General features: G+C 68.9%; 51 protein-coding genes. 18 read left to right on the forward strand and 33 right to left on the reverse strand.

All coding sequences use genetic code 11. The annotated features are described in order from the left end of the window. From ACFFII_RS12885 to ACFFII_RS12905, 5 genes are all read right to left on the reverse strand, one after another. The coding region (locus ACFFII_RS12885) for a hypothetical protein (protein ID WP_377699287.1) at positions 1-191 on the reverse strand (191 nt) is incomplete at its 3' end. Further along, positions 188-385 (reverse strand): helix-turn-helix domain-containing protein, encoded by a 198-nt coding sequence (locus ACFFII_RS12890; protein ID WP_120444974.1) that lies wholly within the window; start codon positions 383-385, stop codon positions 188-190. The genes ACFFII_RS12890 and ACFFII_RS12885, both read right to left, overlap by 4 nt. Positions 386-889: 504 nt before the next feature. Then, positions 890-2,269: a Dyp-type peroxidase gene (locus ACFFII_RS12895; protein ID WP_120444972.1), complete on the reverse strand. Its 1,380-nt coding sequence runs from the start codon at positions 2,267-2,269 to the stop codon at positions 890-892. After that, positions 2,269-3,015 carry a hypothetical protein gene (locus ACFFII_RS12900; protein ID WP_080620786.1) on the reverse strand — a complete coding sequence of 249 codons (747 nt, stop codon included), beginning with the start codon at positions 3,013-3,015 and terminating at the stop codon, positions 2,269-2,271. Before ACFFII_RS12900 ends, ACFFII_RS12895 begins: the two co-directional genes overlap by 1 nt. Positions 3,016-3,054: 39 nt before the next feature. Then, positions 3,055-4,146 (reverse strand): catalase family protein, encoded by a 1,092-nt coding sequence (locus ACFFII_RS12905; RefSeq protein ID WP_377699288.1) that lies wholly within the window; start codon positions 4,144-4,146, stop codon positions 3,055-3,057. Between the two features lie 376 nt (positions 4,147-4,522). Between ACFFII_RS12905 and ACFFII_RS12910 the strand changes: the two genes are divergently transcribed. The 4 genes from ACFFII_RS12910 to ACFFII_RS12925 all read left to right on the forward strand — a co-directional run bounded on the left by ACFFII_RS12910 (position 4,523) and on the right by ACFFII_RS12925 (position 8,544). Beyond that, positions 4,523-5,551 (forward strand): HlyD family secretion protein, encoded by a 1,029-nt coding sequence (locus ACFFII_RS12910; RefSeq protein WP_377699289.1) that lies wholly within the window; start codon positions 4,523-4,525, stop codon positions 5,549-5,551. Then, complete coding sequence (locus ACFFII_RS12915) at positions 5,548-6,735, forward strand: ABC transporter permease (RefSeq protein WP_377699290.1); 1,188 nt, start codon at positions 5,548-5,550, stop codon at positions 6,733-6,735. The genes ACFFII_RS12910 and ACFFII_RS12915 overlap by 4 nt, the downstream gene beginning before the upstream one ends. Next, positions 6,732-7,904, forward strand: coding sequence for an ABC transporter permease (locus ACFFII_RS12920; RefSeq protein ID WP_377699291.1), 1,173 nt, complete (start codon positions 6,732-6,734; stop codon positions 7,902-7,904). The genes ACFFII_RS12915 and ACFFII_RS12920 overlap by 4 nt, the downstream gene beginning before the upstream one ends. Positions 7,905-8,262: 358 nt before the next feature. Next, the gene (locus ACFFII_RS12925; protein WP_377699292.1) at positions 8,263-8,544 is read left to right on the forward strand and encodes a hypothetical protein; all 282 of its coding nucleotides are present in this window, start codon (positions 8,263-8,265) and stop codon (positions 8,542-8,544) included. Between the two features lie 164 nt (positions 8,545-8,708). On the opposite strand, the gene ACFFII_RS12930 is transcribed toward ACFFII_RS12925, so the two are convergent. From ACFFII_RS12930 to ACFFII_RS12940, 3 genes are all read right to left on the reverse strand, one after another. Next, the gene (locus ACFFII_RS12930) at positions 8,709-9,713 is read right to left on the reverse strand and encodes an ABC transporter substrate-binding protein (protein ID WP_377699293.1); all 1,005 of its coding nucleotides are present in this window, start codon (positions 9,711-9,713) and stop codon (positions 8,709-8,711) included. A 71-nt stretch (positions 9,714-9,784) separates the two neighbouring features. Then, positions 9,785-10,687, reverse strand: a complete 903-nt coding sequence (locus ACFFII_RS12935) for an ABC transporter permease (protein WP_377699294.1) — start codon at positions 10,685-10,687, stop codon at positions 9,785-9,787. Beyond that, on the reverse strand, positions 10,680-11,453 hold the full coding sequence (locus ACFFII_RS12940) for an ABC transporter ATP-binding protein (RefSeq protein ID WP_377699295.1): 774 nt from the start codon (positions 11,451-11,453) through the stop codon (positions 10,680-10,682). The genes ACFFII_RS12935 and ACFFII_RS12940 overlap by 8 nt, the downstream gene beginning before the upstream one ends. 422 nt (positions 11,454-11,875) lie before the next feature. Between ACFFII_RS12940 and ACFFII_RS12945 the strand changes: the two genes are divergently transcribed. Genes ACFFII_RS12945 through ACFFII_RS12980 form a run of 8 tightly spaced genes read left to right on the forward strand, consistent with a single transcriptional unit; the run spans position 11,876 to position 18,068 of the window. Next, the gene (locus ACFFII_RS12945; RefSeq protein ID WP_377699296.1) at positions 11,876-12,604 is read left to right on the forward strand and encodes a succinate dehydrogenase/fumarate reductase iron-sulfur subunit; all 729 of its coding nucleotides are present in this window, start codon (positions 11,876-11,878) and stop codon (positions 12,602-12,604) included. 2 nt (positions 12,605-12,606) lie between these two features. After that, a complete protein-coding gene (locus ACFFII_RS12950; protein WP_377699297.1) occupies positions 12,607-12,939 on the forward strand; it encodes a succinate dehydrogenase in 333 nt (110 codons plus the stop codon). Next, positions 12,936-13,280 carry a succinate dehydrogenase, cytochrome b556 subunit gene (sdhC, locus tag ACFFII_RS12955; RefSeq protein ID WP_377699298.1) on the forward strand — a complete coding sequence of 115 codons (345 nt, stop codon included), beginning with the start codon at positions 12,936-12,938 and terminating at the stop codon, positions 13,278-13,280. Before ACFFII_RS12950 ends, sdhC begins: the two co-directional genes overlap by 4 nt. Positions 13,281-13,282: 2 nt before the next feature. Next, the gene (locus ACFFII_RS12960; protein WP_377699299.1) at positions 13,283-15,043 is read left to right on the forward strand and encodes an L-aspartate oxidase; all 1,761 of its coding nucleotides are present in this window, start codon (positions 13,283-13,285) and stop codon (positions 15,041-15,043) included. Positions 15,044-15,077: 34 nt separating this feature from the next. Beyond that, positions 15,078-16,040, forward strand: coding sequence for a fumarate hydratase (locus ACFFII_RS12965; RefSeq protein WP_377699300.1), 963 nt, complete (start codon positions 15,078-15,080; stop codon positions 16,038-16,040). Beyond that, positions 16,037-16,705: a fumarate hydratase C-terminal domain-containing protein gene (locus ACFFII_RS12970; RefSeq protein ID WP_377699301.1), complete on the forward strand. Its 669-nt coding sequence runs from the start codon at positions 16,037-16,039 to the stop codon at positions 16,703-16,705. Before ACFFII_RS12965 ends, ACFFII_RS12970 begins: the two co-directional genes overlap by 4 nt. Beyond that, complete coding sequence (locus tag ACFFII_RS12975; RefSeq protein WP_377699302.1) at positions 16,702-17,730, forward strand: YeiH family protein; 1,029 nt, start codon at positions 16,702-16,704, stop codon at positions 17,728-17,730. Before ACFFII_RS12970 ends, ACFFII_RS12975 begins: the two co-directional genes overlap by 4 nt. Positions 17,731-17,753: 23 nt before the next feature. Then, positions 17,754-18,068: an NIPSNAP family protein gene (locus tag ACFFII_RS12980; RefSeq protein ID WP_377699303.1), complete on the forward strand. Its 315-nt coding sequence runs from the start codon at positions 17,754-17,756 to the stop codon at positions 18,066-18,068. Between the two features lie 67 nt (positions 18,069-18,135). Here the strand turns inward: ACFFII_RS12980 and ACFFII_RS12985 are convergent, their stop codons facing one another. From ACFFII_RS12985 to cuyA, 4 genes are all read right to left on the reverse strand, one after another. Next, a complete protein-coding gene (locus ACFFII_RS12985) occupies positions 18,136-18,879 on the reverse strand; it encodes a sulfite exporter TauE/SafE family protein (RefSeq protein ID WP_377699304.1) in 744 nt (247 codons plus the stop codon). A gap of 1 nt (position 18,880) precedes the next feature. Further along, a complete protein-coding gene (locus ACFFII_RS12990) occupies positions 18,881-19,792 on the reverse strand; it encodes a LysR family transcriptional regulator (protein ID WP_377699305.1) in 912 nt (303 codons plus the stop codon). 141 nt (positions 19,793-19,933) lie between these two features. Continuing rightward, entirely contained in the window at positions 19,934-20,641 is a 708-nt protein-coding gene (gene cuyB, locus ACFFII_RS12995; RefSeq protein WP_377699306.1) for a cysteate racemase, read from the reverse strand. Positions 20,642-20,685: 44 nt separating this feature from the next. After that, positions 20,686-21,717, reverse strand: a complete 1,032-nt coding sequence (cuyA, locus tag ACFFII_RS13000) for a D-cysteate sulfo-lyase (protein WP_377699307.1) — start codon at positions 21,715-21,717, stop codon at positions 20,686-20,688. A 111-nt stretch (positions 21,718-21,828) separates the two neighbouring features. Between cuyA and ACFFII_RS13005 the strand changes: the two genes are divergently transcribed. Beyond that, positions 21,829-22,707 carry a LysR family transcriptional regulator gene (locus tag ACFFII_RS13005; protein ID WP_377699308.1) on the forward strand — a complete coding sequence of 293 codons (879 nt, stop codon included), beginning with the start codon at positions 21,829-21,831 and terminating at the stop codon, positions 22,705-22,707. Positions 22,708-22,746: 39 nt separating this feature from the next. Here ACFFII_RS13005 and ACFFII_RS13010 read toward each other — a convergent pair whose 3' ends face one another. From ACFFII_RS13010 to ACFFII_RS13040, 7 genes are all read right to left on the reverse strand, one after another. After that, a complete protein-coding gene (locus tag ACFFII_RS13010) occupies positions 22,747-23,715 on the reverse strand; it encodes an ABC transporter substrate-binding protein (protein WP_377699309.1) in 969 nt (322 codons plus the stop codon). An 80-nt stretch (positions 23,716-23,795) separates the two neighbouring features. Next, a complete protein-coding gene (locus ACFFII_RS13015) occupies positions 23,796-25,397 on the reverse strand; it encodes a thiamine pyrophosphate-binding protein (protein ID WP_377699310.1) in 1,602 nt (533 codons plus the stop codon). 157 nt (positions 25,398-25,554) lie between these two features. Continuing rightward, positions 25,555-25,830, reverse strand: a complete 276-nt coding sequence (locus ACFFII_RS13020) for an acyl-CoA dehydrogenase C-terminal domain-containing protein (protein WP_377699311.1) — start codon at positions 25,828-25,830, stop codon at positions 25,555-25,557. Then, positions 25,815-26,057 (reverse strand): hypothetical protein, encoded by a 243-nt coding sequence (locus tag ACFFII_RS13025; RefSeq protein WP_377699312.1) that lies wholly within the window; start codon positions 26,055-26,057, stop codon positions 25,815-25,817. The genes ACFFII_RS13020 and ACFFII_RS13025 overlap by 16 nt, the downstream gene beginning before the upstream one ends. A 249-nt stretch (positions 26,058-26,306) precedes the next feature. After that, positions 26,307-26,765 carry an aldolase/citrate lyase family protein gene (locus tag ACFFII_RS13030; RefSeq protein WP_377699313.1) on the reverse strand — a complete coding sequence of 153 codons (459 nt, stop codon included), beginning with the start codon at positions 26,763-26,765 and terminating at the stop codon, positions 26,307-26,309. Positions 26,766-27,275: 510 nt separating this feature from the next. Next, positions 27,276-28,412: a ParB/RepB/Spo0J family partition protein gene (locus ACFFII_RS13035; protein WP_377699314.1), complete on the reverse strand. Its 1,137-nt coding sequence runs from the start codon at positions 28,410-28,412 to the stop codon at positions 27,276-27,278. Further along, complete coding sequence (locus ACFFII_RS13040; protein ID WP_377699315.1) at positions 28,409-29,713, reverse strand: AAA family ATPase; 1,305 nt, start codon at positions 29,711-29,713, stop codon at positions 28,409-28,411. The genes ACFFII_RS13035 and ACFFII_RS13040 overlap by 4 nt, the downstream gene beginning before the upstream one ends. A 484-nt stretch (positions 29,714-30,197) precedes the next feature. Between ACFFII_RS13040 and ACFFII_RS13045 the strand changes: the two genes are divergently transcribed. The 4 genes from ACFFII_RS13045 to ACFFII_RS13060 all read left to right on the forward strand — a co-directional run bounded on the left by ACFFII_RS13045 (position 30,198) and on the right by ACFFII_RS13060 (position 33,227). Continuing rightward, positions 30,198-30,887: a hypothetical protein gene (locus tag ACFFII_RS13045; protein WP_377699316.1), complete on the forward strand. Its 690-nt coding sequence runs from the start codon at positions 30,198-30,200 to the stop codon at positions 30,885-30,887. 66 nt (positions 30,888-30,953) lie between these two features. Next, positions 30,954-31,193 (forward strand): type II toxin-antitoxin system PrlF family antitoxin, encoded by a 240-nt coding sequence (locus tag ACFFII_RS13050; RefSeq protein ID WP_377699317.1) that lies wholly within the window; start codon positions 30,954-30,956, stop codon positions 31,191-31,193. Continuing rightward, positions 31,190-31,594: a type II toxin-antitoxin system VapC family toxin gene (locus tag ACFFII_RS13055; protein ID WP_377699318.1), complete on the forward strand. Its 405-nt coding sequence runs from the start codon at positions 31,190-31,192 to the stop codon at positions 31,592-31,594. The genes ACFFII_RS13050 and ACFFII_RS13055 overlap by 4 nt, the downstream gene beginning before the upstream one ends. Positions 31,595-31,718: 124 nt before the next feature. Further along, complete coding sequence (locus ACFFII_RS13060; protein ID WP_377699319.1) at positions 31,719-33,227, forward strand: malonate--CoA ligase; 1,509 nt, start codon at positions 31,719-31,721, stop codon at positions 33,225-33,227. A gap of 30 nt (positions 33,228-33,257) precedes the next feature. Here the strand turns inward: ACFFII_RS13060 and ACFFII_RS13065 are convergent, their stop codons facing one another. The 13 genes from ACFFII_RS13065 to ACFFII_RS13125 all read right to left on the reverse strand — a co-directional run bounded on the left by ACFFII_RS13065 (position 33,258) and on the right by ACFFII_RS13125 (position 46,805). Then, on the reverse strand, positions 33,258-36,179 hold the full coding sequence (locus ACFFII_RS13065) for an FAD-binding and (Fe-S)-binding domain-containing protein (RefSeq protein ID WP_377699320.1): 2,922 nt from the start codon (positions 36,177-36,179) through the stop codon (positions 33,258-33,260). Positions 36,180-36,299: 120 nt separating this feature from the next. Continuing rightward, positions 36,300-36,989 carry a GntR family transcriptional regulator gene (locus ACFFII_RS13070; RefSeq protein WP_377699321.1) on the reverse strand — a complete coding sequence of 230 codons (690 nt, stop codon included), beginning with the start codon at positions 36,987-36,989 and terminating at the stop codon, positions 36,300-36,302. 83 nt (positions 36,990-37,072) lie between these two features. Continuing rightward, entirely contained in the window at positions 37,073-37,774 is a 702-nt protein-coding gene (locus ACFFII_RS13075; protein WP_377699322.1) for a GntR family transcriptional regulator, read from the reverse strand. An 85-nt stretch (positions 37,775-37,859) separates the two neighbouring features. Further along, the gene (locus tag ACFFII_RS13080; RefSeq protein ID WP_377699323.1) at positions 37,860-38,285 is read right to left on the reverse strand and encodes a GlcG/HbpS family heme-binding protein; all 426 of its coding nucleotides are present in this window, start codon (positions 38,283-38,285) and stop codon (positions 37,860-37,862) included. Positions 38,286-38,350: 65 nt separating this feature from the next. Then, positions 38,351-39,538: a pyridoxal-phosphate-dependent aminotransferase family protein gene (locus ACFFII_RS13085; protein WP_377699324.1), complete on the reverse strand. Its 1,188-nt coding sequence runs from the start codon at positions 39,536-39,538 to the stop codon at positions 38,351-38,353. 112 nt (positions 39,539-39,650) lie between these two features. Further along, positions 39,651-41,033 carry an SLC13 family permease gene (locus tag ACFFII_RS13090; RefSeq protein ID WP_377699325.1) on the reverse strand — a complete coding sequence of 461 codons (1,383 nt, stop codon included), beginning with the start codon at positions 41,031-41,033 and terminating at the stop codon, positions 39,651-39,653. A gap of 121 nt (positions 41,034-41,154) precedes the next feature. Then, a complete protein-coding gene (locus ACFFII_RS13095) occupies positions 41,155-42,312 on the reverse strand; it encodes a hypothetical protein (RefSeq protein WP_377699326.1) in 1,158 nt (385 codons plus the stop codon). Further along, positions 42,306-42,914, reverse strand: a complete 609-nt coding sequence (locus tag ACFFII_RS13100; RefSeq protein WP_377699327.1) for a hypothetical protein — start codon at positions 42,912-42,914, stop codon at positions 42,306-42,308. Before ACFFII_RS13100 ends, ACFFII_RS13095 begins: the two co-directional genes overlap by 7 nt. A gap of 2 nt (positions 42,915-42,916) precedes the next feature. Further along, the gene (locus tag ACFFII_RS13105) at positions 42,917-43,786 is read right to left on the reverse strand and encodes a VWA domain-containing protein (protein ID WP_377699328.1); all 870 of its coding nucleotides are present in this window, start codon (positions 43,784-43,786) and stop codon (positions 42,917-42,919) included. Continuing rightward, a complete protein-coding gene (locus tag ACFFII_RS13110) occupies positions 43,783-44,709 on the reverse strand; it encodes a VWA domain-containing protein (RefSeq protein WP_377699329.1) in 927 nt (308 codons plus the stop codon). Before ACFFII_RS13110 ends, ACFFII_RS13105 begins: the two co-directional genes overlap by 4 nt. After that, positions 44,706-45,047, reverse strand: a complete 342-nt coding sequence (locus tag ACFFII_RS13115; protein ID WP_377699330.1) for a hypothetical protein — start codon at positions 45,045-45,047, stop codon at positions 44,706-44,708. The genes ACFFII_RS13110 and ACFFII_RS13115 overlap by 4 nt, the downstream gene beginning before the upstream one ends. Further along, complete coding sequence (locus ACFFII_RS13120; protein WP_377699331.1) at positions 45,031-45,855, reverse strand: DUF58 domain-containing protein; 825 nt, start codon at positions 45,853-45,855, stop codon at positions 45,031-45,033. The genes ACFFII_RS13115 and ACFFII_RS13120 overlap by 17 nt, the downstream gene beginning before the upstream one ends. Next, positions 45,849-46,805 (reverse strand): AAA family ATPase, encoded by a 957-nt coding sequence (locus ACFFII_RS13125; RefSeq protein ID WP_377699332.1) that lies wholly within the window; start codon positions 46,803-46,805, stop codon positions 45,849-45,851. Before ACFFII_RS13125 ends, ACFFII_RS13120 begins: the two co-directional genes overlap by 7 nt. Positions 46,806-47,085: 280 nt before the next feature. Here ACFFII_RS13125 and ACFFII_RS13130 point away from each other — a divergent pair, with 280 nt between their 5' ends. Then, complete coding sequence (locus tag ACFFII_RS13130; RefSeq protein WP_377699333.1) at positions 47,086-47,829, forward strand: proteasome-type protease; 744 nt, start codon at positions 47,086-47,088, stop codon at positions 47,827-47,829. 13 nt (positions 47,830-47,842) lie between these two features. Here the strand turns inward: ACFFII_RS13130 and ACFFII_RS13135 are convergent. Next, positions 47,843-48,828 (reverse strand): alpha-E domain-containing protein (locus ACFFII_RS13135; RefSeq protein ID WP_377699334.1); only part of this gene is annotated, 986 nt, incomplete at its 5' end.

Here is a 48,828-nt window from a genome sequence, read left to right on the forward strand (position 1 = left end):
CCCCCATCTTCCAGGTCGCCGATTACGGACTGGTCGGCGATATCTTCACCGTCCTGCCGGAACTCACCGAAAAAGTCTGAGGGCTGGAGTTTTGAGGGCTGCCTAAGTCGAACGACTTCGGACAAACGATTATAATCATTGCCGTGAAGCAAATAACTGCTGTTCAGGCTTAGCCATTCGAGCCCGTTCACAGATCATCTACCTGCTCGACCCTAGGCAGGAAGCGGTAGACCGAAGAGCGTGCAATCCCCAACCGCCGAGCGATGGCGGTGGGGCTGAGCCGTTCCTCTTCATGCAGCCTTCGCACCTCCACCGGATCGATCTTCGGCCTTCGGCCCTGTAGACGCTGCGGACCTTGGCGGCGGCGAGCTGTTCGGGGTCTCAAGGCCGACTGTCTACCGGACGCTTGGGCGCCAGACCGCAGCGCCTGCGGTCAAGCCGGCCTGAGCGGGCAGCAGCGACTGCCCGGCGGTAATGGACAACGAGAGGGATATTGCAGGACTGCAGATCGTCGGTCGGCGGGCGGGCGGGGATTGAAGCAAGAGGCCCTGAGCTGCCGACCGTGCCCCCGGAACCGCAGTCTGGCTTCGTTGATGCGGCCGTTCATGCTTGCCACAACGCGATCACCCTCGTCAGGGCCTTGGCAGCAAGAAATTGACCGCGATCACCCGGCTCTCGTGGATCATGCCCGATCTCGTGTCGCCGGGCAGAGCCGCTTCGATACAGCCGGCCGTACGGAACCCTCGCCTGCCGCCCTCAAGCTCGCCCCAGGTCGGGCTCGAGATGCAATCAATCGGTTTCTGGCCCATAATCCTCTGTGCTGCTGCACTATTTCGGATTGCACGGTACGTCCCTTCGGTTTTTGGGCGAAGACAGGCCGGAAAGCGGATCAGGAACCGACCCACTCTCCTTTCGCGATCCATTTCAGTGCCGAGATCGAGGGCATGAACATGTATTCTCCACCGCGCAGGCGGTTGAAAGTGGTCACGCCGTTCACGCGGCGGCGGGCGGGTTCGTCGGGGATAGTGAAGGTGCCCGGCTCTTCGTGCAGGCCCACGATCGGGTCGAGTTCTTCCCCGAGGTCGATGAAGTTGCCGCGGTTGATCCACTCCTGCTGCAGGAACTCGATCGTGTCATAGGCGCGCGCGCTGATGAAGATGAAGAAGAGCCCGCGGGCGTCCTTGCCGTCATCCGCGGCTGTGACATCGGATGTCCATTTGGGGCCGAAGGTCGAAGGGCGGCGGATGATGCGCTTGATGTTCACATCCGTCAGGATCGTCATGCTGCTGTCGCGCGGGTTCAGTCGGCGGATATGCGAAGAATAAGGGCAGAGCAGCCCCTTCGGGTCGTCCCTGAAGGTGAAATCGTTGTTGCGTTCGGGGTCGGCACCCAAGTCTTCGTCGTCGTGGTCGGGCGACAGGATCAGGGGGGCGCCGCTGCGCCAGCGGCCGACCATCTTGGCCGCGAGCAGGTGCTGAGCCTCCTCGCTCTCGGCATGTTCGCGCAGGAAGTCGTTGAAGGCGCCGACGCGGCTGTTGTACTTGCGCAGGACGACATAGGTTCCGTTGCGCCCCAGTTCCGGCGGTTGCGGCACGCCGAGAGGCTGGCCCGTCTCGCTGTTCTCGCCCAGGATGAACTCGCCCGCGGCGATGGCCGGGCCGTCGCCCGGCAGCGGGTCCACGCCGCTGCCCGCGATGTTGGGCTGGGCGATGGCATCACGGAAGCCGAAGGGATTCTCGGCATCCTCGTCCGCGCCGAACTCATGGGTGGCGACCAGCGTGACGCCGCTGGAGCGCTCAAGTTCGGCCATGGCCTTGCCCACGGCCTTGTCGCGCGCCGCCTCGTCGGCGGCGAAGATGGTCAACGCGATGTGCAGCGTGCCGGGCTTGAACGGCTCTTCCCATGTCTCCGGTGCGTTCTCGCCGAAGTCGCGCAGCATCTCGGCCCGCGCGGCCATGCCCTGGCGGAAGGGCAGCGGAAAGCTCGACAGCGACTCCTCGGGCAGGCCGAGCGCCTTCAACCCCTCGTGGCTGATTGCCACGCCGACCCAGGATTCCATCTCGTTGGTCCAGTCCTCGGCCGAGGGGACGTGCTCGGCCAGGCGGCCCAGCAGGTCGCGCCCGCCACTGGCATCGTCCACATGCAGCATCGCATGGATGCCTACATATGGCTCCGGGCGCGACCGCAGGATCAGGCCCTGGATGTCGTCAAGCTGCAGCTTGACCCGGTCGCGGCGGAAGCGTTTGCGGAGGCTGGAGAGCAGGGCCATCAGTAATCCACCCCCTCCGGCTGGGACATCTTGTCGAGGAAGGCTTTCAGCGCCTTCGGGCCGCTGTTGTCGAGGTCGGTTCCGGCCACCTCGTCCATCATCTCGTTCACGGCCTTTTCCATGCGCTGCAGGCGGCGCACGTCCACGACCGTCACCTGCGGGTTGGCGACGAACCAGCCGGCGGCGTCGATCTGGTGCCTAGCGATGAAGTCCTTGACCGACGGATCGGCAATGCCCGGCCAGCCCTCGACCGACTGGAACAGCAGGTCCATCAGTTCGGGGATCTTGGTCGCGAAATCGTTGATATAGGCGTCCCAGTCGCCGTCATAGGTGGTGGCGAACAGGATCTTTGTGTCATTGTCGAAGAAGACGAAGCGCATGTCGTGCAGCGTCGAGACGCGCTGCGCGCCATCGAAGTTGCCGTTCGTCAGGTTGAAGATGCGGCGCAGCCGCTCGGCCCCGCCGGGCTTCAGCGTGGCGAAGGCGGTCAGTTCCGACACGTTGCCCGACTGTCGCCCGGCCCGCCCGGCGGTCTGCGACGTGCCCTTCAGTTCCGGATTGTGGCGGCGGACCATGGCTTCGAGCGCGATCTTGGCCAGTTGCGGCGCATCGCTCGCGACCTCCTCGATCTTGCGCCGGATTTCGGCCAACCTGCTTTCATCCTCCAGCCGCGGGTCGGGGCCGGTCTGGACCGGGCCGGCGCTCGCGCCTTCGGGCTTGTCTTTCGTCTCGTGCTTCTGGGCCATTGCACGGCTCCTTCTGGCTTGCTGGACCGGGCGCGGTCGTCAGTCGGGGATCTCGTCGAGCGTTGCCGGCTCATGCCGCTCGACAGCGTTGAGTTCGTGGCGACGCAGCGTCGATGCCGCGTAGGCGGCCCGCCGGATGCGGTTGATCGAACCCAGCGGCTGGTGCGCCTCGACGCACTGCCACGGGTTGAAGTGCAGCACGTCGTCGCCATAGACGCGCCGCGCGGGCGAAAAGGCGTCCTGCGCCTCGAAGGTCAGGCTCGCCAGCGACTGCTGGGGCGAGGACTCCTCGTCCCACTGCACGGCCGCATTCTCGATGGGCATCCTGTCGAGGTCAGTCGCAAGCTGGACGCGCAGCGTGTATTCGGCGCCCTGGTCGCGGAAGAAGTCCACCACCAGGTCGCGCATGGTCGAGAAGTCCACGTCCTTGATAATCCTGCCCGTCAGCGCGCGGACATTCTTGGACGCGGGCGCGAGCGAAATCTTGCCGATGTAGTCGCCAAAACGCAGCGCGCCCTGGGTGTGATAGGTTTCGCCCAGCAGATTGGCGTTGTCGCGCGCCAGTCCCTGCAGGGTTGCGCCGGGTTCGCGGCCGAAGACTTCGACGACGTCTTCGGCTCCCCGAGCGGCGGCCGCGACCATGCGCTGGAAGAAGTCTGGGGCGTTTGCATTCTTTTCCAACAAGCCCAGCATCTTCTTGTATTTCTGCACCGTCCCGAAAGCGAGAGCGGGAAAGTTGACCATCAGGAAGTCCTGGTTCCGGCCCGGCTCCTCTCCGGCAAGGCGCGCGCCCGGGACGTCCAGGATCTTGATCGCAAAGCCACGGGGGGCGGGAACCTCGTCGCTGTGGATGTCTCCGGGCGCCGATGACAGGCGGGCGATTACGTCATAGGTGGCGGGCTCGGCAAAGATGCCCTGACGCAGATGCGCGGGCAGGTCGTCATGGACCCTCAGCCTGCCCTTCAGGAAGCCGTGGCTTTTTGCATGGGCGTCGCGGATCGCGTGGCGGTGGCGGTCGAATGCCGCCAGATTGGTCGCGCCCATCTGCGACACGATCTCGTCGGTCAGCCGCGCCTCGTCGGGTTGCAGGACCTCTAGATCCGGGGACCACCTGACATAATCAATATCCATTGCGACTCCGTTCGCGATCCGCTCATGATCGGGTTGCGAGATCAAAGGCGGGCCTGTCACCGCTTGGCCGCCTAACGCGACATCCATTTGGAAGTTCATGCCGACGCCGCGTCACGTCCTGCCTGCTTCAAGGCCGCAAGACCTGAGTTTTCCTGTTCTTGCGCTTGCCGCTATTTGCGCCAGTCCGGCCATGACCTTCCCCGGCGCGAGGCAAGGGCTGGCCGATGCCGCGACGCGCCTTGAGCAGGGGGCAAGGCGCCTCTCCGGCAGCAGGGCGGCAGAGCCGGCACCTTTGCCCCGCTCCTCACGTTATGGTGGCGCGCAAGGGCGATCCCGGCCATCCATGCGGGCGCGGCAATAAACCACAAGGATCCTCATGACCTCGATCTCTTCCGACCTGCCCCCTTCGAAGCCAGCCCGACCTCGGTCCCAGGTGCTGCCCTATGTCGTCCTGCTGATCCTAGCGGCCTTGGTCGCGGGGCTGGTATGGTACGCCACCCGCCCTGTCGTCATGCTGGTGCAGGGCGAGGCCGAGGCGCCACGGGTCGATGTCAGCGCCCGCGTGCCCGGGCGCGTAGTCGAACTGGGCGCCGATGTGGGCGACAGGGTCGAGCAGGGGGCGCTGCTGGTGCGGCTGGAAAACGCGCAACTGACCACAAACCTGGGCGCCGCCCAAGCCGCACTGGTGGTGGCGCAGCGCAATGAGACCGCCATCGGCGCCACCCGGCCCGAAATCATCCGCGCCCGCGAGGCCGAATTGGCCGCGGCCGAGGCCGACTTGCAACTGGCGCAGGAAGCCGCAACCCGCGATCAGGCGCTGGAACAGCGCGGCGTCCGCTCGCAGGCAGTAATCGAGCAGAGCGCCCGCAACCTTGCCGCGGCCGAACGCAAGGTCGAGGCCGCGCAGGCGCAGCTGGACCTGACCCGCGCCGGCGCCAGCCCCGAGGAGCGCGCCGTGGCCGCGGCCCAGGTCGATCAGGCGCGCGCCGCGATTGGGCAGGCCGAGGCCAATATCGACGAACTGAACGTCACCGCCCCGCAAAGCGGCCAGGTGACCGGCCGCATGGTTGAATTGGGCGAGAACGTGGGCGCGGGCGCGCCACTGTTCACCATCGTCGATCTGGACGGGACCTGGTTCACCTTCAACATCCGCGAGAACCTTCTGGGCGGTCTGAAGGTGGGCGACCGGCTGCGGGTGCAGGTGCCGGCGCTGGATGCGCAGGTCGATGCGACGGTGACGCTGATCAATGCGCAGGGCGACTTCGCCAGCTGGCGCGCGACCCGGGCGACAGGCGACTTCGACCTGCGCAGCTTCGAGGTCCGCGCCGCCCCCGCCACGCCGGTTCCGGGGCTCCGCCCCGGCATGTCCGCCCTGATCCGGCCGGCGGAGGCAGAGGGCGAATGAGCGGTCTCGTCACGGCGATCCGGCGCGAGTTCCGGCTGATCCGCCGCCACCCGGCGCTGATCGGCTTGACGGTGGTGCTGCCCCTGGCTCTGTGCGTCCTGTTGGCCTTTGTCTTCCGCTCCGGAGTTGCCACCAACCTGCCAGTCGCCGTGGTCGATCTGGACCGCTCCAGCCTCTCGCGGCAGGTGGTGAGAATGCTGGACGCCACCCCTGACGTCGAAGTGTCCGCCCGGGCGGACAGCCTGCCCGAGGCGCGCTCGCTGATCCTGTCGGGCCGGGCGCGCGGCGCGCTGCTGCTGCCTGCGGGCTTCGAGCGCGACGCGCTGCGCGGCGCCCGGCCCGAGGCGGTGATCTTCTACGACAACCAGCACATGAGCGCCGGGTCGGTCGTCGCCCGCGGCGCCCGCAATGCCGTCACCGCCGCTTCGGGGGGCCTCAGCGTCAGCCTGCGCGAAGCTCAGGGGGCCGGTTCGTTGCAGGCCACGGCGGCGGCCCAGCCCATGCTGCTGCAGACGCATGCCCTGTTCAACCCCGCCCTCGACTATGTCGACTTCCTGCTGGCGGCGCTGATGCCGGCGGTGATCCAGCTGATGGCCGCCGCCGCGACCACCTATGCGGTATCGCTGGATTTCGGCCCGGGCCGCCACGCCCGCGTCCTGCCACGGCTGGCAGGCGGGTTATTGCCCGCAATGCTGGGCAAGCTGCTGCCATATACCTTCCTGTTCATGCTGATCCTCGGCATCTCTGACATCGGGCTTTACGGGTGGCTCGGGGTGCCGCTTCGCGGCTCGCTGCTGCTGATGGGGGTGGGGGCGGCGCTGTTCATCATCGCCTGCCAGCTGATCGGGGCGCTTTGCTTCCTTCTGACGCGCGATTTCGCCCGCGCGATCAGCTTCGTGGGCGTGATCCTGGCGCCAGCGCTGGGTTACATGGGCATCGGCTTCCCGCGCGGGGCGATGCCGCCCCTGGCGCAGGCGTGGTCCGCGCTGATCCCCGGCACTTGGTATATCCAGTTGCGCATCGACCAGTCGCTGCGCGCGACCCCCATGGATCTGTCCGTCTGGCCTGTCCTTTACCTTCTGGCGATTGCCGTCGCACTGGGATTGATCGTGCTGCTGCGCCTTGACCGGATGCGATCAGCGCTTGCTCCCGCCACGGCGCGCACGGCGAGGAGGACGGCATGAAGGCGATCCTGCGCGCGCTGCGGGCCGAGCTTGCGGCGATTTTCGGCGATCCGCAGATCCTGTCGGTGATGGTGGTGTCGCTGGCGATCTATGCGCTGATCTATCCCTATCCCTACCGGCCAGAACTGCTGCGCGAGGTGCCTGTGGCGGTGGTCGATCTGGATAACTCGGCCGGTTCGCGCCAGCTTGCGCGCGACATCGACGCCAGCGAAGCGGTGGCCGTCGTTGCCCGCCCGCCGACCATGGCAGAGGCCGAGCGGCTGGTCCACGAACGCCGCGCCTATGGCATCCTGCTGGTGCCGCAAGGCTTCGAGCGCGAGTTGCTGCGCGGTCGGCAAAGCCCCATCGCCATCTATGCCGACGCGAGCTACTTCCTGATGTATCAGAAGGCGCTGACCGGCATCGCCGGACCTGCCCGCACCACCGGCGTGCAGGTGCAGGTCGCGCGCCAACTGGCCACCGGCACCAGCCGCACCGAGGCCCTGTCGGGCGCCAGCCCCATCGCACTGGTTGAAGTGCCGCTGTTCAACCCGGCCGGCGGCTATGCCACCTACATCCTGCCCGCGGCCTTCGTGCTGATCCTGCAGCAGACGATGATGATGGGCCTTGGCCTTGTCGCCAGGCGCCGTGCGCCCTCGGCCGATCCGCTGCCGTGGCGGATGCTGGGTCGGGCCGCGGCGTGGCTGGGCCTCTATGCGCTGCTGCTGCCGATGTATCTGGTCGTGCTGCCTTGGGCCTATGGCCTGCCCTGGCTGGGCCATCTGCCGGCGCTGGCGATGCTGGGGGTGCCTTTCGTGCTCGCGGTCGGGTTCCTCGCGCAGGCCGTGGCCGCCGTGCTGCGCCGTGCCGAGATGGTGCAGATGGTGCTTCTGTCCTTGGGGATGCCGCTGTTCTTCCTGTCAGGCTTCTCCTGGCCCATCGAGTCGCTGCCGCCCCTGTTGCGAGCCGCCGCCCAGGCCATTCCCAGCACCGCGATGATCGAGGGCTATGTCCGCAGCGCCCAGATGGGGGCCGGACTGGCCGAACTGGCGCCCCTCATCCGCCAGCTCTGGCTTCTCGCGTTTGCCTATGCCGGAATCACCCTTCTGTTGCGCTTGGGCGCAAGCGGCTCGCGGCTTTCCGCAGCCCGGCCGCAAGTTCGGTCGCGGGAGGCGGGCGACGCCTTGTGAGGGCGTGCACGGAGGCAGGCGGCAAGGGTTGGGGCACGGCCAATCCGGACGCGGCCATGATCTCAGGATCTCAGGACCAGCCGACGCCCAGGTCATCAGGCCTGAATGAACGCGCAGTCGCACCACTTCTTCAGCATCGCGTAGCGGCGCGCGACCTGAGCAACGGACGCGCCCGGAGCCGTCCTCTGAAAACAGATCGACCGCTTCTCCTCGTCCGTCCAGAGCCGCTTCGTCCGACGCGCCACCGCCGCCCCATAGTGTCCACCATCCATAGTGGACACTATCGATCACTCCTTGAGCGTGGCAGGGCCATCACCTTGGAGTTCAAGGCGGTGAGCAACTGATGGGCGGCACCGGGATGAACATGACCGTTGTGCTTCTGGTGACGCTGCTTGCGGGGCCGGTCTATGCGCTGATGGTTCGGACGCCCATGGCCCGCGCCGGCTTCAACAAGCGCAAGGCGCGCTTTGCCGAGGGTCGGTCGAAAAAAGACCCGGAGACTGAGCTGATCGGCCCGCACCGGCCATTCTGGCGCAACTGGCTCTTGGCCTCGCTGCTCTTCGGCGGGATGACGGCGGCAATCATGGCTTTGGCAACCCGGATGAGCCGAACGCTATCTTTCCAGATTAAACTTACATAACGTTGACTATTGAAGTCGCATCTGGGGTAGCGCGTCCACGGGCGGCACGTGACAACCCGGCCGCCTGCGCGAAGGCACGGGCGGCCGGGACATCATGGACGGGGGCGCAGGGCGGCCCGCCTGCCCGGCCCTTGGGGCCGAAGCAGGCGGACGCCGCGCAAGGGTCAGCTTCCCTCGGCGCCGCTGACGGTGTCGAAGAACAGGTCGCGCCAGTCGCTGGTGTCCTGCTGGATCAGGCCGACCCGCGCCATGTAGTTGACGTAAGGCAGCAGCCGCTCGGGCGTGGTGGTCCAGCGCGTCTGCTCGTCGGTGATCAGGGCCACGACCTCCTCCTGCGTCATGGGCGAGGATTCGGCCTCGGACCAGATGCGGGCGGCCTCCTCGGGATTGGCCTTGATGAAGGCGATGCTTTCATCCAGCGCCGCCATGAAGACCTTCATGAACTCGGGGTTCTTCTCGACGAACTTGGCGCGGCTCCAGACCACGGTGAAGGTATGCGGGCCGCCGAGTACGTCGTAGCTGTCCACGACCTTGTGCGCGCGCTCGTCCTTCATCTCGAGGTTCTGGAACGGGGGCGATCCGAAATGCGCGTTGATCTCGGACTGCCCGCCCAGCAGCGCGAGCTGCGCGTCCGGGTGGCCCATCGAGACGGTGAAGGCGTCAAGATCGGCGTGGCGCCCCTCGCCCAGATACTTCTCGGCCGCCATCTGCAGGGTGATCGCCTGGATCGAGGTCTTGACCGCCGGCAGCGCGATCTTGTCCGAACGGTCGAAGTCGGCCAGTTCCCTGATCTCGGGATCGGTCGTGATCAGGTGCAGCGGCATGGACGACAGGGCCGCCACGCCCTTGACGCGCAGGTTGTTCTGGGTGCGCGCCCAGATCGTCAGCATGGGCGGCGTGCCCCCGGCGGCAAGGTCGAGGTTGCCCGACAGCAGCGCCTCGTTCATGCCCGACCCGCCCGTGAAGCGCAGCCATTCCGCCTCGACCTCGAGTCCGGCGGCGGCGGCGTGCTTCTGCAGCAGGTCCTGTTCCTCGATCAGCGTCAGCGGCAGGTAGCCGATGCCGAACTGCTTGGCGAGCCGCACCTTGATCGCCTCGGCCGAGGCGGGCAGCGCCGCGAAGCTTGCGATCCCCAGGGCCGCGATCATCGAGAAAAGCCGTGTGTTCATCCTGTCCTCCCTTGTTGTCGCCCCAAGGGCGAATGGGCGGCGCCCGCCGTGTGGGCGGGCGCCGCGTCCGGTCAGTGCTGCACGCCCCAGCGCTGGATGGTGCGGCGCTCGATGGTGCGGAAGACCAGGTTCTCGACCACGAGGCCGATCAGGATCACGGTCAAAAGCCCGGCGAAGACCATGGGGATGTCCAGCATGTTCTTGTTCTCGAAGATGAACCAGCCAAGCCCGCCCGAGCCTGAGGAGACGCCGAAGACCAGCTCGGCCGCGATCAGGGTCCGCCAGGCGAAGGCCCAGCCGATCTTGAGGCCCGTCAGGATCGACGGGAAGGCCGCCGGGATCAGGATCTTGGTGATAAAGCCCACGCCCTTCAGCCCGTAGTTCCGGCCGACCATCTTCAGCGTCTTGGACACGCCGAGGAAACCCGAATGCGTGTTCAGCGCGATGGCCCAGGTCACCGAATGGACCAGCACGAAGATGAGGCTCGCGTTGCCCAGCCCGAACCAGATCAGCGCCAGGGGCAGCAGCGCGATGGCAGGCAGCGGGTTGAACATCGAGGTCATGGTTTCAAGGAAATCGGTCCCGATGCGCGAGGCAATGGCCAGCGCCGTCAGCACCGCCGCAAGCCCGATGCCGATGGCGTAGCCGGTCAGCAGGACCTTGATCGACACCCAGGCCGCGGCCGGCAGCGTGCCGTTCATCACCGAGGTCAGGAACGCGCCCGCCGTCGCCGAGAAGGTCGGGAACAGCAGGTCGTTGTTCAGCGTGCGGCCGTAGAGTTCCCAGATGCCGGCCAGCACCACCAGGATCAGCAGCTTGCGCAGGGCGGGTTCGCGGTACAGCGTCTCGAAGGTGGACAGCTTCTGCTCGACCACGGTCATCTCGCCACCGAGCTCGACGTCCTTGTTGAAGATCTCGGGCCGGCGGCCGGTGGCGCCATGGCCGAAGTCGATGCGGGCGACGGCCTCAGACATGTTCAAGCTCCTCCTGCTTTTCATGGGCAAAGAGCGTCTCGTGGATGTAGCGCTCCAGCTCCGCGGCCTCTTTCGGGTCGGTGGTGCTGTTGATCTCGGCCTTGACGCGGCCGGGATGGGGGGACAGCAGCAGGATGCGGCTGCCGATCTTGATCGCCTCAGCGATGGAATGGGTGACGAACAGCACGGTGAAGCGGGTTTCCTCCCACAGCTTCAGCAGCTCGTCCTGCATCTTGCGCCGGGTCAGCGCGTCCAGCGCCGCGAAGGGCTCGTCCATCAGCAGGATGTCGGGCTCCATCGCCATGCCGCGCGCGATGGCCACGCGCTGCTTCATGCCGCCCGACAGCATGTGCGGATGGCTGTCGGCGAACTTGGACAGGCCCACCTTGTCCACGTAATGCAGGGCCTTCTCCTCGGCCTCGCGCTGCGACATGCGCTTGGCGCTTTGCAGGGCGAAGGCCACGTTCTGCTTGACCGTCTTCCAGGGCAGAAGCTGGTCGAACTCCTGGAAGACCATCATGCGGTCCGGCCCCGGTTCGGTGATCCGGCGGCCCTTCAGCGTCATCTCGCCCTCGGTCGGCGCCATGTAGCCGCCGACGGCCTTCTGCAGGGTGGACTTGCCGCAGCCCGATGGCCCCAGCAGGATGAAGCGGTCGCCCTGGTGCACGTCGAAGCTGACGCGATAGGTCGCCGTGACCAAGTGCTGGGGCGTCTTGTACTGAAGCGTCACGCCCTTGACGGCAAGCAGCGGTTCCTGTGGCTGCATGGTTCCTCCCTCGTATCTGGCTACGCGCGCCGCCTCCCGAACGATGCGCAGTCATGCTGGTCGTCCCCCGGCTTGGCCCTTGTCGCCATATGGCCCAAGGGTGCCTGCCTGCGGACTGGCCTGCCGGGAACCCGGCTATCAGGCCTCCTTCTTTCCTCCTGCACAAGGACCGCCCGAGCCGGGCAGGTCATGTTCCGGCCAGAGTATGGGAAAGATGCGGTTACCGAAATACATTAATGCTAATAGATAGGTGTAGGTAAACTTACAGAACGATGATTTCCCCTGTGGTTCTGCAACCGCAGGGCGCCTGCCCGTCGATCTCAGATGTAAGATCATCTTACCATTACCTTTAGCATTTAAGATTTTGTGTTAGCGGAACCCTGATCTAGCTGTTGGGCAATGTCCCAGCCAACAGGTGCGCCGTGAGCGAGAACACGAAGACACTGGAGGTTTCCGTCTGGCGCGGCACCCAGGAGGGCGGCGGCTTCCAGACCTTCAGCGTCCCCTCGCAGGAAAGCCAGACCGTTCTTGACGTGGTGAGCTGGATCCAGCAGTCCGCCGACCCGACGCTCACCTATCGCTATGCCTGCCGCGTGGGGATGTGCGGCTCCTGCGCCATGATGGTGAACGGAGAGCCGCGCTGGACCTGCCGCACCCATGTCAGCCGCGTGCTGGACGGCAACCGGCTGGAGATCGCGCCCCTGCGCAACCTGCCGGTCATCAAGGACCTGGCCGCCGACATGGACCCCTTCTTCGACAAGTGGATCAAGGCGGGCGGCGTCCATCGCCCCTCGCGCACGCGCCACGAGCCGATCCAGGAGGTCAGCCCCGAGGAACCCGGCCGGGTCGAGGCCAACAAGGCCATCGAATGCATCAACTGCTCGGTCTGCTATGCGGCCTGCGACACCGTGGCGGGCAACGAGGATTACCTCGGCCCCGCCGCCCTTCAGCGGGCCTGGACGCTTTTCAACGACGCCAAGGTGCAGGACCGGGGCGCGGTGCTGGACGCGGTCTCGGGCTCGGACGGCTGCCTCAACTGCCACACGCAGGGCAGCTGCACCCGCTATTGCCCGAACGAGCTTGACCCCCTCGGCGCCATCGCCGGCCTCAAGCGGGCGGTCGCCACCTCGTTCTTCCGGCGGAGGGCCTGAGGATGCTGAACCTCCGTCTCTACATGGCGCAGCGGCTCAGCGCGATGGTGATGGCGCCGCTGGTGCTGGGGCATATCGCGGTGATGATCTACGCGATCCAGGGCGGGCTTTCGACGGCCGAGATCCTGGGCCGCACGCAGGGCAGCATCCCGTGGCTGCTGTTTTACGGCACCTTTGTCCTGGCGGTGTCGGTCCATGCGGCGATCGGGCTGCGGGTGATCGTCCACGAGACGACCGGGCTGCGCGGCCGGGGGCTTGGGATCTTCACCTGGGGCGCGGGGGTCGTGCTGCTGACGATGGGGGCGCGCGCCGTGGCGGCCGTGACGATGCCATGAAGCTGAAACCGCACCGCCATCACCCGCTGTGGCTGGCCTACATGCTGCACCGGGTCTCGGGCCTGGGACTGGCGCTGTTCCTGCCCGCCCATTTCTACGTCCTCGCCATGGCGGTCCGCCGCCCCGACAGCCTGGACTACTTCCTGAACTTCGCGGCCAACCCGCTGGTGAAGGTGGCCGAGTTCGGGCTGGTCTTCCTGCTGGCGATCCACTTCTTCGGCGGCCTCCGGCTGCTCGCGCTCGAGTTCCTGCCTTGGTCGGCCCGCCAGAAAAGCCTGGCTGCGGCCTCGGTCGCGGGGGCCTTCCTGGTCTCGGGCACCTTCCTTCTGCGCGCGGTGTAATCATGTCCCTAAACCTCCGGATCGAACGCGAAGACACCGACATCCTGATCCTTGGCTCGGGGGGCGCGGGGCTGTTCGCGGCCCTTCACGCCCAGCAGACCGCGCCCGAGGGCACGCGCATCACCCTGGCCGTCAAGGGCCTGATCGGGAAATGCGGCTGCACGCGCATGGTGCAGGGCGGCTACAACGTCGCGCTCGGCGGCGGCGACACGGTCGAGCGGCATTTCATGGACACGATCCAGGGCGGCAAGTGGCTGCCCAACCAGGACATGGCCTGGCGGCTCTGCGAGCAGGCGGTCGTCCGCATCACCGAGCTTGAAAACGAGATCGGCTGCTTCTTCGACCGCAACCCGGACGGGACGCTGCACCAGAAGGCCTTTGCCGGCCAGACCGCCGACCGCACTGTCCACAAGGGCGACCTGACGGGCATCGAGATCATCAGCCGCCTGATGGAACACGTGCTCGCCCGCCCGATCCGCAAGCTGCAGGAGCACCGCGCCATCGGGCTGGTTCCGACAAAGGACGGCGCCTCGCTGGCGGGCGTGCTGTTCATCGACATGCGGACCGGCGGCTTCCGCTTCGTGCGCGCCAAATGCGTGATGATGGGCACGGGCGGCGGCCCGACCATGTACAAGTATCACACCCCCTCGGGCGACAAGACCATGGACGGGCTGGCGATGGCGCTGCGCATCGGCCTGCCCTTGCGCGACATGGAGATGGTGCAGTTCCATCCCACGGGCCTTCTGGCGGGCGACCACACCCGCATGACCGGCACCGTGCTGGAGGAAGGGCTGCGCGGCGCGGGCGGCCAGCTTCTGAACGCGCGGGGCGAGCGGTTCATGTTCGACTATGACGCGCGGGGCGAGCGCGCGACCCGCGACGTGGTCAGCCGCGGCATCTATGCCGAGATGCGCAAGAACAACGACCCCGCGCAGGTCGGCATGTTCATCTCGATGGGCCATCTCGGACCGGAAAACGTCCGCAAGAAGTTCGCGGGCATGGTCAAGCGCTGCGCCGACTGCGGCTTCGACCTGGCCGCGGGCAAGGTCGAGGTGGTGCCGACCGCGCATTACTTCATGGGCGGCGTGGTGGTCGATCCCGACACCCGCACCGCGATGGAAGGGCTTTACGTCGCGGGCGAGGACGCGGGCGGGGCGCATGGCTCGAACCGTCTGGGCGGCAACGGCGTGGCGAACTCGACCGTCTTCGGGGGCGTCGCGGGCGACGTGATGGGCATGGATGTCCGCCGCATGAGCCTGCGCGACCCCGACGAGACGGTGCTTGTCGCCGAGGTCGAGCGCGCGATCCACCCCCTGACCCGCAAGCCCGGCCATGTGCAGAGCCTGCGCCACAAGCTGCAGGAAGCCATGTGGGAGGACGTGGGCGTCATGCGGACCGGCGCCGGGCTTCAGCGCGGCCAGCGCCGGGTGGCCGAGATCGGGGCCGAACTGATGGACACGGGCGTCGATCCGGCGAACCTCGCCTTCAACCTGACCTGGCACGACTGGCTGAACGTGGCGTCCCTGACCGAGATCTCGGCCGTGATCGCGCGGGCGGGCGAGCTGCGCGAGAATTCCCGCGGCGCCCATTACCGCGAGGACTTCCCCGAGGCGGGCGACCTCGACAGTTCCTACTTCACCCTGGCGCAGATGAAGGGCGGCGAACTGACCCTGACGCGCGAACAGGTCCGCTTCACCATCGTCCGCCCCGGCGAGACCATTCTGCCCGAAAGCGAGCCCGAGACGCTGCTGGCGGCCCAGTGACGCCTTGGCCGCGCCGGCTTCAGGAGAAAAAGACGTGATCCCCATCCAACTCATCCAGTCCACCGCCGAGGACCTGATGGCCAAGGCCGCCATCGAGATCCCCGAGGATTACCTGAGCGGCCTCAAGGCCGCCGCCGCGACCGAGGACGGGGACCTGTCCTCCTTCGTGCTGCAGGCGATGCTGGAAAACTACGAGGCCGCCAAGCAGGACCGCCGCGCCATGTGCGGCGACACGGGCACGCCCCGCTGGTACGTCAAGATGGGCAACGACGCCCGGATCGAGGGCGGCCCCGTCGCGCTTGAGGCCGCGCTGCGGCGGGCGACTGCCAGCGCCACACGCTCGGTCCCGCTGCGACCGAACCGCGTCCATCCGCTGTGGCGCACGGACCATGACAACAACGTCGGCATCGGCGCGCCCGAGATCGAATACGGCTACGAGCCCCACGGCGAATGGATCGACCTCATCACGGTCCACAAGGGCGGGCTGTTCGGGACCGACTACCGGATGCTGTTCCCTTCGGACGGCATCCAGGGGATCAAGCGCTTCTATCTCGACAGCCTTGTCGCCTTCGGCAAGCGCGGGCTTGCCTGCCAGCCGGCGATCATCGGGATCGGCCTGGGCGGCTGCAAGGACACCTGCATGGTCCTGGGCAAGCGCGCGGCCTGCCTGCGCACGGTGGGCGACCGCAATTCCGACCCCCGCATCGCCGAACTGGAGGAGGAGCTGAAGGTCGTCGGCAACTCGATCGGCATGGGCGCCATGGGCTTTGTCGGCAAGAACATGGTGATCGATACCCATATCGAGGTCGGCTACTGCCACACCGGCGGGATGCAGATGTCGGTCCATGCCTTCTGCCTGTCCTCGCGCCGCGCCGTGGCCCGCATCCATGCCGACGGCCGGGTGGAACATCGCACCGATCCCGACTGGTTCACCCCCTACCAGCGCCGCGAGACGGTGGAATGGGAAGACGCCCCTGTTCTGGAGGCCGCCGAATGAAGCCGCGTGAAGTCGAGCTTTCGACCACCCCCACCCCCGAGGAGATCGCCGCCCTGCGCCTGGGCGACATCGTCTACCTGACCGGGCTGATGTATACGGCGCGCGAAGGCGTCTACATGCGGGCGCTGGAGGACAAGGCCAACATCCCGATGGAACTGCCCTCGCAGAGCGCGGCGAACTTCCATTGCTCGCCCGCCGCCAGCATCCGCGAGGACGGCAGCTTCGACATGGGCGCGGTAACGGCCACGGCCAGCTTCCGCTTCGCCAAGTGGCTGCCCGAATGGATCGCCAAGACGGGCGCCCGGCTGATCGTCGGCAAGGGCGGGATGTCGTCCAGGGACTACAAGGACTATTTCGTCCCGAACGGCGCCATCTACCTGTCCACCGTGGGCTACGGCACCGGCGCGCTTCTGGGCCGGGGGGTCGAGAATGTCGAGGCCGTCCACTGGAACGAGGAACTGGGGCTGGCGCAGGCCATGTGGGTGCTGAAATGCAACCGCATGGGGCCGTTCCTGGTCGCCTCGGACATGGAGGGCAACTGCCTCTTCGAGCGCGAGAACGCCCGCATCGCCGAGAACCTCGACCGCGTCTACGAGGGCACGAAGCCCGCGGTTCTCAAGCGCTTCGGCGAAACCGACAACCGGGCGGACGAGTTGATCGGATGACCGCCGCAGAGATGACGCAGGTGCCAAGCCGGATGTGGGAACGGGCACGCGAGCTTTTCCCCGGAATGGTCTCGGCCGTGACCGTGGCGCTGGCCGCCAAGTTCATCTCGGAACATTACGGCGCCCCCGTCATGCTGATGGCCCTGCTGCTGGGCATGGCCTTCACCTTCCTGGCCGAGCCGCAGTCCACGACCGCGCAGGGGGTGGAATTCGCCTCGAAGAAGCTGCTGCGCTTCGGCGTGGCGCTGCTGGGCCTGGGCATCACCGTCCAGCAGATCGCGGCGGCGGGACTGGCCGTGGTCGGCATCACGCTGGGGGGCGTCGCGCTGACCATCGGCGCGGGCGTCCTGCTGGCGCGGCTGTCGGGGCGCAGCCTTCCCTTCGGCCTGCTGACGGGCGGGGCGGTCGCGATCTGCGGCGCCTCGGCGGCGCTGGCGATTTCCTCGGTCCTGCCCAAGGACGACCCGACCCATGAACGCGACACGGTCTTCACCGTCATCGCGGTGACGGCGCTGTCCACGCTGGCGATGATCGTCTACCCGATGATCGGTTCGGCGTTCGGCCTGTCGGATCACGCGATGGGCGTCTTCTTCGGCGCCACGATCCATGACGTGGCCCAGGTCGTGGGCGCGGGCTATTCCGTGTCCGACGAGGCCGGCGCGACCGCCACCTTTGTCAAGCTGCTGCGGGTGGCGCTGCTGGTGCCGGTGGTCGTCACCTTGTCGCTGTGCTTTGCCCGCCATCCCGGCGCGCGGCAGGGCGGCAAGCTGCCGATCCCCTTCTTCGTGCTGGGCTTCGCGGCGCTGGTGCTGGTCGGCAGCACGAACCTCATCCCCCAGGCCGTCACCGCCACGCTGCTGGAACTGTCGCGCTGGTGCCTTGTCACGGCCATCGCCGCGCTTGGCATGAAGACCTCGCTGCGCAAGCTGGCCGAGGTCGGCCCCCGCGCCATCGCGATCGTCTGCGGGCTGACCGCGCTTCTGGCCGCCTTCGCGCTGAGCGCGATCCTAGCCCTGCATATCTGAACCCGCCCGGAAGGACCGAACCCATGTTCATCGACATGCGCACCTATACGCTGAAGAACGGCAATGTCTCGAAGTTCCTCAAGCTCTACGAGGCCGAGGGGCTGGCCGTGCAGACGCGCATCCTGGGGCGGATGATGGGCTATTACTTCACCGACATCGGGCCGCTGAACCAGATCGTCCACATGTGGGGCTATGACAGCATGGACGACCGCTGGGAACGCCGGAAGGCGCTGCAGGCCTCGGACGAATGGCAGTCCTATGCGGTGCAGATGCGCCCGCTGGTCGATCACATCGAGAACAAGATCCTGGTCCCCGCGCCCTTCTTCACCCCGGCCTGACCGGCGGACCTTCGGACCCTGCAAGGGGGCGGCAGGGCGACCTGCCGCCCCTTCTCCGTTCTGCGGGTCACATGATTTCCCGCAGTCCCAGGATCGCGCCCGAAGCGAACATCAGGCCGATCAGCAGGACGCGGAACTGGTCGTCCCCGAGCCGCCGGAAGACCGACAGCCCCAGTTGCGCGCCGATCATCGTCACGGGCAGGGCGATCGCCATCAGGACCAGCGTCTCGGAGGTGTAGAGCCCGTTCAGCAGGAACAGCAGCGCCGTCAGCGCCAGCACCACGACGTTGAAGGGCTGCAGCACCGCCCGCGTTTCGCCCTTGGGCCAGGGGCGCATCGCGCACCACATGGTCGGAAGCGCCCCCGACAGCGAGGCCGCGCCCCCCAGCACCCCGCCCGCGAAGCCCACGAGGCTGTCCAGCACCGGCGTGCTGCGCTCGAACCGGGGAAGCGAGCGGCGGGCGAGGAAAAAGCCGCCGTAAAGCAGCATGAAGCCCGCGATCACGATCTTCAGCATCGCCGCGCTGACGATCGACAGCAGCGTGACCCCCAGCGGGATGCCCACCAGCGCGGGCAGCAGGAAGCGGGCCAGCCGTCCGGGGTTGCGCCGGATCTCGCCGCGCACGATCCAGAGGCCCTGCAGCCCGCTGACCACCGACATCACCACCACCATGGCGACGGCCTGCGCCGCCGGCAGGACCTGCAGCCAGAAGCCGAGCGCGAACAGCGCCGTGCCGAAGCCCGCCAGCCCGTTGATCACCCCGCCCGCGAAGGCGCCGCCCAGAAGGACGGCCAGGAATTCCGGCCCCATGTCAGACCGCCTGCGCGATGGCTTCGGGCGAGAAGGTGCCGATCCGCAGCGCGCGCTCGATGGCCGCCGTGATCTCCTCGATCACGCGCATCTTGGTGCTGTCCTTGCGCCAGATCAGGCCCAGTTCGCGCACGGGCCCGCCCTCCGGGGCCAGGCGGATGCGGCGCAGGGGCGGTTGGTGGGCCAGCTTCATGCAGGGCTCGGGGATGATCGAGACGCCGAGATCCGCCAGCACCATGCCGTAGATCGCCTCGAGGCTTGCCAGCTCCATCGTGTCACGGACGGCGATGTCGCGGTCCTGCAGCCATTTCTCGACAAGCGTGCCCACGACCGCATCGCGCGAGAAGCGGATGAAGGGATGGGTCCGCAGCACCTCGGCCGGGTCGTCGCTCTCGACCTTGGGCGCGGCGATCAGGATCATCTCCTCGCGCGCCAGGGGCTGCCACAGCAGGCCCACCGGCATGATCCCCGGCTTCGAGGTGAGCGCCGCGTCCAGCGCCCCCCGTTCCAGCTGGTGGACAAGATGCGTCGTCAGGCCGGGAAACAGCCGGACATGCAGGTCGGGGCAGTTCGACTTCAGCAGCGCGGTCGAGAAGGGGATGATGGCGGTCAGCGAGGTCGGCACCGCGCCAAGGGTGAATTCGCCTTTCAGCCCGTCGTCGCCCAGGACCGAGGGGACGATGTTGTCATAAGCGCGCACCACCTCGCGCGCGCGGGCCAGAAGGGCGCGGCCGATGGGCGTGAACTCGGGCGTGCGGGTCGAGCGGTCGAAGATCTCGACCTGCCACTGGGCTTCCAGCGTCCGCATCTGCTGGCTGACGGCGGCATGGGTGACGAATACCGCCTCGGCGGCGGCGCTGAAGGTCTGGTGATCCGCCACCGCGATCAGCGTCTTGAGCATCCTGATGGACACGCCGTCTCCCTCCCAAGAAACGTAACTCTGTCTTACAGAAACATGTAAGAAGAACTTGATGAGTTCAGATCATCTTGCCTTGCGGGCGGGGCAAAGGGCAAGCGCCGACGGCATCCCGACAAAGGCAGCAGGCGCCCTGCCCTACCCGCCTTTGCCTTCACGCCGCGCGAAGCGGACGATCCCGGCGACAAGCACGTCCAACGTGTCGATCACCTCGGCCACATCGCGGGCGGCATCGGCCAGCAGCGAGAACTCGGTGCAGGCGACGAGCTGGACGGTCGCCCCCTGCTGCCGCAGGTCACGGGCCGCGGCGGCAAGGGCCGTGCGCGCGGCGGGCGTGACGCCCTCGCGCTTGATCGCGCGGATTGCCCCCAGCAGCGCGGGCGGGTCGGCGGGATAGACCGCCTGCAGGCCGTGCGGCGACAGGGCCGCGTCGAACAGCCCGATCCGCTGGACCGCGGGCGAGGCGAGGATGCCGACCCGGCCCCCCTGCCCCACCCGCGCGGCGGCTTCGGCCGACAGGGCGACCATGTCGATCAGCGGAACGCCCGCCGCCGCGCGGATCGCGGGGGCATAGTGATGCGCGGTGTTGCAGGGCATGGCCAGCGCCTCGGCGCCCGCCGTTTCCAGCCGCCGCGCCATGGCGGCCAGCACCGGCGCGGGATCGGCGCCGGTGCCCTCGATCAGGGCCGCGATGCGCGAAGGCACCTGCGGGTTCTGGTCCACGATCAGCGGCAGGTGGTCGGCGTCGTCCGCCGCCGGGCTCGCGGCGATCACCCGCGACATCAGCAGCACCGTCGCCTCGGGCCCCATGCCGCCGAGAATGCCCACCCGGCGCGGCGCCGTCACGGGGCACCTCCGGGCGGCCAGCCCGAACACACGTGACCCATCGCTCAGGCGGCCGAGGCGGCGGTCACGCGGCGCTCGCTGAAGTCGAAAGCCGCGTCATAGCCGAACAGCGCCGCCGCGCCCCCGGTGTGCAGGAAGACGACCCGCTCGCCCTTCCTGAAATGCCCCTTGCGGATCAGGTCGATCAGGCCGGCCGCGCCCTTGGCCGAATAGACCGGGTCGAGCAGGATGCCTTCCAGCTCGGCGAACATGGCCAGCGCCTCCATCCCGCCAGCCGTGGGGATGCCGTAGCCCTCGCCCACGTAATCGGTGTTGGCGACCACGTCCTCGCGCCGGACGACGCCGGGGGCGCCGATCTTCGCGGCCGTGGCTTGGGCCAGGGCGAAGACGTTTTCCTCCTGCTTCGCCTTCGGCGCGCGCACGCCGATGCCCAGCAGCGGGATGCCCGCGTTGATGGCCTTCAGCCCCACGACCAGCCCCGCCTGCGTGCCCGCGCTGCCGGTGGCCGTCACGAGATGGTCGATCACGAGGCCCCGGTCGATGGCCTGCCCCACCAGCTCGAAGGCGCAGTTCACATAGCCAAGCGCACCCGTGGGATTCGAGCCGCCGCCCGGGATGGTATAAACCTTGCGCCCTTGTGCGCGCATCCTGTCGGCCAGCTTCTCCATCTCGGCGTTCATGTCGCGGCCGTCCGTGAATTTCTGCGTCGTCGCCCCGTGCAGGTGATCCAGCAGGACGTTGCCGTTGGTGTTGTAGTTGGCGTCCTTGCTGCCCGTGCGGTCTTCCAGCAGAAGGTGGCATTCATAGCCCATCCGGGCGGCGAAGGCGGCGGTCTGGCGGGCGTGGTTGGACTGGGTCGCGCCCTGGGTCATCACGACCTCGGCCCCCTGCGCCTCGGCCTCGGCCATCAGGAATTCCAGCTTGCGGGTCTTGTTGCCGCCGGTGGACAGCCCCGTGCAGTCGTCGCGCTTGATCCAGATCTCGGGGCCGCCGAGTTCCCGGGTCAGCCGGTCGAGCCGTTCCAGCGGCGTCGGCAGATGCGCCAGGAAGATGCGGGGAAAGCGGGACAGCAGCATGGTCGTGATCCTTCGCGAGATGTCCCCCGCATCATTCGCCGCCGTTCCCCCCGCTTGCAAATTCGAAATCCCGGCAGGAACATGCGGGTTCTGCATTTTACGGAGGCCGGAATGCGGCTGGAATGGATCGAGGACATCCTGGCCGTGGCCGAGACCGGCTCGCTGATCCGGGCGGCGGAACGGCGCAACCTCACGCAATCGGCCTTTTCCCGCCGCATCCGCATGATTGAGGACCAGCTGGGGACCGAGCTGTTCGACCGCAGCCGCAAGCCCGTGGAACTGCACCCCGCCGCCCGCGAGCAATGCGGGGAAATGCAGGACCTGGCCGTCCGCCTGCGCCGTCTTGCGGCGGCGCTGGGGGATGCCGCGCGCACCCATGTGGTCATCGCCAGCCAGCACGCGATCACGACCGCCGTCGCGCCGGCGCTGGTGCAGCGGATCGCGGCGTCGCGCGACATCGGCATCCGGCTGCGGTCCGCCAACCGCGACGAATGCTATACGCAGCTTCTGACCCGGCAGGCCGACATCATGCTGTTCTACGCCACCGAGCGCCTGCCCCTGCCGATGGAGCCCGGCTTCGTGGAACTGCACCGGATGGGCGCGGACAGCCTGATCCCCGTCTTCGCGGCCGCCAGGCTTGACGAGCTGGAGGCGGCGCTTGCGCGGGACGAACTGCCGGTCGTGGCCTATCCCGACGAGGTTTTCTTCGGCCGCGTGCTGCGGGACGACATCCGCCCCCGGCTTGCCGGGCTGACCCTGCGGCCCAAGGCGGAAACCTCGCTGACGCTGGCCGCGCTGCAACTGGCCGCGACGGGGGCGGCGGTGGCCTGGGTGCCCGAAACGCTGGCCCGCGAAGAGGTCCGCTCGGGCCGTCTTGCGGACCTCGGCCCCCGGCTCGGCGCCCAGCCCCTGCAGCTGATGGCGACGCGCCTGAGGGCCGCGCATTCCCCGGATGCCGGGGCGGTCTGGCGGGCGATTACCGCCGGATGAACGCGGCAGGGCGCGTCCTTGGGGACGCGCCCGCCCCGCTCAGCTGCCCTGCTTGTCGTGGACGTTCTCGAAGAAGACGTCCTGCCAGGTCGCGCCTTCCAGCTTCAGCGTGCCGATGCGCGTCATGAAGTCCAGATACTTGCCGATGTTGTTCGGGGTCGTGGTGTAGCTGACCTGCGGATCGGTGATGATCTGGCGCACCAGTTCCGGCGTCGAGGCATCGCCGCTGAGCCGGACATAGGTGTCCACCGCCGCCTCGGTGTCCGCGTTGATGACGCCGATCGCCTCTTCCAGCGTTTCCACGAAGGCCTGGTAGATCAGCGGGTTCTCCTCCCTGAACCGGGCCGAGGCCCAGACGACGTTGAAGGTCGCGGGACCGCCGAGGATGTCATAGGAGTTGAGGACCGTGTGCACGCCCTCGTTCTGCAGTTCCAGGTCCTGGATGGGCGAGGCGGTGAAATGGGCCGTGACCTCCTGCTTCGCCATCAGGGCCGCCATCCCGTCGGGGTGGGACATGGTGATGGTGAAGGGGTCCAGCCGGTCATGCTCGCCTTCGCCGAATTCCTTCTCGGCGGCCATCTGCAGCAGGATGGCCTGGATCGAGACCTTGACCGCCGGCAGGGCGATCTTGTCGGCCGACGTGAAATCCGCAACCGAGCGGATTCCCTCCTTGTTGCTGTTGAGCAGCAGCGGCATCGAGTTCATGGCCGAAACGCCCTTCACCTCGGAGGAGGTGCCGTCGGTCCGCTCGCGCAGCACCAGAAGCGGCGGCACGCCCCCGGCCGCGAAGTGGACGCTGCCCGACAAGAGCGCGTCGTTCATCGCCGCGCCCCCGGCAAGGGTCGCGTAATTGACCTTGAGCCCCTCGACGCCCAGCTCGGCGGCGCGGGCTTCCAGCAGGCCGCGATCCTCCATGATCATCAGCGGCAGGTGGCCGAGGCTCGGCTGCCGGGCGATGGTGATCTCGGCCATCTCGGCCAGCGCGGCCGCGCTGCCCAACAGGGTCATGGCGGCGGAAAGGGCAAAACCCCGAAGCAACATTCCTGATCCTCCCATGGAACGACGGTGGGGCGTGACGCCCTTCTTGTTCAGTGGCCGCTGCCGCTCGGCGCGGGCAGGCCGGCCATGACGACGTTGACGCAGGCGACCTTGCCGCTGGCCACGGCGCGTTCGAGCGCGGCGTCCAGGTCCTCCAGCCGCTCGACGAATCCGCCGTGCCCGCCCAGGGCCTCGACGACCAGGTCATAGCGCGCGTCCGACAACTCGCAGCCGACCAGCCGGTCCTCGCCATAGTTGCGAAGCTGGATCTGGTGCTCGGCGTTCCAGCGGCCGTCGTTGCCGATCACGGCGACAAAGGGCGTCCCCGCGCGCGCCGCCGTCTCGAACTCGGCCAGGTGGAAGCCCACGGTGCCGTCGCCCATCAGGGCGATAACGGTGGCCCCGGGCGCGGCGACCTTGGCGCCAAGGGCATAGCAGGGCCCGCCCCCGATCGCGCCCGAGGGGCCGTTGATGATGCGCCGCGTGCCCCGGGTGCCCGCCTGCGCCCATTGGCCGAATTCCCCGCCGTCGCAGATCACGACCGAGGACGGCGCGCGGTCGAGGCACCGCTGGACGGCCGCGCAAAGCGCGCCGGGCGTGATGCGGTCCGTGTCGGGGTCGGTGTCCGGATGGGGCGCGCGCCGGCGGACCGCCCCGGCCACACGGGACCGCCACTCGCCCCGGCGGGTTGCGGACGGCGGATGATCCAGCAGCGCCCGTGCGACTGCGCCGGGCGGGGCGTGAAGCTCATGGACGATGCGGTCGCCCAGGTTCGTCCGCGCGCGCTGCAGTTCGGCCGCTTCGGCGCTGACGACCACCCACGCCGCCCCGGCGGCGGGCTTGCCGAAGCCGAGCGTGAAATCCACCGGCTTGCCGAGCGCGACGATCAGGTCGGCCTCGGCCACCATCCCCCCGAAACCCCCCAGCGAGGGATCGTTCAGCCCGCGCGGGCTTTCCATCGCGACGACCGGGACATCCAGACGATCCGCCAGCCGCGCAGCAAGGTCCCCTGTCCGGCTTTCCGCCAGCGCGGGGCCGAGGATGACCAGGGGACGCTCGGCCTGCGCGAGCTTCGCGGCGATCCCGACGATTTCAGCGAGATCGACCGGGTCCGGGGCCACGCCCATCTCCTCGGCCGACGGGGGCAGGATGTTCGATTCCGCCTCCAGCACGTCGAAGGGCAGCGCGATATGGACCGGGCCGGGGCGGCCGGACAGGGCCGTCCGGGCGCCCTCGACCAGCGCGTCGCGCAACTCTCCGGCGCTTTTCGGCCGCAGGGACAGCTTGGTCAGCGGGGATGTCAGCGCGACCTGGTCAAGCTCTTGGAAGGCGCCGCGCCCGTCCTGCGCCACGGGGGAATCCCCGGTCAGGAACAGCACCGGGCTTTCCGACAGGCGCGCGCTGAAAAGCGGCCCCAGCGCGTTCGCGGCGCCCGGCGCGGCCGTGACCATGCAGACGCCGAGCGTGCCGGTCAGCTGCGCATGGGCGTCGGCCATGAAGACGGCCGCGGCCTCGTGGCGGGTGTGGATGATGCGGAGCCCCGTGTCGAGGCAGGCGTCATAGACCGGCATGATCTGGTTGCCCGACAGGCTGAAGATCGTTGTCACGCCCGCCGAGGCAAGCGCCTCGGTCACAAGATTCGCGCCGCGCATCACTCTGTCGTCCCCGCTTGTTGTGCTGCGCCCATCGGTCCTGTCCAGCGCTTCGGAACGTTATGCGATACGGGAGGCTTGCCGCCCGACAAAAATGCTTGCGCGTTCTGTAAGCTGTTCTTTCCGGGCAGCCTCGAGGAAGGCCCGCAGGCTCCGCCTATCGGGAAAGGAGCTTCTCGGGGATCTCGGCCACGAGATCCGGGGCCGAACTCAGGAGAGCCATCATGGACCTGATCCGCGGCACCTCGGCGGCATGGAAAAAGTGGCAGGTCCAGCGCTTGCCATCCGCCAGGGCAGGATCGGCGTGACCTTCGGCCGCGCGGGCCGGGCCGAGCCAGACCCAGGCAAGCACGAAATGGCCGAACCCTTCCAGGAAGCCGGTCGCGTTGGCCAGCGCCAGGGCCTTGTGCCCGTCCTTCAGGCAGGACGCCACCAGTCCCTCGATCCAGTCGCAAAGTTCTCCAGAAGCACCCGCGCCTCGTCCTCCAGCTCCTGCCCCTCCCGTGCCTCGTGGGTGGCGCGCCGCTCGGCCTGGTCGGTGCCGTGGCTTGCCAGGTCCTGGAAGAAGGCGCCCTTCAGGCACAAGGCAAGCGCCCCCTCGGCGATCGCCATCTGCGACAACAGCATCCGGCGCACGTTGGGGTGGCGGACGATCGGCACCTGCTTCTCGGCGCCCTAGTCCGGCACGCAGACGGCGCTTGAACCGGGCTCTACGGATTCATCGCATTTCACCCGCTCGATCCGGCAAACCTAGGGCCTGCCGCCGCGCCGGATTAAAGCACATCTGCCCTCCGTCTTCTTTCGGACGGACCCGGCTTGCGCTGTCGCGCAGGGGCATGGTGCCATTCGCCGGAGGGACGCTGCGTGGAACCCGATCCTTTCGGGCAGTTCCGGCCGCATGTCCACCGTTCAGGTGGTCGAAAGGATGCGACGGGCGCGCTCGGCCACGGGGCGGTCGATCAGCTTGCCGTCCAGCCGGATTGCTCCGGCGGCGCCTGCGGCATCGGCCGCGGCGACGATGGCGCGGGCGCGGGCGAGTTCGGCCGCGCCGGGAGCGAAGCCGTCATGCACGGCAGTGATCTGGCGAGGATGGATGCAAAGCTTGCCCCCGAAGCCGAGCGCCCGCGACCGTGCGACGTCATCAGCGATGCGCGCCGGATTGTCGAGATCCAGCGTCACCCCGTCGATGGGGGCGGCGATGCCGGCTGCCGCCGAGGCCAGCACCAGGCGCGACCGCGCATAAAGCATTGCCCGCTCCGGGTCGTCGTCAGGAATGCCGGCGTCGAGCTGGAAGTCGACCGAGCCGAAGGCAAGCTGGATCACCCGGGGCGAACGCGCGAGTTCCAGCGCGCTGCTCCGCAGGAACAAGGTTCGAGCCGGGTTAGCGGAATGAGCCCATCGACCCCAATGAGCCGCGGACGGCGGAGTTGGTGACGGGCAGTGACAGCATACCTGAAATCGGCCACAAGCGGCGAGTTCATTGGCCCGCATACCCGGCAGGGACACGCCTCGGATCACTGTTATCTGTCGCAGCACCATTGCTCCGGCACCAGTTCCGGACCTGTCCACGAACTTCGTCGACAGTTGTCCAGGGCAACAACCATGACACACGGGGGGTTTGGGAGGGATGCAAAGTGGGCGTCACTTCGAACTCTGCTGGACGTGACGGCCAGTGAAACTGCGGCAAAAGAAGGGGCGGACCCTGGCTGGATGACAGCCACTTCTCAGAAGAACCTTCCCCTCAGGGAAGGTGAAAAGGAGCAGTGTCTCTCAGCCAGTCTATTCCTCGCCTTTCCTTCTGCGAGAACATATAGGGAACATATTTCGGTGGACTGCACCCATGTGCTCGCTCACCCCTGCCCTTCCCCGCAGGGAAGATCATTCAAGCTGGTCCAGCATCTGCACGATGGCCGTTTCCAGCCTCCGACGATCCACAGCAGTGAAGTCGCGGGCGAGACGGATCTCCAGCCGACCGTTAGCTGCCGTGCACTTCGCCATGCCCTGCGGCCGGTTCAGTTGGAAGGTCGTGCGGGCACGGGCGCCGGGCTCACGCGGCCCTGCCCCGTCGCCTGAGGACAGCTCTTCGCTTGGAGAGGCTGAGGCCTGACGCCGTGCAGCGGCGCGAGCGCCCTGCCCCGCCGTTTCGTCAAAGCCTGCAAAGCGGCGCAGGACCGCCAGTTCGTCGCTGGCCGACCGGCCGTCCCAGCCCGCGAACTCGGTCCTGAGCGCTGCGGCCATGCCGGGCTGTTCGTCAAGGCGCCGGGCCAGCGCAAGACCCAGGGCACGCGGGATCTCGTGGGGGTAAAGCAGGATGCCTTCCAGCCGCTCGATCAGGGGGATGAAGGCGCGGATGTAGCTGCGCTTCTGGTAGCCCGCCGACTTGAACAGCACCGCCACCGCCTTTTCGGGATCCGTCTCGGCGGTTTCCGGGTCAAGCGCGTAATGCAGCGCAAGCTGCGCCATCTCGGCAAAGGACAGGTCCTTGCGCACCAGGTTTTCATCCACCATCCGGCGGTAAAGCGCCTCGAGCGCGTCGCCTTTGGCGGCGATCCCGGCCGGAATGCGGCCCCATCTCTCGCTGTCGCCTGTCTCTGAAAGCAACTGGCGATAGGCCGTCAGGCGACGCCAACCCTGGATCAGCTCGTAGCGGCCGTCCTCGCCGGGTTCGACGCGGATCGGGTTCGACAGCCCGATGTCGCGGATCGAGGCAACCAGTTCCGCCAGTTCCGGGTCCGGCGCGGGCGCACGATCGCGGATCAGCTTGCGCGTTTCGACGGCATCCAGCGGGATCATGTCGATGATCAGCCCGGCGCGCTTCAGCCGGACATGCTCCTGCGCCAGTGTGTCGTTCTCGGCCCGGATCTCGGCCTCGACGCGGGCACGTTCACGCGTGGACTCGGCGGTCTCGACGATTGCCGTGGCCATCGGTCCGCGACGTCCCGACTCCTTCCCCGCGGGGAAGCTCTGCTCTTCCTCGGGCAGATCGATGTCGAACATCCTGCGCCTGCGCGTCATGCCTCTCCCTCCAGCCTGTCCCATGCGGTCAGCACATTGCCGCGGAATTCCTCGTAGGCGCGGTCGAATGTGGCGCGCGCCCGCCGCCAAGTTCCCCGGGTCATCTCGCGATAGTCGATCTCGTAAATGGAGGACAGGAAGCGGCCGGACTGCTCGACGGCCCGGGTAAGTTCGATCGGATGCTCGGCCATCCGTTCCCCGAAGACCTGGCGGAAGGCGTTCAGCATCGCCTGGTGCAACTCGTTCGACGGCTCGAACCGCGTCATCAGGAAACGGATGTCGGCGAAGCTCTTGGGCAGGGCGACCTTCCCCGTGGGGATGTTCTCGAACCCGTGCGACAGGTCGCCCAACGCTTCCGACAGCTGGCCGATGAAGCTGGTGGTGGAGTCGTATTCCCAGTAGCCGGGGCCCGAGGGGATATACAGCATGTCGGCGGCGAAGACCGCGTTCATCGACTGATAGCCGATCGCCGGGGGGCAGTCGAAGAGGATCAGGTCGTAGGCGTCGTCCGGCAGGCTGTCGAGGAAGCGAGACACCGCGGCGAAGAAGGTCCATTCAGGATTCAGGTGCCGGTACTGGGCCGAGGCGAATTCGACAAAGGCGGCATTGGCGCAACTGGGGATGATGTCGATCGTGGACCAGGCGGTCGGCTTGATGAAGTCGGCCGGCCGCAGGGCGCCAAGTCCCATGTCGCGGATCGAGGCCGGCAGCTTGCGGCGGGGCAGGGCGGTTCCCGTCTCGGCACCCTGGGCCGCGGCATTCATGCGGTCGGTTTCGCGTTCCAGGTCGCGCGCCATGATGCCCCAGACGGTATGGTCCTCGCCCACGTCCGTCAGTCCCATCGAATGACTCAGCGTCGCCTGCGGGTCGAAATCGACCGCCAGCACCCGATAGCCGTCCAGTGCCGCGGCATGGGCGAAATGCAGTGCCACCGTGCTTTTGCCCGCGCCGCCCTTGAAGTTGGCGATGGCCGCCCGCAGCGCGCGCTTGCCCGCGGGGCGGGGCGGCATCAGCGACTTGCGGTTGATACGGATGCGCCGGCGCAGCTCGTTGATCTCGTCCAGGCTGAACCAGCGCTGGCGGCCGTCGTCCTGGACTTCCCCGAGGGGAAGGTTCGGCTCGGCCGCCAGCTTGCCGCGGAAGGTGGACTGGTTGATGCGGAAGATCAGCTCGGCCACCTCCCAGCTGGAAAAGCGGCGCAGGGTCTTCTCATTGGCGGGACTGAAGGTCTGGCGCCGGATCCAGCCCTGCATCCGCAGCGACTGCCCCTGCAGCCGGCCGAGGTCTTCGTGCGAATACATCTTTCCCCCGTTCCGAAAGGACGCTGTTTGTGACTGATCCGGCTTTTACGCCGGATTTGCATTTCAGGCAAAGTCAATGTTCATTGGATCCAGCGCAAGCAGCAAAGTCCTTCCTTCCTACGGCGGCCCCATTCCCGTCGCGCGAATCGGGGCTAGAGGTTCAGGGTTCCTGCTCCGGGCCACCGGACGGCACGGAACCGGATTTTGGGGGACATCACGGCTGCAGCCCCAAGCAATTGGGGGACATCCGCGGCGGATTGGGGGACATCCTGCATGGCCCCTATAACCAGTGATACCGTTTCTTGAGATCAGGATCGGGGGGCTGTTGCCTGCAACAGGCAGCGCACGCTTGACAGATCGGTGATCCCGGACGCTAATGCGATCAGAATGGCGAAAAGCGTTCCGGCAAGTCCCTGACCCATGTCGCCTTCCAGGGCACAAGGCCGGCGGACCGGCTTCGGACAGGCCGGCAAGCGAGGGGTCTATGCAGGGAATCCGTCCCGTCGGGCGCGAGGCGTCGAGCCGCAAGTACGACCTGCTCTCGGCCCTGATGGCGCACGGACTTGCGGGCGACAAGCACCGGCAGCGGCTGGTGCTGCGGCTGATGGCCCTGATCACCACCCGCTACAACTGGCAGCGCGACGAGCTGACCGTGGGGCAGGCCGAGATCGCCCGGCTGTGGTCGGTGGACGAGCGCACGGTCAAGCGCGACATGGCGCGGCTGCGCGATCTCGGCTGGATCGTCGTCAAGCGACCCGGCGCGCGCGGGCGCGTGTCGGTGCTGGGGCTCGCCCTCGACCGCATCCTGCTGGACACCCGGCCGGCCTGGCCGAACATCGGTCCCGACTTCGTCGCCCGCATGGGGGGCGCCGGGCCGGACCAGGCCGGGGCAGGGGAGGACAGCACCGTCATTCCCTTCCGCCGCCCCCGTCCTGCGGCGACCGGGTCCGGGCCCTGGGCCGCCGCCTGCGCCCTGCTCGCGGCCGAGGATGCGTCCGTCTTCGAGGCCTGGCTCGCCCCCCTCGCGGAGGCGGGGATCGAGGACGGGCAGCTCATCCTTCTTGCCCCCAGCCGCTTTCACGCAAGCTATGTGCTGGCGAACCTGCGCGAGCGGCTGGTGACAGCCCTGCGCCGCGCCGATCCCAGCCTGGCGGGCGTCACCGTCCGCGCTTGATCCGGTCCCCCCACCGCGCTATGTAATGCGAAACTGCATACCGCATTACCTTTCGGGGTCGCCGCCATGACCGAATCCACCGTCACCATCAAGGGCCAGACCACCCTTCCGCGGGCGGTGCGGCAGGTGCTCGACCTCGGGCCGGGCGACCGGCTGCGCTATGTCATCCTCGACGACGGGCAGGTCCGCCTGATGCGGGCGCAGCCCGTGGCCTCGCTGGCGGGCGTCCTGCGGCGCGAGGGCCAGCGCCCCGTTTCGCTGGACGAGATGGAGGCCGCGGTCGCCGGGGGCGCACAAGGGGAATGATCGCGCTCGACACGAATGTGGTCGTGCGATTCCTGACCCAGGACGACCCCGCCCAGTCCGCCCGGGCCAACGCGCTGATGGCGGGGCTCACCGAGGCCGAGCCGGGCTTTCTCTGCCGCGAGGTGGTGGTGGAACTCGTCTGGGTGCTGGAACGCGCCTACGGCCTGCCGCGCGAGCGGATCGCGGCGGCGCTGGACGGACTGCTGGCCGCGCGCGAGCTGATGGTGGAATCCCCCGACCGCACCGGCCTTGCGGTCGAGCGCTATCGCGCCGGAGGGGCGGGCTTTTCCGACCACATGATCGCGCTGGCGGGGCGCGAGGCGGGCTGCCGCGCGACCTTCAGCTTCGACCGCAAGGCCGTGGCGCAGGCCGGCATGGCGCCGGTCCCGCCCGCCTCGTGAGGGCGCCGGGCTTGCCGGACGGAGGCCCCATGGCTACGAGCCTTCACCACCCGAGGAGCCGCCTTGCCGGCCGTTGCCCCAGGCCCGACCCGATCCTCCCCGATCTTTCCTGCCGGAGCCTGCCATGAACATCTTCGACCGCATCGCCGGGCGCATCGCCGATCCCGAGGCCACGGCCATCGAGACCCCGGACGGCGCGCGCTTCACCTATTCCGGCCTGGTCGCCCGCAGCGGGCGCATGGCCAATGCGCTGGTCGATTTGGGCGTCGCGCCGGGTGACCGGGTGGCCGTGCAGGTGGAGAAATCGGTCGAGGCGCTTATCCTTTATCTCGCGGTCGTGCGGGCGGGGGCGGTCTTCCTGCCGCTCAACACCGCCTACACCCCGGCCGAGGTCGCGTATTTCCTGGGCGACGCCGAGCCGCGGATCTTCGTCTGCGATCCCGCGCGCGAGGAGTCGCTGCGCCCCGCCGCCGAACAGGCCGGCGCCCGGGTGCTGACGCTGGACGCGGCGGGGCAGGGGAGCCTGACGGACGCCGCCGCGGACAGGGCCGAGGACTTCGCCACCGTCCCGCGCGGGGACGACGACCTCGCGGCGCTGCTTTACACCTCGGGCACGACGGGGCGGTCCAAGGGGGCAATGCTCAGCCACGGGAACCTCGCGTCCAACGCGCTGGCGCTGGTGGAGGCATGGCGCTTCACGGCCCGGGACGTGCTGATCCACGCGCTGCCGATCTTCCACACGCACGGGCTGTTCGTGGCGACGAACGTGGTGCTGCTGTCGGGCGCGTCGATGATCTTCCTGCCGAAGTTCGAGGCAGGCGCCATCTTCGAGGCGATGCCCCGCGCCACCGTCCTGATGGGGGTGCCGACCTTCTATGTCCGCCTGCTGGCGGACGCGCGGCTGGACCGCGAGACGACGCGGGGGATGCGCCTCTTCATCTCGGGCTCGGCGCCGCTGCTGGCGGACACGCATCGGGCCTGGCAGGCGCGCACGGGCCACGCGATCCTTGAACGCTACGGCATGACCGAGACCAACATGAACAGCTCGAACCCTTACGAGGGCGAGCGGATCGCGGGCACCGTGGGCCTGCCGCTGCCGGGCGTCGAGATCCTGGTCACCGACCCCGAGACCGGCGCCCCCCTGCCGCAGGGCGAGATCGGCATGGTCGAGGTGCGCGGCCCCAACGTCTTTGGGGGCTACTGGCGGATGCCGGAAAAGACGGCGGCCGAACTGCGCGGGAACGGCTTCTTCATCACCGGCGACCTGGGGCGCTTCGACGAGCGGGGCTATCTGCAGATCGTCGGGCGGGGCAAGGACCTGATCATCACCGGCGGCTTCAACGTTTATCCGAAGGAGGTCGAGACCGAGATCGACGCCCTTCCCGGCGTGGTCGAATCCGCCGTCATCGGCCTGCCCCATCCCGACTTCGGCGAGGGCGTCACCGCCGTCGTCGTGCCCTCCGGGACCCCCGCCCTGACCGAGGCCGCCATTCTGGCGCCGCTGGAGTCGCGGCTGGCGAAGTTCAAGCTGCCCAAGCGCGTGGTCTTTCTGGACGAGCTGCCGCGCAACACCATGGGCAAGGTCCAGAAGAACCTGCTGCGCGACCGCTTCGCCGGTCTTTACCGCGGCTGAAGGGGGCGGCCGGGCACAAGGCCCGGCCCCTCACTGCACAAGCGCCTGATCCAGCACCCGCGCGACATGGATCGCCTGCCGGTCGGCGCCGTCGTGGATCTGGTGGCGGCAGCTCGTGCCGTCGGCCACGATCAGGTCGTCCGGCCCTGCCTTGCGGACGGCGGGCAGCAGCGACAGCTCGGCCATCTTCATCGAAACCTCGTGGTTCTCGGTGGAATAGCCGAAGGCCCCCGACATCCCGCAGCACGAGCTTTCGATCACCTTCAGCTCGAGCCCCGGCACGCTGCGCAGGACGGTCTCGACCGGCCCCATCACGTCAAAGGCCTTCTGGTGGCAATGCCCGTGCAGATGCGCGACCCGGCCGCCCTGATCGGCCAGCGGCAGCGTGATCCGGCCCGCCTTGAGGTCGGCGGCCAGCACCTCCTCGAACAGAAGCGCCCTGCCGTCGAGGAAGCCGGTCTCGGACGCGGGCAGCAGCGCAGTCATCTCGTCGCGGAAGGTCAGGATGCAGGACGGCTCCAGCCCCACCACCCGCGCGCCCCGTTCCACGAAGGGCCTGAGTGCATCGACCGAACGCCGCACCTCGGCCCGCGCCTCGTCGGTCTGCCCCGAAGCGAGCCAGGTCCGGCCGCAGCACATCGGCCGGCTGCTGCCCGCGGGCTGGACGCGGTGCAGGCGATAGCCCGCCGCCAGCAGCACCCGCTCGGCGGCTTCGAGGTTCTCGCGCTCGAAGTAGCGGTTGAAGGTGTCCCCGAACAGGACAAGGTCGAGGCCGTCGCCCTTCACGTCCTCGGGGCGGCCGACCGGGCGGGCTTCCTTCCAGGGCTTGCCCCATTTCGGCAGGCTGCGCTTGGCGGAAAAGCCCAGCATCCGTTCCGACAGCCGTGCCACGAAGGGGATGCGGTCGCGCAGGTTCAGCGCCGGGGCCAGGCGGCTTGCGCGGTGGGCGAGGTGAGGCAGGTTGGCGATCAGCCGCTCGCGCAGGGGCAGCCCGTGCTTCTTGTAGTAATGGTGCAGGAACTCGATCTTCATGCGCGCCATGTCCACGCCCGTGGGGCAGTCGCGCTTGCAGCCCTTGCAGGAGACGCACAGGTCCAGCGTTTCCTTCATGGCGGGCGAGGTGAAGGCGTCGGGGCCGAGCTGCCCCGAGATCGCCAGCCGCAGCGAGTTCGCCCGCCCCCGCGTCAGGTGCTGTTCCTCGCGCGTCGCACGGTAGGACGGGCACATGGTCCCGCCCGCCAGCTTCCGGCAAGTGCCGTTGTTGTTGCACATCTCGACCGCGCCGCCGAAGCCGCCCCAGTCCGACCAGTCGAGCGCGGTCCTTTCCGGCTGCGTTGCCGCATAGCCGGGCGGAAACCGCATCAGGCTGCGGTCGTCCATCCGCAGCGGCCGGACGATCTTGTGGGGGTTCAGGCGGTTTTCGGGGTCGAAGCTGTCCTTCACCTGCTCGAAGGCGCGGGTCAGTTTCGCGCCGAACAGCGGTTCCACGAATTCCGACCGCGAGATCCCGTCGCCATGCTCGCCCGAGAAGGAGCCCTTGTAGCGGCGCACCAGATCGGCGGTTTCCTCGGCGATGGCGCGCATCTTCCGCGCGCCGTCCTCACTCTTCATGTTCAGGATCGGGCGGACGTGCAGGCAGCCGACCGAGGCATGGGCATACCAGGTCCCGACCGTGCCGTGCTTGCTGAAGACGGCGGTCACGGCGTCGGTGTAATCGGCCAGGTGTTCCAGCGGGACGGCGCAATCCTCGATGAAGGACACGGGCTTTCCGTCGCCCTTCATCGACATCATGATGTTCAGGCAGGCCTCGCGCACGTCCCAGACGGGTTTCTGGCGGGCGGGCTCGATCACCTCGACCACCGCGTCGGGAAAGCCGTGGTCGCTCATGCACTGGTCGAGCCGCCTGAGGTCGCGCTTGAGCGCATCAAGATCGTCGCCCGCGAACTCGACCAGCAGCAGGCAGTTCGGCTTGCCCCGCGTGATGTCGCTCAGCGTGCGGACGAACAGGGGGATGTGGGCGCCCAGCACCAGCACGTTGTTGTCCACCAGCTCGACCGCGACCGGGTCCAGCGCGACGAGATGCTGCGTCGTTTCCATCGCGTCGCGGAAGGTCGGGAAATGGCAGACGCCCATGACGCGGTGCTTCGGCAGGGCCGACAGCTTCAGCGTGACGCCGGTGGTCAGCGCCAGCGTGCCCTCGGAGCCCACCAGCAGGTGGGAATAATTGGGGTTCTCGGGCAGCAGTTCGTCGAGGTTGTAGCCGCCGACGCGGCGCTGGACCCTGGGGAAGATCGTCTCGATGTCGCTGCGGTGCTGGCGGGCCAGGGCGGCCAGGCGCTCCATGATCCCGCGGGTGCGCGGGGGCAGGGCGGCCAGGGGGGCGTCCCCCAGGGAAAACCGCTCGCCGTCGGGCAGCATCCCGTCGATGGCCAGCACGTTGTCCACCATCTTGCCGAAGCGCAGCGATCGCGCGCCCGACGAGTTGTTCCCCGCCATCCCCCCGATGGTGCAGCGCGAGGCGGTCGAGGGCTCGACCGGGAAGAACAGCCCATCCTTGCGAAGCTGGTCGTTCAGCGTGGTCAGAACGGTGCCGGGGCGGACGCGCACGGTGCGCGCCTGCGGGTCATAGTCGGTCACGCCGTTGAAGTGGCGCGACATGTCGAGGATCAGCCCGTCCCCGATCGGCTGGCCGTTCTGCGAGGTGCCGCCGCCGCGCGCGATGACCGGCACGCCATGCTCGCCCGCGACCTGAAGGGCCGTGGCGATGTCGGTCTCGTGCCGGGGGAAGGCCACGGCGCGCGGCATGATCTGGTAGATCGAGGCATCCGTCGCATAGCGCCCGCGCGTGAAGGCGTCAAAGCGGACCTCGCCTTCCAGCGCCTTGGCCATCGCGGCTTGGAACGCCTGGCTGCGCGCGGCCGGAGGGGTGCGGGGCTTGGTGGATGCGTTCATCTGCCGGTGCCTTCTTGCTGCGGAGGGCCGGGGGGGGGGAGAGCCCCCGCACGGCGGTCCGCGCCAGACTAGCGGCCGGTCAGATTGAATACAATCTTTCCGTTCCGCCGGAAGATGGATTCAATCCGTGCCGAGATTCCGCAGGATGGCGTCCTTGGTGCTGCGCAGATGGGCGAACAGCAGGTCCGCCAGTTCGCCCCCGGCCCGGCGGCGCAGGGCGTCCAGGATCAGTTCGTGTTCGCGCACGGCCTCGCGCCAGCGTTCGCCCTGCTCGTCGATGTTGGCGGTGAAGCGGACGCGGCGCAGGCGGCCCAGTAGCGTGCGGGCCGCCGCCGACAGGGCGCCGTTGCCGGCAGCGGCAAGGATCGCCTCGTGGATCTGCTGGTTGCAGGCGAAATAGCCCTGCCGGTCGCCGCGCAGGTAGAAGGTGTACATCTCGCGGTGCGCCTGCTCGATGGCGCCGAAGGCGACGGGCGTGATCCGTTCGCAGGCCAGCCGCCCGGCCAGGGCTTCCAGCCCGCCCATGAGGTCGAACAGCTCGCCGATCTCGTCGGGCGTCAGCGCCTTCACCCGCGCGCCGCGGTTGGGCAGAAGCTCGATCAGCCCTTCCGAGGCCAGCACCTTCAGCGCCTCGCGCAGGGGCGTGCGGGACACGCCGAAGCGTTCGCACAACTCGCGTTCCGAGATGCGGGCGCCGTCGGGAAGGTCGCCCTGCACGACGTGATCGCGCAGCCGGGACAGGATCTCGCCATGCAGCGTGGTGCCGATGCGCTCAGGCGTGGCCGCACCGCGTGTCGTCAGGTCGTTCATCCGCCCCCTCCCTGCCTTGTGGTCGGTCAGCATAGGGGAGCGGGGGCGATCTGCCTAGATCGGCCTGCGCGGATTGCATGCAATCAGGGCCTTGCCTTGTCCGTTGTGCCGTTCTTGTGCGCAAGGGACTGGCTGACGGCCCGCAGCTTGTTTTCCAGATGCTGCCGCAGGGTCGCGGCCAGCCTGGCGCCGTCGCGGGCGGCCAGATGCGCCATGATCCGCTCGTGTTCCTCGACGGCCTGCTTCCAGCGGTCGGGGGTGGTGTTGGCGACATAGCGCGCGCGCTGCACCCGCGCCGACAGCGCCCGGTAATGGGCGGCCAGGGTCGGGTTCCGGGCGGCGCCCAAGATGCCCTCGTGGATCTTCTGGTTCGCGGCGTAATAGCCGGCAAGGTCGCCGTTCTGGTAATGCGCCAGCATCTCGGCGTGATGGCGGCGGATCTCCTCCAGCTCGGCGGGGGTGATGTTCTGGCAGGCCAGTTCGCCCGCCAAGGCTTCCAGCGCGCCCATGACCGGGAAGACCTCGTCCAGGTCCTCCTGCGTGATGGGGCTGACGCGGGCGCCGCGGTTGGGTTCCAGCAGGACCAGGCCCTCGCTCGCCAGCACCTTCAGCGCCTCGCGCAGGGGGGTGCGCGAGACGTCATAAGCCTCGCAAAGGTCCCTTTCGGGCACCTTCATCCCCGGCTGAAGCTCGCCGTGGATGATGAGGTCGCGCAGCCTCTGCGTCAGCTCCTCGTGCAGGGTCGTCCGGCGCGGGGGCTTGAGGGTATCCGGCACGAAGTTCATCGAATGGTCGTCCCGTCCTTTCTCCGGCACAGCCGGTGGGGTGGCGCCGATCCTACCACCCCGGCCCCGGCCCGCGCCAGACGGATCAGCCCGCGTCGGCCTGCAGGCCCAAGGCCTCGATGGCGGCGACGGCGCAGGCCTCGTCGTTGTCCGAGGTGTCGCCGGTGATGCCGACCGCGCCGATGATCTCGCCGTCCTTGCGGATCAGGACGCCGCCGGGAACGGGCACGAGGCTGCCGCCCGAAAGCGCGTTCATCGCCTGGATGAAGTACGGCTGTTCCTGCGCGCGGGTGTAGATCGCGCGCGAGCCCATCCCCAGCCCGATCGCGCCCCGAGCCTTGCCTTGCGCGATTTCCGCCCGCAGCAGGCTGGTGCCGTCCTGCCGCAGCAGCACCTTGAGATGCCCAGCCGCGTCCAGCACCGCCACCGTCAGCGGCTTGAGGTTCATCTGCTGCGCGCGATCAAGGCAGAGATCGGCCAGCTTGCGGGCCAGGTCGAGTGTCAGGGTCATGGCTTCTTCCTCTGGGGCAGACGATGGGATGCGGCTACGCCCCGGGGGACCGGGGCGCAACCCGGTCAGGCGTCGATGCCCGGGGCAGGGGTGGATTCCAGATGCGCCATGGCGGCAGCGACGCCGCCCTTCTCATGGGGCACCCCGGCCTTCGACAGCGCCATTTCCACGCCGCTGAGGGCGCCGACCAGCGTCAGGTCGTTGATGTCGCCCAGGTGGCCGATGCGGAACACCTTGTCGGCGACCTTGGACAGCCCGCTTCCCAGCGAGATGTTGTAATGGCGCAGGGCCTGCGCGCGGAAGGCGTCGGCGCTGTGGCCTTCGGGCATCATGACGGTGGTCAGCACGCCGCTTTCATGCCCCTGCCGGTTGCACAGCACCTCGAGCCCCCAGGCGCGGACGGCGGCGCGGGTCGCGGCGGCCAGGCGCTGGTGGCGGGCGAAGACGGTGTCGAGCCCTTCCTCGTGCAGCATGTCGATCGCCTCGACGAGGCCGTAAAGCATGTTGGTCGCGGGGGTGTAGGGGAAATAGCCCTTGCCGTTGATCTCGACCATCTCCTGCCAGTCCCAGTAGGACCGGCGCATCCCGTTGTTCCGCGCGGCCTCCAGCGCCTTGCCGCTGACCGCGTTGAAGCTGATCCCCGGCGGCAGCATCAGGCCCTTCTGCGAACCCGAGACGGCGACATCCACGCCCCATTCGTCGAAGCGGAAGTCGATCGAGGCCAGCCCCGAGATCGTGTCCACCATCAGCAGCGCCGGGTGGCCCGCCGCGTCCATGGCGCGGCGCACGTCGGCGACGGGCGAGACCGAGCCGGTCGAGGTCTCGTTGTGGACCACGCAGACGGCCTTGATCTCGTGGGCGCTGTCGGCGCGCAGGTGCTGCTCGATCTGGTCGGGATCGGCGCCCGACCGCCAGTCGCCGCCGATGAACTCGGCCCGGACGCCCAGCTTCTCGGCCATCTTCTTCCACAGGGTGGCGAAATGGCCGGTTTCGTACATCAGGACGCGGTCGCCTTCCTTCAGCACGTTGGCCAGCGCCGCTTCCCAGGCGCCGGTGCCCGAGGAGGGGTAGATGATGACGTCCTGCTGCGTCTTGAAGATCGTCTTCATCCCCGCCAGCGCCTTGAGGCCCAGCTCGCCGAACTCGGGGCCGCGGTGGTCGATCACCTGCTGCGATATCGCCCGCAGGACACGATCCGGCACCGGGCTGGGGCCGGGGATCTGCAGGAAATGGCGGCCGAACACATGGGTCATGGATCTGTCTCCTGAAGGGCAGGGGTGATTTTGAATAATGAATGCACTTTTGGTGACGCGGGGTCAAGCCAAGGGGGATGCGGCGCGGGTGCGCCGCATCCATGGGCAGGGATCAGGCGGGGATGACCACGAAGATGATCCACAGCAGCAGGGGGGCAACCCCCGTCACCAGCGCGCCATAGCCCAGCAGCTGGCGGTAGAAGACCTGCTTGTCCACGCCCTGCGAGTTCGCCAGCACCAGCGCGCCGCTGGTCGAGAAGGGGCTGACGTCCACGATGGTCGAGGCGACCGCCATGCCGGCGATGAAGGCCACCGGGCCGATGCCCGTGCCCGCCTGCAGGAAGGGCACCGCCAGCGGGATCAGCGCTCCCAGAAGCGCGGTGGACGAGGCGAAGGCCGACACGATTCCCCCGATGTAGAACAGCAGCAGCGCCGCCATCATGGGCGAGGCCATCGAGGCCACGCTGTTGCCCACGAAGTCGATGGTGCCCATGTTTTCCAGCACCGCGACATAGGTGCCGACGCCGGTGATCAGCATGATCTCGGGCCAGGCGACCTGCGACATCGCCCGCTTCTGCAGGTTCGGCTGGCACAGCGCGATGACAAGGCCGATCGTCAGCGACACGAAGCCGATGTCGAGGTTGAAGGCCAGCACCATGACCGCCAGCGCGGCAAGGCCCGCCACGGTGATGATCTGGATGGGGCTGCCGTCGGGCAGCTCGCCCTTGGGGGCGTCCACCGTCAGGCGGTTGGCGTCGCCGCCGGCCTCGCGGGCGATGCGGGGGCTCAGCGCCTCGGCCTCGCTGTCGCCGAAGATCTGGGGGCCGGTGGCGGGCTTGGCGATCTCCAGGTGCGGGACGGTGACGCTGTGGCTCAGGTCCACGCGCGCCTTCATCAGCTCGCGCCCGCCGAGGACAAGGAACAGGATGACCACGCAGACGAGGTTGCAGAAGAAGCTGGCCGCGAAGGTCACCGCCGGGTTCAGCGGCAGGCCCGAGCGTTCCACCACGCCGTTGGTGATGCTGCCGAAGATCCCGATGGGCGAAAAGGCCCCGGCCGAGGCCCCCATCGCCACCATCATGCCCATCATCAGGGGCGAGATCTTGTAGCGGAAGGCAAAGCTCAGCGCGATGGGCGCCACGATGGCGACGGCGCCCGGCGTCACGGCGCCGATGGCCGTCAGGACCGCCGAGATCGAGAACATGATCCAGGGGATCAGGGCGATCCGGCCCTTGACCGCGCGGACGGCGGACCGGACCAGCCAGTCGATGGTGCCGTTGTTCTGCGCCAGGGCGAACAGCCAGGTGATCCCGGCCAGCGTCAGGAACAGCCCGCTGGGAAATTCCCCGATGATGTCCTTTGTCGTGTCCCCCGCAAGCAGCGTTCCGACGATGAACGCGCCCACGAAGGCAAGAACGCCGATGTTGATCGGCAATGCGGTTGCAATGACGAACATCGCAACCAGCGCACAGATGGCAATGAGATGATGTGTCACGCGCGGCCTCCCTTCCTTGCATGATCTTTTCCGAGCGCAGCACGTCCCATGCCGACCTCGCGCCAAAATTATGAATTATGAATGCAGATGTAGCAAGAAACTTCGTCGGGGACGCGTGCTGTCAGGAGGGACGGTGGCCGTCTTGGCGCGTCAGAGCCGCCACGACGCCCGCGGCGTCAAAGTCCTGCGCCGTGCCCGGCGGCCCAAACATCGCGCGGTCGAGCCGGGCCAGCGCCGCCTCGTCCACGGCCCGCCCGGCGGCGCGCTCGTGATCCGCATAGGCGCGGGCGGCGCGGCGCAGGGCCGCAAGCTCGCCTGCCTGCGCTGCGGCCTGCAGGGCGGCGCGGTGCGGATTGGGACAAAGCCGCCGCAGCAGGGAACGGACGCGTCCCCCGGCCGGGCGGCGGTCGGACAGCAGCAGCCCCGCCCCCAGCAGCCCGCCCCCCGCCAGCAGCGCAAGGGCGAGTGTCCCCGTTCCCGCCTGCGGCGCGGTGGTGTCCCCGGCGGCGCCCGTCGCGCCCACCTCGAGCGGCAGGGTCACGGCGCTCCACATCTTGCGGGCGATGGTGTTGAAGAAGGGGAACTGCAAGGGCACCAGCGTGCCCGGCTCGCCGCGCAGGCGCAGGTGCCATTCCCAGACGGCGACCGCCAGCGGCCCGCGCTGGGTCAGGCGCGTTTCGCGGATCTCGGGCGCGGCGAAGCTGATCAGCCAGTTCTCGTCAAGGCCGGGCCGCTGCGGCAGGAACTGCGCCATCGTCCCCTCGGCGCTCAGCGTGACGCGGCGGACGAAGGTTTCGCCCTCGTTCAGGAAGGCCGGGTCGGCGGACAGCTCGTCGGTGATGGTGAGCTGCGGCGTGACAAGCGGCCGCCCGCCGCCGGGATAGGGATCGACCGCGATCGTGACGGGGGGCGCGGTCACGGGCACATCCTCGCGTCCCGCAGGCGTGGCCTTGGTCAGCCGGTGCGTGACCGGGCCGATGGTCAGGCTGCCCGGGCCTTTCGCAAAGACGGCGACGCGGCGCTCGAAGACGCGGCGGGGCAGGCCGTTGATGCGTTCCTCGGCCCAGTGATCGGGGGCATACTGGACCCAGTCATAGGATTCCGAGCCCGGAAAGGTCATGGATTCCAGCGTGATCGCGCCGGTGTATTCGCCCCGGATCGTGACGGGGATCATCTCGCCCGCGACGGGGCGGGTGTCGGGCAGGATCAGGCGCAGGCTGTCCTGGGCCCGCGCCGGAAAGGCCAGCAGCAGGACCAGCAGGGCAAGGCGGATCACCATGGCTCGACCCCCGGCGCGCGCAGCAGGCACAAGGCGGCGCGGCGATCGTATTCGGCGCGCAGGCGCAGGGCCAGGAACTCACCCGGATCGTCGGGCAGGGTCTGCAGCCAGTCCTCGGTGGCGGCGATCCCGCGCGCCGTGATCGGCCGGTAAAGGCCCGGGTCCTGCACCCCGGCGGTGACGAGGGCGGTGGGCGGTGCGCCGGAAAGCCCGCCCCGGCCCACGATGCGGCCCGGCACCGTGCTGTCCCCCGTGATGTTCGGATCGAGCGCCGCCACCAGGTCGCGGTTGCGCCGCGCCTCGGCATCCGCGGGGTTGTCGTAAAGGACGGCGTCGAAATAGGCGACCGACAGCGGGTAATCGCCAAGCGCGGCAAGGGTCAGGGCGCGGTTGTAGGTCTGCCTGCGCCGGGATTGCGCGAAGGCCGCATCCGCCGCCGCGTGGTCGCCCGCGCGGTAAAGGGCAATGCCCCGTTCCGCCGGGTCGGCCAGCAGATGCGCGGCAAGCCCCGGCAGGCCCCCCATCAGGGCCAGCCGCCCCAGCGCCTGCGGCCCCGCCGCCGCAAGGCAGGCGAGCGCCAGGGCGAGAAGGGCGAGCCGCATCCTCATGCCTGCCGCCGGAACTGCATCGCCAGCGGCAGCAGCGCCAGCGCCGCGAGCCATGGCCCGAGGTCGCGGTATTGCAGCGCCACCAGCGCCCGGTCGCGGTCGAGCCCGCCCCCCGCCAGCGCCGCGACGACCGCGCCGGGGCTGCCCGCCTCGGCCACCGCGCCGTTCGCCAGCGCCCGCAGCGCCGGCACGTCGCCCGAGGGCTCGCCGTCGACGGTCAGCGCCGAGATGCGGACGCCCGCCTCGGCCAGCCGCGCGGCTTCCGCGCGCGCAGCAGGGTCGATGCCGCCCCCGTCCGAGATCAGGACGAGGTCGGCGCGCTTCAGCCCGGCCAGCATCTGCCCGGCCAGCGACAGGGCGGCGGCGGGGTGGCTGCCCTCGTCGGGCATGATCGCGGCATCAAGGACGGCGATCTGGCTTTGCAGGGTCGCGGGGTCGTCGGTGGGCGCGGCCACGGCATAGGCCTCGTTCGCGTAAAGGATCAGGCCCACGGGGCGGCCCGCCAGCCGCGTCAGCAGCCCCGCGGCCGCGGCCTGCGCATCCGCGAGCGCGGGTCCTGCGGCGACCGAGTCCGACATGTCGATGGCGATCACCACCGCGTCGTCTTGGGCAAAGACGGGGGCATCGGCGCGGGGCAGGGCGGGACCGGCCAGCCCCAGCGCCAGCGCTAGCGCACCCGCGACCGGCGCGAACCGCCGCCAGCCCGCGCCGCGCCGCAGGTGCCCCAGCGCCGTCATCCCGGCCAGCATCGCGGGCGGCATCACCGCCTCCCACCCGCCCGCGTCGGCGCCGCGCCGCCGCGAAAGCAGCACGGCCAGCGCCAGCAAAGGCAGGGCGGCCAGCCACCAGGGGCGCAGCAGGATCATGCGCGCCTCCACCCGATCAGCAGCAGCAGGACCAGCGCCACCCCGGCGGGCCAGGGCCAGAGCGACTGCCGGTAAAGCATCGGCGGACGCTCGGACGGGTTCGGCTCAAGCTCGTCCAGCGCGGCGGCCATGCGTTCGAGGTCCTCCATCCCGCGCACGCGGAAGGTCGCGCCGCCGCTGGCCCGGGCCAGCGCGCGCAGGGTTTCCGAATCCACCGCGTCGCGGGTCTTGGGCGCGGTTTCCATGTCCTGCGGACCCAGCGCGACCGTGTGGATGCGGATGCCGCGGTCGGCGGCCAGCCGCGCGGCCTCGACCGCATCGACCTTGCCCGAGGTGTCCGACCCGTCCGAGAACAGCACCACCACCCGCGTCGGCGCCGCGCTGGCGACCAGCCGCTTCATGGCAAGGCCAAGGCCGTCCGAGATCGCCGTGGCGCGGCCGGAAATGCCGATCTGCGCCTCGTCGATGGCGCGGGCGACCGCGTCCACGTCGAAGGTCAGCGGTTGGGCGAAATAGGCGCGGTCGCCGAAGATCACCAGCCCGATCCGGTCGCCCTCGCGGCTGGCGACAAGGCGCGAGGCGACCCGCTTGACCGCGTCCAGCCGCGACAGCGGCGCGCCGTCGAGGTCGAAATCCTGCCGCTCCATGCTGCCCGACAGGTCCATCGCCAGCACGATGTCGCGGCCCGAGGCGGGGATCATCCCGCTCGGCCGGTTGACCTGCGGCCCGGCCAGCGCAAGGACCAGCGCGGCCCATGCCAGCGCCCCTGCCAGGACGCCCCGCCCCGCGCCGCGCTGCGGGGTGACGCCCGCGAGCACATGGGCCGGGACGCGCAGGCCCATGGGCGCCGACAGGGGCGGCAGCAGGCGCACCAGAAGGGGCAGCGGCAGCAGCAGGAAGGCGAGGGGAAAGGCAAAGCTCATCGCCGCCGCGCCAACTGTTCGATCCGGTCGTCCGAGGGCGGCGGGGCCGCGCCATAGGCAGGCGCCCGCAAGGGCTCGGGCAGGCGGCCGAGGATGCGGGCGATGGCGAGGATGCGTTCCTGCGCGGGCAGGCCCCGGGTCGCGCGGATGCGGGCGCGGGTCGAGGTCCGGCGTCCGAGAAAGGGCGACAGCGCCGTGGCCACGACGACCCCCGCCAGCAGGCCGAGGCCAAGCAGCCCCAGCATCTCGGGCCAGCCGAGCGTCGCCAGCTGCGGCACCAGGCGCGGCGGGCCGAGAGCTGCGATCAGCCCGGCGGAAACGTCAGGATGCGAGGACATGAGGCTCGATGCCCAGGGTCCGCAGCAGGGCAAGCTGCGGGCCGGGGTCATGGGGGGCAAGCAGGCCGCGCCGGGCCGTGCCCCCGGCGCTGACCGACAGCACCCGGCCGGGCGGGGCGCTTTCGGCGGGGTCGAGGACCAGGTGCACCGCGACCGTCCGCCCCCGCGCCAGCCGCGCGAGTGCGGCATCCGTGCCCTCCAGCCCGTCCGGGCCGGTCGCCAGATGCACCCGGCTGCCGGGCGGCGCGATCCGCTGCGCCTGCGCGATGGCGGGGCCGAGCGGCGCGGCCTTGCCCCGCCGCAGCAGCGCCGCGTCGTGGCGGGCGGCCAGCATCACCGCCACCGCCTGCATCTGCGCGGCGCCCGTGTTCGGCGGCAGGCTTGCGGGGCCATTGTCGGTCGCCACCAGCAGCCCGACCGAGCCGCCCCGCGCCACCGCCTCCCACCCGAGCCGGGCGAGGTGGCGGGCGGCGCGGACGGACCGCAGCGCATCCCCCGTGCCCCACAGCATCGCGTGGCGGAAGTCGGCGATCAGCAGGGTGGTGTCGTCGCGGTCCTCGTGAAAGCTGCGGACGTGAAGCTGGCCGGTGCGGGCGGTCGCCGCAGGGTCGATGCGGCGGAGGTCGTCGCCATCGGTGAATGCGCGGATCTCGCGCAGGTCCATGCCCTGGCCTGCGGTGCGCGCGGGGATCGCGCCGGGGCGGCGGCTGGCGGGCCGCGCACGGCCGGACCGCAGGGGCGGGCGCAGCGCGATCAGCTCGGCCGCCGTCAGGCGCAACCCCGGACGGTCCAGCGCGGCGGCTACCACGGGCGGACCCTGTCCATGGCCTCGGCGATCAGGCTGCGGGGGGTGCAGCCCTCGCTGGTGGCCTGCCAGCTGGGGATCAGGCGGTGCGCCAGCGCGTCGGTGGCCAGGTCCTCGACATCCTCGGGCAGCCCGTGGTCGCGCCCCCGCAGCCAGGCCCGCGCCCGCGTCGCCGCCGCCAAGGCCAGCGTGCCCCGCGGCGAGACGGGATGCTCGACGCGGTCCGCAACCGCGCCCCCCGCCCGCGTCGCCATGACCAGCCGCACGATGTAGTCCTTGAGCGCGGGCGCCAGATGCACCTGCGCCACCGCGCGCCGCGCCGCGTGGATGTCGGCTTCCGCGATCAGTTCGGCGGCAGGCGGTGCCGGGGCCAGCAGTTCGGTTTCCACAAGATCGAGGATCGCCCGCTCGTCCTCGGCCCCCGGCAGGTCGAGATGCAGGTGCAGAAGAAAGCGGTCCATCTGCGCCTCGGGCAGCGGGAAAGTGCCCTCGTGCTCGATGGGGTTCTGGGTCGCCACGACCATGAAAGGATCGGGCAGGGGCCGCGTGGTGCCCCCCGTGGTGACCTGGTGCTCGGCCATGGCTTCCAGCAGCGCGGACTGGACCTTGGGGGGCGCGCGGTTGATCTCGTCCACCAGCACCAGCGAATGGAACAGCGGACCCGGCACGAAGCTGAAGCCGTCCTCGGCCCGATAGACCTGCGTGCCGGTCAGGTCCGAGGGCAGCAGGTCCGGCGTGCACTGGATGCGCGCGTGGCTGCCCGGCAGATGCGCCGCCAGCCGCTTGACCGCGCGGGTCTTGGCGATGCCCGGCGGGCCTTCCAGCAGGACATGCCCGCCCGCCAGCAGCGCGATCACCAGCCGCTCGGCCATCCGTTCATGCCCGACCAGCCCCGCCGCCACGTCGCGGGTCAGCCGGGCGACGGGGTGAGAGATGGTGCTGCCGTGGGTCAAGGGGCTCTCCGCGTCGGGTGAGGGAAGGGGCAGCCGGGCGGTCGCCGCAGGACCGGAGTGTTGCATCCGCTTCGCCGGCCTGTCTCTCCGACGAAAGGAGGAGGTCGAGGGGCGGGGACCCTGTGCCCCGTGCTGCGGGGCGGCCCTTTGTGGTCACCAGACAGGCAAGGGGCCGGTGACGCTGCGGCGCGGGGGCTGGCCGGGCTTCGGCGCGATTTCGGGAAGGCGGAAGGCCTGCTAGGTTCGGCCTGTCGGGTTCCGAAGGGGAAAAAGGCCGAAGATGACCTATTGTGCGGGGTTCCTGGTACGGGACGGGCTGGTGATGATGGCCGACACCCGGACAAACGCGGGGGTGGACAATGTCTCGACCCACCGCAAGCTGCGGGTCCACGCCAATGACGGCAACCGGCTGATCGTCAGCGCCTCGGCCGGCAGCCTGTCCACGACGCAGGACGCGGTCCAGCGGCTGCACCAGGGCGTCCCCAATCCCGAGACCGGCGAAACGGAAACGCTGGAGTCCGTTTCCAGCATCTATGACGCGGCGCTTGCCGCCGGACGCGCCCTGCGCGCGGCGCGCGACGGCATGGAAAGCCTCGAACAGCAGCAGATCAGCTTTGACGCCACGCTGCTGGTCGGCGGCTCGGTCGGGGGCGAGCCGCTGCGGCTGTTCCTGGTCTATCCGGCGGGCAACTGCATCGAATGCGGCCCCGACACGCCTTATCTGCAGATCGGCGAGAACAAGTACGGCAAGCCCATCCTCGACCGGGCGCTCTGCTACGACACCGAGCTTTACGAGGCGGTGAAGATCGGCCTGATCTCCTTCAGCTCGACCATGCGCTCGAACCTCGCGGTGGGGCTGCCCATCGACCTCGTCACCGCGCGGCAGGGGCGGCCGGGGGCCGAGGTCGTCCACCGGATCGGGCCGAACGACGGCTATTTCGCCGAACTGTCGCGGCGCTGGTCCGAGGTGATCAACGAGGCCTGCAGGGCGGTCCCGCCCGTGCCCTTCGGGCCGCCCGCCTGAGGCGGCGGCAGGGTCAGGCGCCCTGGGCCTGGGTCCGGCTGGCCGGGGCGGGGGCCGGGGCTAGGGCCGGGGGCGCGACGCGGGTCGGGGCGATGAAATAGGTTTCGCACACCGCCTGGTGCAGCGCCGACAGGTCGGACCGGGCGGTGGCCAGCAGACCGGCGATCCGGTCGGCGTCCGCGCCCGCCGTCTCGGCCGCGGCCAGTTCCGCCGACAGCCGGGCCGCGGTCGCGGTGGCCGCCCCCGGATCCGGAAGCCGGCCGAGCGCCTGCCCGATCCTGCCCATGCAGTGGACGAGCGCGCGGGGAAAGACCTGCGAAAAGACAAGAAAGCGGCTGACGCCGAGGCGCGTCACGGGTCCGCGCAGGCTGCGGCGGTACATCTGGTAGGCCGTCAGGGACTTGAGCACGCCGACCCATTCGGCCGCCTGCAGCGACAGCATGTCGCCCACGCCGTCCCCGATCCGGGCAAGCGCGTTTTCCAGCACCTGCACCGTGAAGCTGCCGCGCTCGATGGTGCGCCCCAGCCGCAGGACGGCATAGCCCGTGTCGTCGTTCATGGCGCCCGAGAACAGCCCCGCCATGGCCTGCGACCGGCCGATGATCTCGCGCAGGTGGAGGTCGCGCATCTGGGGCGCCCCGACGCCGGGCCGCGCGGCGGCCGCGTGCAGCCCGTTGACCGCTTCCCAGCTTTCGCGGGGCAGCATTTCCATCAGGGTGCGGATGTTTTCCCGCGCATAGCTGCAGGAGGACAGCAGCGACGAGGGGTTCTGCGGATCGCTGAGCAGGAAGTTCGTGGCCTCGCGCTCGGTCCGGGGCAGGCCGCGGGCGTCGAAATCCTCCAGCATGCCGGTGATGGACAGCACCGGTTCCCAGAAGAAGCCCGAGCGGTCGGGCCGGTCCAGCCGGAACTCGGAATGGACGGCGACAAGGCGGGCGGTGTTCTCGGCGCGTTCCAGATAGCGCGCCATCCAGTAGATGTTCTCGGCAGCCCGCGACA

The organism is Paracoccus niistensis (assembly GCF_042432925.1).
In the GTDB taxonomy this organism is placed as follows: Bacteria; Pseudomonadota; Alphaproteobacteria; order Rhodobacterales; family Rhodobacteraceae; genus Paracoccus; species Paracoccus niistensis.

Excerpts from the sequence above, each read along its gene's own strand:
- ACFFII_RS12895 (WP_120444972.1), bottom strand. The coding sequence starts at position 2,269 with ATGGCCCTGCTCTCCAGCCTCCGCAAACGCTTCCGCCGCGACCGGGTC.
- ACFFII_RS12900 (WP_080620786.1), bottom strand. The coding sequence starts at position 3,015 with ATGGCCCAGAAGCACGAGACGAAAGACAAGCCCGAAGGCGCGAGCGCC.
- ACFFII_RS12905 (WP_377699288.1), bottom strand. The coding sequence starts at position 4,146 with ATGGATATTGATTATGTCAGGTGGTCCCCGGATCTAGAGGTCCTGCAA.
- ACFFII_RS12910 (WP_377699289.1), top strand. The coding sequence starts at position 4,523 with ATGACCTCGATCTCTTCCGACCTGCCCCCTTCGAAGCCAGCCCGACCT.
- ACFFII_RS12915 (WP_377699290.1), top strand. The coding sequence starts at position 5,548 with ATGAGCGGTCTCGTCACGGCGATCCGGCGCGAGTTCCGGCTGATCCGC.
- ACFFII_RS12920 (WP_377699291.1), top strand. The coding sequence starts at position 6,732 with ATGAAGGCGATCCTGCGCGCGCTGCGGGCCGAGCTTGCGGCGATTTTC.
- ACFFII_RS12925 (WP_377699292.1), top strand. The coding sequence starts at position 8,263 with ATGAACATGACCGTTGTGCTTCTGGTGACGCTGCTTGCGGGGCCGGTC.
- ACFFII_RS12930 (WP_377699293.1), bottom strand. The coding sequence starts at position 9,713 with ATGAACACACGGCTTTTCTCGATGATCGCGGCCCTGGGGATCGCAAGC.
- ACFFII_RS12935 (WP_377699294.1), bottom strand. The coding sequence starts at position 10,687 with ATGTCTGAGGCCGTCGCCCGCATCGACTTCGGCCATGGCGCCACCGGC.
- ACFFII_RS12940 (WP_377699295.1), bottom strand. The coding sequence starts at position 11,453 with ATGCAGCCACAGGAACCGCTGCTTGCCGTCAAGGGCGTGACGCTTCAG.
- ACFFII_RS12950 (WP_377699297.1), top strand. The coding sequence starts at position 12,607 with ATGCTGAACCTCCGTCTCTACATGGCGCAGCGGCTCAGCGCGATGGTG.
- sdhC (WP_377699298.1), top strand. The coding sequence starts at position 12,936 with ATGAAGCTGAAACCGCACCGCCATCACCCGCTGTGGCTGGCCTACATG.
- ACFFII_RS12960 (WP_377699299.1), top strand. The coding sequence starts at position 13,283 with ATGTCCCTAAACCTCCGGATCGAACGCGAAGACACCGACATCCTGATC.
- ACFFII_RS12970 (WP_377699301.1), top strand. The coding sequence starts at position 16,037 with ATGAAGCCGCGTGAAGTCGAGCTTTCGACCACCCCCACCCCCGAGGAG.
- ACFFII_RS12975 (WP_377699302.1), top strand. The coding sequence starts at position 16,702 with ATGACCGCCGCAGAGATGACGCAGGTGCCAAGCCGGATGTGGGAACGG.
- ACFFII_RS12980 (WP_377699303.1), top strand. The coding sequence starts at position 17,754 with ATGTTCATCGACATGCGCACCTATACGCTGAAGAACGGCAATGTCTCG.
- ACFFII_RS12985 (WP_377699304.1), bottom strand. The coding sequence starts at position 18,879 with ATGGGGCCGGAATTCCTGGCCGTCCTTCTGGGCGGCGCCTTCGCGGGC.
- cuyA (WP_377699307.1), bottom strand. The coding sequence starts at position 21,717 with ATGCTGCTGTCCCGCTTTCCCCGCATCTTCCTGGCGCATCTGCCGACG.
- ACFFII_RS13005 (WP_377699308.1), top strand. The coding sequence starts at position 21,829 with ATGCGGCTGGAATGGATCGAGGACATCCTGGCCGTGGCCGAGACCGGC.
- ACFFII_RS13010 (WP_377699309.1), bottom strand. The coding sequence starts at position 23,715 with ATGACCCTGTTGGGCAGCGCGGCCGCGCTGGCCGAGATGGCCGAGATC.
- ACFFII_RS13015 (WP_377699310.1), bottom strand. The coding sequence starts at position 25,397 with ATGCGCGGCGCGAATCTTGTGACCGAGGCGCTTGCCTCGGCGGGCGTG.
- ACFFII_RS13035 (WP_377699314.1), bottom strand. The coding sequence starts at position 28,412 with ATGACGCGCAGGCGCAGGATGTTCGACATCGATCTGCCCGAGGAAGAG.
- ACFFII_RS13040 (WP_377699315.1), bottom strand. The coding sequence starts at position 29,713 with ATGTATTCGCACGAAGACCTCGGCCGGCTGCAGGGGCAGTCGCTGCGG.
- ACFFII_RS13045 (WP_377699316.1), top strand. The coding sequence starts at position 30,198 with ATGCAGGGAATCCGTCCCGTCGGGCGCGAGGCGTCGAGCCGCAAGTAC.
- ACFFII_RS13050 (WP_377699317.1), top strand. The coding sequence starts at position 30,954 with ATGACCGAATCCACCGTCACCATCAAGGGCCAGACCACCCTTCCGCGG.
- ACFFII_RS13055 (WP_377699318.1), top strand. The coding sequence starts at position 31,190 with ATGATCGCGCTCGACACGAATGTGGTCGTGCGATTCCTGACCCAGGAC.
- ACFFII_RS13060 (WP_377699319.1), top strand. The coding sequence starts at position 31,719 with ATGAACATCTTCGACCGCATCGCCGGGCGCATCGCCGATCCCGAGGCC.
- ACFFII_RS13065 (WP_377699320.1), bottom strand. The coding sequence starts at position 36,179 with ATGAACGCATCCACCAAGCCCCGCACCCCTCCGGCCGCGCGCAGCCAG.
- ACFFII_RS13070 (WP_377699321.1), bottom strand. The coding sequence starts at position 36,989 with ATGAACGACCTGACGACACGCGGTGCGGCCACGCCTGAGCGCATCGGC.
- ACFFII_RS13075 (WP_377699322.1), bottom strand. The coding sequence starts at position 37,774 with ATGAACTTCGTGCCGGATACCCTCAAGCCCCCGCGCCGGACGACCCTG.
- ACFFII_RS13080 (WP_377699323.1), bottom strand. The coding sequence starts at position 38,285 with ATGACCCTGACACTCGACCTGGCCCGCAAGCTGGCCGATCTCTGCCTT.
- ACFFII_RS13085 (WP_377699324.1), bottom strand. The coding sequence starts at position 39,538 with ATGACCCATGTGTTCGGCCGCCATTTCCTGCAGATCCCCGGCCCCAGC.
- ACFFII_RS13095 (WP_377699326.1), bottom strand. The coding sequence starts at position 42,312 with ATGGTGATCCGCCTTGCCCTGCTGGTCCTGCTGCTGGCCTTTCCGGCG.
- ACFFII_RS13100 (WP_377699327.1), bottom strand. The coding sequence starts at position 42,914 with ATGCGGCTCGCCCTTCTCGCCCTGGCGCTCGCCTGCCTTGCGGCGGCG.
- ACFFII_RS13105 (WP_377699328.1), bottom strand. The coding sequence starts at position 43,786 with ATGATCCTGCTGCGCCCCTGGTGGCTGGCCGCCCTGCCTTTGCTGGCG.
- ACFFII_RS13110 (WP_377699329.1), bottom strand. The coding sequence starts at position 44,709 with ATGAGCTTTGCCTTTCCCCTCGCCTTCCTGCTGCTGCCGCTGCCCCTT.
- ACFFII_RS13115 (WP_377699330.1), bottom strand. The coding sequence starts at position 45,047 with ATGTCCTCGCATCCTGACGTTTCCGCCGGGCTGATCGCAGCTCTCGGC.
- ACFFII_RS13130 (WP_377699333.1), top strand. The coding sequence starts at position 47,086 with ATGACCTATTGTGCGGGGTTCCTGGTACGGGACGGGCTGGTGATGATG.